Genomic DNA, 57,671 nt, shown 5'->3' with positions numbered 1-57,671 from the left:
GCTCGTTGTTTTTGCAGGTGTTGAATATGGTAATGGATCATCACGCGATTGGGCTGCCAAGGGGACCAATCTTCTTGGTGTCAAAGCGGTGATTGTGCAATCTTTTGAAAGGATACATCGTTCTAATCTTGTTGGTATGGGCATTGTCCCTTTTGTCTTTGAGGAGGGGCTAAGTTGGAAATCTTTAGGCTTAAAGGGAGATGAAAAGGTGACAATTGAAGGGATTCATAACTTGAAACCTCGTCAAAAGACTGTAGCGAAAATTACTTTTTCTGATGGTACGGTAAAAACCGTTCCATTATTATGCCGTGTTGATACTGAAGATGAGCTAGATTATTTGCATCATGGTGGAATTTTGCAATATGTCTTGCGTAAGTTAGCTGTTTAGATTCTTTTGTTTGTTAAGGAATATCTATTATTAGGCTATAAAGTTGCGGATCAAAGAGTTTGGCTTCGTTTTTTTATGACTATCTTTGAAAATCTAATTGACGTTAGCTTTGGGATTGCGTTATAAACCACACGAGTTATAGGCAGCTTTATAGTTTTGCTTGGGTTGGATTTATTTATATTGGTAGAGTTGTTATTGAGACTCATTTTACCAAGGTGTTGAAAGAGAGATTATATTTATGGCGAATACACCTTCTGCTCGAAAAGCGGTGCGCAAGGTTGCGGCGCGCACACAGGTTAATAAGGCCCGCCGTTCACGCGTTCGTACTTTTATACGTAAGTTTGATGATGCTTTGGCGGGTGGCGATAAGGCATCTGCGGAGATTGCATTTAAGAATTTTGAGCCTGAAATTATGCGTGCAGTTTCTAAAGGGGTTTTTCATAAAAATGCTGCTGCGAGGAAAGTATCGCGTTTAGCTAAACGGTTGAAGGCTCTCAGCGTTTAAACTTTTTCTCCTTTAATTGAGAAAAAAGCCAGTATCCATGAGGATGCTGGCTTTTTGTTTATTATTTCAAAAAGTTTCTATTGAAATAAGAATCGATAATGATTCTCCACTTGAAAAAGGAGAGAAAGTTTATAGAGGGGGGTATGGTTATCCACAAGCTTTGTGGATTTTTACAGAGTCTTTTTTGTCAAGCATTTTATTTTTTTTTTTAAATCTGAAGAGATTCTTTAATTATTGGTAAATTTAGAGAAAAAAAATGAATTGAATCAATATTTTTTTCAGTCCTCATTAATATAAGCATTTTTTTTGGGTTTTTTGATTTTATTTTGACCTCTTGCATTTTACCTCTGCTGTTTTGTATGGTTCTTATGAAGACTAAAAAGCATGAAGGGGTCACATCAGCGTATTATTCTGTACTTTGTTGAATACAAGATGTTTTGATTTAGGCTTTTCTAAACTTTTGTGTTGGAGAGGTTTTCTGACGGTTTTTTAGTTTTCTTAATGGATATGTTTACCATTTTAGAAGGGTGGGTCATATCATGAGTGCAAGTAAATCTTATTGGTCATCTTTGTTAGTGGGGTTGTGATGAGGCTATCCTAGGGGAGGGTGAGTAATCTTATTTGGGGTAGGGCGTTTTGCCTTCGCTAGATTTATTTTAGCTGTTTGGCAGGACAAAATTTTATTTTTATCAGGATGGAAGATGGTGGATAAATTGAACTCTAAAGCTAGTTCCTTTAAAAGGGTTTCGGTAAATATCCTGTCGGCAGAGAACATAATAAAGAATAGGATGACGGAGAGTGATGAGAATGTTTGTAGAAGTGCTCCTATAGGGCATTCTATTGTTTCAGAGGAGGAAAGTGCAGCGGCTTTTATACGTGTTATGGCGCAATTAAAGGTACAGGTTGGTGTTGAGGCTTATACCAGTTGGTTTGGGCGCGTGAAGCTTGCTGAATATAGTCATACTCTTGTAAAGCTTTCTGTTCCTACTGCTTTTTTACGTTCATGGATTAATAATCACTATGGTTCTCTTTTGACTCATTTATGGAAACAAGAGAATTCAGCAATTCTTCGTGTTGAAGTTATTGTTCGTGGTATGGAACGCGTTTCAAGAGATGTCGTTTGTAAAAGAAGTGTTCCTTCTGTTGTACTAGAGGAGCAGGCGACTTCATCTTTTGTTGAAAGTTGCGCAGAGCATTCAGTTAAGAGTTCTCAAACGGGAGTTTTTGGATCTCCACTTGATTCTCGTTATACTTTTGAAAGTTTTGTTGAGGGGGCTTCTAATCGTGTTGCTTTAGCGGCTGCGCGTTCTATTGCGGAGGGGCATAAAAGTGCTTTACGTTTTAATCCTCTTTTTATTCACGCATCTGTTGGCTTAGGAAAAACACATTTGCTTCAAGCGATTGCTGCTTCTGCATTGAAGCGTTTAACGTCTGCGCGCGTTATTTATTTAACTGCTGAATATTTTATGTGGCGTTTTGCAACAGCTATTCGTGATAATGATGCTCTTTCTTTTAAAGAACAGCTTCGTGATATCGACCTTTTAATTATTGATGATATGCAGTTTTTACAGGGTAAGTCGATACAACATGAGTTTTGCCATTTGCTTAATATGTTGCTTGATAGTGCAAAACAGGTTGTTGTCGCTGCAGATCGTCCACCAGCAGAATTAGAATCGCTTGATCTTCGCGTTCGCTCTCGTCTTCAGGGAGGGGTGGCCCTTGAAATTGAAGCACCAGATTATGAAATGCGTTTGCAAATGTTGCGCCAGCGGTTGAAGGTGGCACAACAAGATGATGGCATGGTATCAATTTCTGATGATATCTTGGAATATATTGCGAAAACGGTTTTAGGGTCGGGGCGTGATATTGAAGGTGCATTTAATCAGCTCTTGTTTCGTCAATCTTTTGAGTCTGATTTATCTTTAGAGCGGATTGATGAGTTATTAGGTCACTTGACACGTCCTGGTGAACCTAAGCGTATTCGGATTGAAGAAATTCAGCGTACGGTAGCACGCCATTATAATGTTTCTAAACAGGACTTGTTATCTAATCGTCGAACACGTACGGTTGTGAAGCCACGGCAAGTTGCAATGTATTTAGCAAAAGTATTAACTCCTCGCTCGTTACCAGAAATTGGGCGCCGTTTTGGTGGGCGTGATCATACAACAGTTTTACACGCTGTGCGTAAAATTGAAGATTTGGTTTGTGGTGATCAGACCTTGGCTAAGGAACTTGAATTGCTTAAGCGGTTGATTGGAGAACAGGCTGTATAGTGTTTATCGTTTCTTTCCTTGGAGAGACTTTAAAGAATTTAATGAAAAGATTTATTTTTTCTTATGCAGGAGTGACTTGCCATTTTAAGAGAGGTTTAATAAACTCTAGCAGGCGATTCTTAAAGAGGGTCTATTCTTTAAGTCTAAAGAATTCTTATAGTTTTTAGTAAATCATACGGGGCTTTTATGCGTATTACAGTTGATCGCAGTCAATTTCTCAAGTCTCTTGGTCGGGTTCACCGTGTGGTAGAGCGCCGTAATACTGTTCCTATTTTATCGAATGTGTTGATTGATGCAGAAAATGGCCGTGTACAGTTAAAAGCAACAGACCTTGATTTAGAGGTTATGGAATCTTTTGCAGTTAATGTTAAACAAGCTGGAGCAACAACTGTTCCAGCACATTTGCTTTATGATATCATTCGAAAACTTCCTGATAGCAATGAAGTTGTATTATCCGTCGATGAGAATCAAGCAGGTACAATGTCCGTGGTTTCGGGTTGTGCACATTTTCAGCTTCAATGTCTTCCGAAGTCAGACTTTCCAGAGTCGCTTCCTGGGCAGTTTGGTTATCGTTTTTCTTTATCGGCATCAGGCTTAAAACATTTACTTGATTGTACACAATTTGCTATTTCTACTGAAGAAACCCGTTATTATCTTAATGGTATTTATTTCCATATTATTAATGATGATGTTTTGAAATTGCGTTTGGTTGCAACTGATGGTCATCGTTTGGCACAAGTTGAGATGGAAGCTCCTTCGGGTGTTGAGGGAATGCCTGGTGTTATTGTTCCCCGTAAAGCTGTAGGAGAATTGCAAAAACTTCTTTCAGAAGAAAATGATAGTGATGTGTGTATAGAGCTTTCAGAGACAAAAATTCGTTTTTCTATAGGCTCTGTGATTTTTACATCAAAATTAATTGATGGAACATTTCCAGATTATCAACGTGTTATCCCTCTTGGAAATGATAAAGAATTAATTGTTAATAGGCAGGACTTTTCTTCTGCCGTTGATCGTGTTTCAACGATTTCAAGTGATCGGGGGCGTGCAGTTAAATTAACGATTGAGCATGGACAGTTAAGGCTTGTTGTTAATAGCCCAGATTCGGGCAGTGCAGAAGATCAATTATCAGTAACTTATGCATCTGAACCGCTTGAGATAGGGTTTAATTCACGTTATCTTTTGGATATTGCTGGGCAGCTTTCAAGCGATGAGATGGTTTTTATGTTGGCTGAGGCTGGAGCACCCGCTCTGATTCGTGATAATGATGATGTGGATGTGCTCTATGTACTGATGCCTATTCGCGTTTAGGGGCGGTTGTTTTGCAATGTATGGCCAGTCATGTGCACAAAGTGGCAGTGAGGCAGCTGAAGCTTTTACGTTATCGCAATTATTCTTTTTTCAATATTCATTTTTCTGGTCAGCATGTGGTTTTTACTGGCCATAATGGTGCTGGCAAGACGAATCTTTTAGAGGCGTTATCTTTTCTTTCTCCTGGCCGTGGTTTGCGGCGCGCTGTTTATTCTGACGTTAGCTTTGTAGATGGTGGTGGAGGATTTGTTGTATTTGCGCGTCTTGAATGCGCTCTTTATGGTGAAGTAAAGATTGGTACAGCTTTCGAGGTTAGCGATAACAGTCGAAAGGTCCATATTAATGGTGTGAATGAGTCGAGTGATTGCCTAACAGATTATTGTCATATTAGTGTCCTAACACCGTCTATGGATGGTCTTTTTACAGGTCCTTCACTTGAGCGCCGTAGTTTTTTGGATCGTATGGTTTTGGCGATTGATCCCTTGCATAGGCGCCGCATAGCCGATTATGATAGAGCTATGCGCGCACGTAATCGTTTGTTTTTAGATGGAAATGAAGATTGTGCTTGGTTTGATGCTTTAGAAAAGCAGATGGCAGAACTGGCGACAGCTATTTCTGCGGCGCGTGTTGATGTTATTCGTCTTTTAAATGACATGTTTACGCAAATGCCATCACAGATACCTTTTCCACGAGCTTTTTTGCAAATTGATGGTTTTTTGGAAACAGCTCTTAGTGAAATATCAGCAACTGAAGTTGAAGAACAATTTTGTGATCGATTACGGCATAATCGCGCAATGGATCGTGCTGCTGGTCGGACGTTAGAAGGACCACATCGTGCAGATTTGCAGGTTTTTTATGCTGATAAAAATAGAGCAGCAACATCTTGTTCAACAGGTGAACAAAAAGCGCTGCTGACAGGTTTAGTTTTGTGTCATGCACGTCTAACAGGTATGATATCGGAAAGATCTCCCATTCTTCTTCTTGATGAAATGGCTGCTCATCTTGATTCGCATCGACGTGCTGCTCTATTTGATATTCTTGATGATTTAGCTGTACAAACATTTATGACAGGAACAGATCGTCTTTTATTCGATGACTTAAAAGGACGCGCAGAATTCTTTGAGATTAAGGATGGAGCTTTATTGCCATAAAAACATGCTAAATATTTTTTTAATAAGTGATAGGTCTGAAAGAAAAGGCTTGCTATGTCAGAGATAATAACAATTTTAAATGGTCCTAATTTAAATTTTCTAGGTCAACGTGAGCCAGAAATTTATGGAACTGAAACTCTAGAAGATATTGAAAAAAGATGCAGAGAATGGGCAAAAAAAAATGATATTATAATAAATTTTTATCAAAGTAACTGTGAAGGGCAATTAGTAGCATGGATACAAGAAGCAATAGAGGCAAGTTCTGGATTGATCATTAATCCAGCGGCTTACAGTCATACATCTGTTGCACTTCTTGATGCCCTAAAAATGTTTTCAGGGCCGAAAGTAGAAGTTCATTTATCTCATATTTATCAGCGTGAAGCTTTTCGTCACCATTCTTATACATCTGCAGGTGTAGACGCTGTCATAACTGGGTGTGGAGGTGATGGATATTGGTTTGCACTTGAGTATATTGCAAAACAATTAAGCAAAACAATTAAATTGTGATAGATAAAGAGTAGGCGTTTAATAAGAGTAATATAGGCATTGAATTCTCTTGATAATTATTTTCAAATCTGTACAATGTGAGGTATATATTTATGACAATTTTTAGTGCGTATGACGGGGGTAAATAAAGGTGAAAAGCTTTGTTAGACAATTAGAAATGCTTGTGATTTTAGGGGGAGCACTGCTTTTGTCTGGTTGTAAAATTGATGTTATACAGCCATCAGGTTATGTTGCACGTCAACAGCTCATTTTGATCGTTGTTTGTGTGGTGGTGATGCTTTGTATTGTCATCCCAGTTATGGTGAGTGTGGTATTTTTAGCTATAAAATATCGTGCATCGAATATGAAAGCGGACTATTCTCCTGATTGGGCGCATTCAAATAAAATTGAAGCATTGATGTGGGGTATTCCAGTTTTAATTGTAATGGTTTTAGGTTCATTAACAGCTTATTATACCTATAAGCTTGAACCTACAAATCCTCTTCCAGTGGAAGTTGTGGGTGAAGGAAAGCCATTACAGATTGATGCTGTTGCTCTTGATTGGAAATGGCTTTTTATTTATCCTGAATATGGTGTTGCATCGATTAATGAGATTTATGCGCCTGAAGGACGTCAAGTTTTATTGCAATTAACGTCAGAGAATTCTGTCAATGCTTTTTGGGTTCCCAAATTGGGTACAGTTCTTTACGCTATGCCGCAGATGAATGCTAAGTTGCATTTGGTCGCTGAAGAGCAAGGAGTATTCAAAGGAGCCTCAGCAAATTACAGTGGTGATGGTTTTTCGAGTATGCGGTTTAAGTGGCATTCTGTGTCTTTGCAGGATTTTGAGGATTGGATTGTAAAAGCTCGGGCTAATGGTCGAGTACTTGATCGTGCATCTTATCGTCAACTTTCTATTGCGCCTCGTATGGGTGATATTGCTGCGAAGGAAAAAGATGCTGAAGTTCGTTATTTTGCACCTGTTGAGAAGCGGCTTTACTATCGTGTTGTTAATCGATGTGTCGATGAAAAGACGGTATGTAATGAAGATTTAATGAAACGTGCTGCTGCTCAGACGCTGTGGGGTGCACTATGTTCAGTATTTGATCCTGATGTTATTTAACAGAGTCAATAAAGTAAAGAGCCCTTTTAACAAAGGTTTCTTTTAAACTTGAATTTCATTTGAAATGGGTTGAGAAATGTTTGGAAGACTTACAGATCCTACGGCAGGTGCTTTTCATGCGCTTGCACATGAACCGATCGTTTTGTATACATGTATTGCGATTGTTTTGGTTGGTTTAATTGCTGTTATTGCTTTAACAGCACTTGGGTGGTGGGGGATTCTATGGCGAAATTGGATTACAACGGTTGACCATAAACGCATAGGTATTATGTACATCGTTCTTGGAATTATTATGCTTGTTCGCGGTTTTGCGGACGCACTTATGATGCGAACGCATCAAGCTTTAGCTCTTGGGAGTGAAACAGCGGGTTATTTGCCCCCTGAGCATTTTGATCAAATTTTTTCGGCGCATGGTACGATCATGATTTTTTTCATGGCCACGCCTATTTTATTTGGTCTTTTTAATTATCTTATACCGCTTCAAATTGGTGCGCGTGATGTTGCTTTTCCCTTTGCAAATAATCTAGGTTTTTGGATTACGGCTGCGGGGGCAATATTAATTAACATATCCCTAGGTGTTGGTAATTTTGGTCGTGGTGGTTGGCTGATGTACCCACCTTTTACAGAATTGCAAACGAGTCCAGATACAGGGGTAGATTATTATTTATGGTCACTTCAGCTTTCTGGTATTGCAACAACAATGGGATCAGTAAATTTTATTGCAACGATGATTAAAATGCGTGCTCCTGGAATGACAATGATGAGAATGCCTATTTTCTGTTGGAGTGCTTTTGTCAGCAATGTTCTTATTTTAGTTATTTACCCTGTCTTGGCTGTAGCATTTGCACTCTTGGCATGCGATCGTTATTTGGGCATGAATTTCTTTTCTAATGTTGGTGGCGGAAATCCGATGGTATGGATTAACTATGTTTGGGTTTTTGGTCATCCTGAGGTTTATGTTTTGGTTGTTCCTGCTTTTGGAATTGTTTCTGAGGTTGTGTCAACTTTTTCTTCAAAGCGCCTCTTTGGTTATACTTCGATGGTATGGGCCATGTTGGTTATTTTGATTCTTTCTCTTCTTGTTTGGGGACATCATTTTTTCACAATGGGTGGCGGTGAAGCTGTAAATACTTTCTTTGGTATTGCGACAATGATCATCGCAGTTCCAACAGGTGTAAAAGTCTTTAATTGGCTGCTTACGATGTATAAAGGTCGAATTCGCTTTGAGCCTCCAATGCTTTGGTGCATGGGCATGATCTTTACATTTGTTGGTGGTGGATTAACCGGTGTTTTATTATCTATTGTCCCTGCTGATTGGCAGTTTCATAATTCGCTCTTTTTGATAGCACATTTCCATCATACAATTATTGGAGGTGTGGTTTTTGCGTACTTAGCGGGGATTGCATTTTGGTTTCCAAAAGTTTTTGGTTATAAACCAAATCGCATACTAGGTATTGCATCTTTTTGGTGTTGGTTTATTGGTTTTTACCTTGCCTTTTTCCCCGTTTATGCGCTTGGTTTAATGGGGGCGACGCGTCGTCTTCAGCATTACATGGAACCTAGTTGGCAGCCGATGTTTATTATTGCTGCATTAGGTGCTTGTATTATCTTACTTGGTATTCTTTGTTTTGTGTTACAGGTTGTTTTGGCGATTTGGTACGGTATTAAGCATAAAGGTCACTTACCGGTAACATTAAATGATTCTTGGGGTGATGCACGTACACTTGAATGGTTTACCTCTTCACCGCCTCCTTCCTATAATTTTGCCCTCCTTCCAAAGATACAGTCTGATGACGCTTATTGGAATATGAAGAAAAGTGGTTATCAACGGCCGACAAGTGGGTTTACAAAAATTCATATGCCATCAAATACATCTGCTGGAATTATTGCGGGATTCTTCTCATTAGTTGTTGGTTTTGCACTTGTTTGGCATATTTGGTGGCTTGTTGCGGTTGGACTGGTTGGTTTTATTGTAACGCTTGTGTGTCATTCATTAACAGGTGATCATCATGGTTACTATATTCCAGCTGAAGAAGTGCAAAAAACTGAAGATGCCTTTACGGCTGTTCTTAAAGAACAAGGAGTGACAGTATGAGTGCTGTAACAATGAATAACGCGAGTACTATAGATGAACTTCACCACGATAGTAGCTCGGTAATGACGTTTGGTTTTTGGGTCTATATTCTTTCAGACTTAATCCTGTTTTCGACATTGTTTTCAAGTTTTGCTGTATTTTCTGCTTCTTATGGCGGTGGTAAAGCGGGCAATGAGTTTATAGATTTAAAGTTTGTTTTGGTTGAGACTGCTTTCTTATTGTTTTCATCCGTCACTTATGGCTTTGCAATGGTACAAGCACATAAAAATAACATCAGTGGTGTGCGTTTATGGATGGCTATTACCTTTGTATTGGGGTGTTGCTTCATTGGTATGGAACTTTACGAATTTCATGAACTTTTGAGTGAGGTTTTTTATTTCGATCCAAATGCTTATGCGGGTATTGATCCTGCAACAGGTTTACAGCTTTTTGGACGGGAAATTCTCTCTGCTTATTGGTCAGCATTTTTTGCTTTGGTTGGCACCCATGGACTTCATGTAAGTGTTGGTCTTCTTTGGATGGTTGTGATGTTTTTTCATCTTCGTCGTAATGGTTTGGATCAGAACAATAAAACACGTTTAGCATGCCTTTCCATTTTTTGGCATTTACTTGATATTGTATGGATTGGTGTTTTCACCATGGTTTATCTATTAGGAGCGTTGTGATGAGCGTGCAAAATGAAACACATGGTCCCAGTACTGGTTCCTATTTGGTTGGTTTTATTCTGGCTGTATTTTTCACTTTGGGTTCTTTTGTTCCTGTGATGTATGGAATGATGGAAAGTTGGGCAGTTAGTACAAAGGTTGCGTATCTTATTGGGATGGCGATTATTCAGATTATAGTACAAATTGTTTTCTTTTTGCACTTGAATTCTGGTCCAGACGCCAAGTGGAATTTAAGCGCGTTATGGTTTGCTGCTATTTGCGTTTTTGTTATTATTGGGGGAACTTGGTGGGCTATTTCTCATTTAAATTATAATATGATGGGTGGTTCAGGACGTGTTATTGAACCGGAAATATCAAGTAGAGATGATTCTTCAGTGTCTGAGCAGTTATCAAACAAAGATATATCCGTAAGAAAACAGCCAGAAAAGATACAGGGTTCAGAAATGCCCATTGGGCAGGATCTAAGTACGCAAACTCCTGTAGATCAAGAAGCTAGTTCAGAAATGCCCATGGGGCAGGGTCTAAGTACGCAAACTCCTGTAGATCAAGCACCTGGTTCAGAAGTACCCATGGGGCAGGATCTAAGTACACAAACTCCTGTAGATCAAGCACCTGGTTCAGAAATACCCATGGGGCAGGGTCTAAGTACGCAAACTCCTGTAGATCAAGCACCTGGTTCAGAAATACCCATGGGGCAGGGTCTAAGTACGCAAACTCCTGTAGATCAAGCACCTGGTTCAGAAGTACCCATGGGGCAAGGTCTAAGTACACAAACTCCTGTAGATCAAGCGCCTGGTTCAGAAATACCCATGGATCAAGATCCAAATACACAGTTTCCTGTGGAGTAGTTGTTAGAAATATCTATGGAGCTGATGCGGCATGTATCAGCTCGTAGAAGAAATTCGTAGGATATAAAGAAGGGAAGAAATACAAGATATCAGTGGATATGAGTATCATTATTTTGAATATACTTTTAATTTAAAAGAGAAAGTCCGTGGGGTATTTAGTCAAGCTTTAATTTTTGAGACAAATAGCTATTTGTAGAATATACAAAAAGTGATGTTTGTAAAATTTACTACAAAGAAAGAGAATGTGAGAAACAAGTTTTTATGTTGTGTGAGATAAAAAAACACGAAGCAGTAATGTTTTTAGATTTACAGAATTTATATTAAAGATAGCATTAAAGTTATTTGTAATAATAATATGCAATTGAAATCAAAAATTTAGAGAATAATCAGAAAACTTAATGAAAACCGTTGCAATGACAGTTATTGGTGCTGGTTCTTTTGGTACTGCATTAGCGATAGCTCTTGCCCGTAATGGTCATAATGTTTTACTTTGGGGATATAGTCCTCAACATATCAAAGAATTACAGGAACAACGTTGTAATCAAGTATATTTACCCGATATTCGATTTCCTGACAATTTATTACTTGAAGCTTCGCTTGAAACTGCAATAACGGCGAGTCACAATATATTAATCGCAGTTCCAAGCCATGTATTTCATCAAGTTTTGTGTAATATTCAGCCTTATTTAGATCAGCATTCACGTGTTATTTGGGCTACAAAAGGTTTAGAACATGGTACTGGACGTTTTTTACAAGAGGTTGCTCGTGAGATTTTAGGTGAAAAAATTCCTTTAGCTGTTTTTTCTGGACCAACTTTTGCTCAAGAACTAGCTATTGGTTGGCCTACTGCAATGACGATAGCAGCTTCTGATGTTGAGTTTGGTAAAGAATTGCAGCAACTTTTTTATTGTGACAAAAGTTTTAGAGTTTATAAAAGTTCAGATATGATTGGTGTTCAATTAGGGGGAGCAGTCAAAAATGTTATTGCTATTGGTGCAGGAATATCAGATGGCATAGGTTTTGGGGCAAATGCACGAATAGCTCTTATCACACGAGGATTAGCTGAAATCAGTCGTTTAGGGGGGGCTATGGGTGCTGAGCTTTCCACATTTATGGGAATGACAGGCTTAGGTGATCTGGTTTTGACATGTACTGATAATCAGTCACGTAATCGTCGTTTTGGAATACTTCTTGGTAAAGGAATAGATATAAAAGAAGCGGAAAAACAAATTGGTCAGGTTGTGGAAGGATACTTAAATACCAAGGAAGTACATACGTTGGCGCAGCGTATTGGGGTAGAAATGCCCATTGTAGAACAAATTTATCAAATTCTCTATTGTGGTAAAAACATAACTGAAGCGGCAAATACATTACTAAGCCGCGCCCTCAAGGACGAAATACAATGATATCCTATTTTTTAATAATTCAAATCGTAAAAAATAGAAACATGCTATGATAGACATATAAAATAGATTTTATTGATGGTTGTATAAGGTAGTCATATTCCAGCAAATTATAGATTCATATCATTCGATTCTTTATGAAACATGGCTGAAATATAAAAGTTTTTGCTTTTATCTAAGAGCTATCTCTTTGAAGATAAATTATCGTTTCCACTTACACATGTTTATGTAATGTAATGAACAAGATATTTTTATTGTCTCTTAAATTCATCTCACAATGATGTTTGCAAACAGAATAATACAAGACTCATTAGGTAGAAGCATCTTATTTATGTAACGTATAAGTTAAGAATATCGGGGCAGGGATATTATGTATCTCTGTTTTTGTAATTCTTTAAAACAAGAAGACAATCTGTTTTGGGAAGAAGATGAAATTTTAAAGATGAAAACCAGTTCCCATTTCTACAATCATTTTTAAATTCAGTTTTACGCTATCTAAAGCAATATCTTTTAAATAATGGAGATTATCTCACACCTTTATTTTTTCATTTTTTAATGAAAGCATTTCTCTGATGTGTCAGGTAAAATAGAACGCCCAAAAAAACACGATAGCTGTTGTATATTCACGCGCTTGTTTTAAAGAGACCTCTCTTAAAACTTCCAAGTCCACTTCGCGACGGTAACCGTGAATAGTGTAACGATAAAGCCATTGTGCACATCCCCATCTTTACGTTTATGAAGGAGGAAGCCGAGCATCATTACACCCCCCAATGTTGAGACAGCTCTAAGCACTTGAAGCTGTTCAGTAGAAATATTTAAGTCTTTTATTTTCTCACATGTCAATTCTGTTTTTTATATGCAAGAAATGATTTTTGGAATTATAACTTTGAAAGTCTAAGATTGAAAAAAATATTATTGTACTTGTTTGTGGCTGTCATTTACACTGAAAAATAATGTGATTATAAAGATAAAAAATTGATTTATATAAATAATTCATTTTATTTTTGTATTGAGTTAATTAAAAATATGTGTTTGCTTGTCACAAGCGGGTTAGTATGTGGATAAAAATTATTAAAGATACTTCTAATGAATCATCTCAAGTGTCAAGGGTTGTTTCAATATTAGAACATGGCAAGTAAAATGATGGTGTCGGTTTGTCATCTGTATAAACATTAAAATGGTGGTAAAAAAAGGATTTTATGTACTTCACAGGGATTTTTTATACGTTCTACAGGTACCATTGTGAAATGGAATGGCGTGCATTGAGAGATATCTTTAAAAAATGCATGAAGGAGAAACAGCTATAGTGTTTTTGGGTGTTCTATTTTACCTGACACATCAGAGAAATGCTTTCATTAAAGAACAAGAAAAATAAAGGTGTGAGGTAAAGCGTAACCTCCATTATTAAAAAAACATTGATGTACATGCTTTTAAAATCGTAAAGCCTCATTAAAGAATAATAGTAAGATTAATGATTGATTTCTTTACGCCTTCATATTCGTCCTAAATTAGATTGTATTTGCGTTTCAAGAATAAATCAAACGGTAGGAATATTTTTTTCAATTTGCTACACAAAAGCTGAAACTAAGGATTTTAATAATTCTCTAATCTCTGTTTCAAACTACGGTAGCATAAGGGCTGGATATTGATTTTAAGCAACGACAAAAGCGTATGCTTTAGTAAGGTAAATAACGTCATAAAATACACACTTTATCAACCATGGATTGAAGAAATACTCCGGCTTTTTATAAAATATTTTGCGAAACAAGGCATCGTACATCTGGTTTTGTATTGACTTATTCTTACAAACATTTGCACATATGCCTTACGTCATATTATTATAAGTCAATACACTATTATATAGCTGAGAAAGTACTCAATACCCGATTAAAGCACTATGGACATGATTTATTTTCTTTTTTAGTGCAATGAAATAAATTTTATTCTTCTTGGGAATCGTCACTTTTTTTCAGTTCTTCAAGTATTGGCATAGACATGATGTTATAGCCTGAATCAACATAATGGATTTCACCTGTAACACCTGATGATAAGTCAGAGAGTAGATAAAGAGCAGATTTTCCAATTTCATGAATATTTACGGTACGCCGTAATGGGGCATTACGGCGTTGATGTGAAAATATTGCCCGCGCAGCTGCAATACCATTACCTGCTAAAGTTCTAACAGGACCAGCGGAAATCGCATTGACACGGATATTTTGAGGACCAAAGTCCGCTGCTAAATAACGTACCATAGCTTCTAAAGCTGCTTTAGCAACACCCATGATGTTATAATTAGGCACAACTTGCTGTGAAGCACCGTAGGTAAGAGTTAAAAGTGTTCCTCCATTGGGCATAAGCTTACCCGCGCGCTGGGCAATTTCAGTAAAGGAATAAGCTGAAATAACCATCGTGCGTTGAAAGTTTTCACGTGTTGTAACATCAACGTAACGCCCTTTTAGCTGAGTTTTATCTGAAAAACCAATGGCATGGACAATAAAATCAATTGTTTTCCATTCTTTTTCAAGTTGCTCAAAGACGTAATCAATATTTTCACTTTTTTCAACGTCACACTCTAGCACTAATTTGCACCCAAGTTTATCTGCTAGGGGATGAACACGTTTTCCAAAAGCATTTCCTTGATAAGTCAACGCTAATTCCGCTCCTGCTTGTGCGAGCTGACAGGCAATGCCCCAAGCAATTGAATGGTCATTCGCAATTCCCATAATAAGGCCGCGTTTGCCCTCCATCAAACCTTTCATATTATTCTCCGTAAGACCGTACTTTTTTCAATTACTAAGAGCTTTTGTTTATACATAACGTTGGAAAACAAGCGTTGCATTGGTACCGCCAAAGCCAAAAGTATTCGACAATACGGTATTCAGTTGTTGATGATCACGTCGTTCACGAACGATTGGCATATCAGCAAAAGCTGGATCAAGTTCTTCAATATGGGCACTTTCACAAATAAAATTATGATTCATCATTAACAATGTATAGATTGCTTCGTGAACACCTGCTGCTCCCAAGGAATGTCCTGTTAGAGACTTGGTAGCAGAAATGGGGGGGCATTGATCACCTGCTCCAAAGACACGACGGATAGCTTCTATCTCAGGAGGATCACCAACAGGAGTTGCTGTCGCATGGGGATTGATATAATCAATTTTATTATTGACTGTTGCAAGAGCCATGCGCATGCACCGCTCCGCTCCCTCTCCTGATGGGGCAACCATATCATGTCCATCGGATGTCGCACCGTATCCAACGATTTCTCCGTAGATTTTTGCACCACGTGCTTTAGCAAGTTCTAAATCTTCAAGGACTAAAACGCCAGCCCCTCCAGCAATGACAAAACCATCACGATTAACATCATAAGCACGTGAAGCTTTGTGAGGAATGTCATTATATCTGCTGGACATAGCGCCCATGGCATCGAATAAAACAGATAGTGTCCAATCCAAATCTTCGCAGCCACCGGCAAAGATGCGCTTTTGTTTACCATATTGAATCATTTCGTAAGCATTACCAATACAATGATTGGAGGTAGCACAAGCTGAAGAGATTGAATAATTGATTCCCTTTATTTTAAAGAAAGTTGCTAATGTTGCAGATGCTGTAGAACTCATCGCTTTAGGGACAACAAAAGGTCCAACACGTTTTGGGCCTTTTTGGCGTGTAATGTCAGCAGCTTCTACGATTGAATGTGTTGAAGCACCTCCAGAACCCATAATAATACCCGTGTGTTCGTTCGATACTTCATGCGGTTCTAGACCCGCATCAGCAATCGCCTGATCCATGGCGATGTGATTCCATGCTGTTCCACGCCCATGAAAACGTAGAGCACGTCGATCTACGAGTTCTTCTATATTAATATCGGGTTTGCCATAAACTCTGCTACGAAAGCCTAATTCGGCATATTGAGGTGCGTAAGAAATTCCGGATTTTGCTTCACGTAAACTGGTTAAAACATCTCTAGGGTTATTTCCAATCGCGGAGACAATTCCCATTCCGGTTACAACAACTCGACGCATTCATACCTCCTCGTTCCATACAGAATAGTGAAAAGTTCTTTCTGACGGAAATAACGTTCAATCTTCTTTGAATAAAGCAACGCGTAAATCATTCGCCTTATAAATAGTCTCTCCATCTGCTTTTAGCCACCCATCAGCTATTCCTAAGACTAAATTTCCACGTCGAATACGCTTAAAATCTATTTCATATTCAAGAATTTTGGTTTGTGGAGTTACCATCCCTGATAACTTTACTTCACCTGTTGATATTGCTCTTCCTTTTCCTGGTTCGCCTAGCCAACCAAGAAAAAAACCTGTTAATTGCCACATACCATCCAGTCCGAGACATCCTGGCATGACGGGATCGCCTATAAAGTGACAATTAAAGAACCACATGTCTGGTGTAATGTCAAATTCGGCGCGAACCATTCCTTTATCGTATTTACCATCAGTTTCACTAATTTGAGTGATTCGATGAATCATCAACATTGGCGGTGCTGGCAATTGCGCATTACCTCTACCAAACATTTCGCCGCGAGCGCAGCTTAGAAGCTCTTCATATGTGTAGCGAGACTTTTGTTCAGCCATTGTTACTCCATTTATTTGCATATATCTTTAATTTCTGCGCTTTTCCCAATCTACTTTTAGAGCAAATTTTAAAGAGAGGGAAATGATTTTATATCATTTTTAATGACAAAAGCCTTTTTTTATGTATTCTACATAGGTAATTATTTAAAAATGGAATACAAGATTACACCATACTATTCCCATTTTTTTGTATTTTGATCTTATTTAGCAGGAATGTATTTGGGTTTGTAATATGTCAGTGAGTGCAGACAATTTAGATATGAATGAAGAGCAACAGTGCACAAAAGAGTGTGGAAAAATGGTGCAATATTATTCCATTTCTATGTTAGAAAAACGTTTGCGTCAAAATGGTCTGCGTCCAACACGTCAGCGGTTGGAACTTGCACATATGATTTTTTCTCAAGGAAATCGTCATATTACTGCTGAAGAGCTCTATGAGGAAGCGGTGAGGGCAGGTGTACCTGTATCTTTAGCAACGGTTTATAATACGCTTCATCAATTTACGGAAGCGGGATTATTACGGATTATTGCCGTAGAGGGCTCAAAAACTTGGTTTGATACCAATACCTCTGATCACTACCATTTTTATATAGAAGGTGAAAATCGTATTCTTGATATTCCTTACAATTTGGAAGAATCTCCCATTATTAGAAATTTGCCTAAGCCACCAGAAGGTATGGAAATTTCACATGTTGATTTAATCGTGCGATTGAAACCAAAAAATCGATCTTGTGATAGGCAGTGAGGATATTCAATAAGGAATAAAATTAAACTTATTGAGTTTGAGTATTCACCAGCCTTTTACTTTTTCATCAGGATAGATTCCCCATAACTGTGGTTGTTGAAGCCATCCGCGCGTATTATTAATATTTAGTTCGCACCATTGTCCATCACATTGGCGGATATTACCAATGACATTAGGTTCTACTTCTGCCACAAGTTCTGCGTTGTCGGTGGGGTTTTTTCGTAGCATCAGTCTTTTAGTTTTATCTTTTTGCCATGGAATAGTTATAGCAGTTCGCTTTCCCGATAAAAGTGATTGATACACCCATCCCTCATCGCCTTCGGCATCACGAATTTTGCGCCATTGATCATATTCTTGAATGATTTCAATAGGTAATCCCTTCTTTTTGTAGGTAAAAATGATAGAATAGTTGCTTCCTGGTCCGACGCGTACATTAACGCTGGTGGGTTTAATCGAAGCAAATCGCGGAAGTGGTAAACCACTGGGCCCTAAATTTTGATTAAATGTTTGTGCATGCAACAAATGAGGTGAACCTAATACAATGACTGTTGCTATTAAGATACATGATGCGAGTATTGAAACGCGAAACCAACGAGAATTTTGCACACCGAACTCCTTTATTTCATCATATATTGGAAATTTAAAATCTGAAAGATAAGACTGGAAACTGATAAAAAGTATGACACACTGCTCGTTAAAGAGATCTAAACGATGAGAAAATTGCTACAAAAATATCAAAATAAGGAAAACAAAAGCTTATATTTCTTAGTGCGTATCTTTTTTATGAGGGGATAGATATAAATAAACATTGGATTTTTATGTAGCTGTACGCGTGATAAAACAGTAAAGTATTACTGGAGCCTTAGCAGTTTTTGTACAGGAAATTAGGGCTAAAGTATTGCATCTCTTTTCTGAGTTTGTTTCTCGAAGTAAAAGTGCATGTATGCATACTATGAACAAAGAGCTGTTCAGAAAGGGATTATTGTGTGGCTTGAAAAGAAGTTTTGAATGAACAAAATAATACGATAAATAAAACATTTAAGCGTAAAAATATGAGCTACATTATAGAGTAGATTGATATATGAAGGGCTAATTTTAACAGGACACTTTTTCGTGATAATTCCATTTATAAAATTTGCTACACTCTAATCTTATGCCATGATAATGCTTATCCGTATGGTAGATAAGCGGGCTTCATCGTTCTATTTACCAGCTTTCAATGTTATGCAGTTCCTATTATTTATGGTGTTCATAAGAAGCATTTTTGTTTTTTCTTAAATAGCTTTTATTCTATTTGCATACGGATTCCGCTTATGATGTACAAGAAGATAATCTTGATTGATTCAATATGAGAAGGCATTGAGAAACTTTACGTTATTCAGAATTATTAATTAATATGAAAAACAATTACTTATAATAACAAATCACTGCGTTAAAAACTTTAACTCGTTATTTAAATTGTAAAAATATTTCCATCAACAATGGTAATAAAAGGCACATTCATCCATATTAAAATACAGTGTTTTCTCTGTTTATTGTCAAATTTCTTTTTCTCTAACTCAGTATAGAAGAAAGTTGAAAGAAATAGAAGGGCTTATTCGATACAATTATGAGGGTAATTACATAAGTGATGAATAGAAGAAATTTATCAAGAAAAAAGAATTTATAGTTCAGTGGTTGAAATTCGTCATCCTTTAGAGAGACAGAATCAAGAGATATAAAAAGTTATGGAATTATATCGTTTCGTTACATAACTGAAGGGAAAGAGGATTATGAATTTGATATTATATTTTACACACAATCGCATATTGCGATAGTTATTTTTGTTTTGTAATCAGACCTAGGATGATCGAAAGATGTAGAATATTTAATGACAAAAAAGAAGTTCATCATGAAATTTGTACATAAGAAGCAGTGATGTAAGAGATATCCAGAAGGAGAAAATTATAGTGAAAAGTGATAATAAAACACCTCACACTCAATTCACATAGGAAAAAGTCGCTTAAATATCTAAAGTGTAGTTTGTTATCTATTTTTAAAATATAAGAGTGAAATAAAAACCACCTTTATGATAGAAATCTTATTATTTTCAAATAACTAACATATTAGATAACATTGTACACAAAAACCTACACACAAGCAATTTATTGCAATCGCCTATGAAGAAAAATTTTCTAGTAGCTTATTACCTATTGGTTATGCAGCTATATAATATCATAAAGTATATTACTTTACCGCAACAGTTCGTCCGTTACTAACAAAACCTTCTCTTTGTGCACGCTTACGAGCAAGCTTACGTGTACGACGAATAGCTTCAGCTTTTTCACGAGCACGCTTCTCAGATGGCTTCTCATAATAACTACGCATTTTCATTTCACGGAAGATACCTTCACGCTGCATCTTTTTTTTCAACGCACGGAGCGCTTGGTCAACATTATTATCACGAACGAGTACTTGCACTATCTATCCTGCTTTTTTCAGTGTCATAAATGATAGGAAAAAACCTACGTCCTTTTAAAGGCATATCCAAAAGGACAAGCACTTATATCATATAAATAAGACATTTGTCTATATCGCTTTTTAAAATTCTATTTTTTTTACAATAAAACGCTTTTTATAATGAATGATAGAATTTACGGTTATAAATTTATGAAAGTCCTTGTATTTGATCATTTTCGTCAAGATGAATTTTTTCAGCCGCGGGATAATGGGGTAGTCCCGGCATGGTCATAACATCTCCACAAATGACAACAATAAAACCGGCTCCCGCACAGAGACGAACTTCTCGTATGGGAATTTCAAAATCAACAGGAGCGCCGTATTGCTTGGGATCAGAAGAAAAAGAATAAGGTGTTTTTGCCATACAAATAGGGTAGACGCCAAACCCCTCTTTTTCCCAAGATTCAAGTTGTTTGAGAATAGGGGCTGAGATGATGGCGCCACGTCCACCGTATAGCTTTGTTATAATACAATTAATTTTTTGAACGAGTGGAATATCATCTTGATAGAGAACTTTAAAATCAGAATCGTGCTTTTCAATCAAGGTAACGAGTTCTTGTGCAAGTTCTATAGCGCCTTTTCCACCTTGTTCCCAATGCTTACAGATAATAGCTTTGTGTCCAGTTGTTGCAACTATTTTTTGTAATGTTTTTATTTCAGCATCGCTATCGCTGTCAAAATGATTGATAGCCACAACACAAGGAATACCGTAGTGCTTCATATTTTTTATGTGTCGTAAAAGATTGGCAGCTCCTTTTTCTAAAGCGGTAATATTTTCTTCTGTCAGGTTATTTTTATCCAGACCACCGTTCATTTTTAATGCACGAATAGTTGCGACGATCACTGTAGCATTTGGTACAATACCTGCTTGCCTACATTTGATATTGAAGAACTTTTCTGCTCCAAGATCTGCTCCAAACCCTGCTTCTGTGACAACATAATCAGCAAGTTTTAAAGCAGTTTTTGTTGCTATAACTGAATTGCAACCATGAGCAATGTTAGCAAAAGGTCCTCCATGAACGAGAACAGGATTATTTTCAATTGTCTGTACGAGATTGGGTTGTATAGCATCTTTGAGAAGAACTGCCATTGCACCTTCCGCATTGAGATCAGCAACGGTGATGGGCGTTTTATCATAACGATAAGCAACAATAATTTTTTTGAGTCTTTGTGTAAGGTTTTCTAAATTTTCAGAGAGACAAAGAAGCGCCATAATTTCTGATGCAACAGTAATATCAAAACCTGCTTGACGTGGAAAACCATTTGTTATGCCCCCCAATGAAATGACAATATCGCGCAATGCACGGTCATTCATATCAAGAACGCGTTTCCAAACAATGCGACGTGGATCAATGTTTAGAGTATTTCCCCAATAAAGATGATTATCTATCATTGCGGCAAGAAGATTATGAGCAGCTGTAATAGCATGAAAATCACCGGTAAAATGTAAATTAAGGTCATCCATTGGAATGACTTGCGCATAACCACCACCAGCAGCACCACCTTTTACACCAAAACAGGGACCTAAAGACGGTTCTCTCAAGGTAGCTATTGTTTTTTTACCAATAAGATTAAGAGCATCACTTAGTCCAACTGTTGTTGTTGTTTTGCCTTCTCCGGCAGGTGTGGGATTGATAGCTGTGACAAGGATAAGTTTACCGTCTGGATTTTTATTAAGCGATTTTATGTATTCAGAAGAAATTTTAGCTTTATCATGGCCATAGGGAATGAGATTTTCATGTGAGATACCAATTTTTTGTGCAATTTCAACAATATGTTGCTTTTTAGCAGTGCAAGCAATTTCAATATCAGTTTTAGGCATGGAAAAATTCTTTAAACTTATCTTTTATTAATATTCGAGATCTGTACCCCATAGGTTAATTAGAAAAATTCATAGAGAACAGAAAATATTAAGATATCATAGAAGTCGATGATATGCCATGCAAGAGATAATGCTAAAGAAGCACAAGAAGAGTTTTATTGTTTTTTAGGAAAAAGAATCACTTTGCTTTTAAGCAGTAAAAATACGTTTAATTCAATTAAAAATATTGTAAAAAGAAGCTGTGGTTTGCAACAAAATGCTGATGATATTAATAGATACCATAAGTGTTTTATAGTGGTACGTTTGAGAAGTAGTTTATTTATTCTTTCCAATAACACACTGAAAAAGTTTTACATGGTGGTAACCCGGAATTTATGGCGGCACATTTGAAGTCCCTCTTAAGATGGGACTGCTAGGAATAAAATATCCAGCAACATCCAGTTATGGAACAGTTAGAAATAAGCACGTAAAAAATTACCTAACTGATTAGAGAGTATAATCCGGAAGAGACCAAAAACAAGCGCATAGATTGAAAAAAGAAAATAACAACACACGCTACTCATGCAATCGCTACGATTATTAGCTAATAAAAGCCCTTAGGGCTGAATTGAAGGACTCATAACATCTTATTCTAGCAAAATGGCTAAAGAAACGACTCACAACAGAATGAAATAACAAAATACAAAGATAGATAAAAACAAATCACAAAATAAAGAATTTAAAAAGTCTGACTTTATAAGTAAGATATTGATAGATGGCGCACCCGAAGAGATTCGAACTCCTGACCCCCAGATTCGTAGTCTGGTGCTCTATCCAGCTGAGCTACGGGTGCATATATTTCAATTTTTTACATTGTCTAAGACAAAGGGTTCCTAATCGTTTCATTAAAGAAATGCAAGTGAAACTTGGATAGTAATAAAAAAATCTCTCTTTTTTATGAGATATTTTAAAAATATTATGGCTTCAGTTGGTTTTGATATGAACATTTTTTTGTTGTGACCATACAAAGCAATATGAACGATAGTTAACTTGACGTTTTTATAGATGAAAGATAATCAAGCAGAGATGAGATCTGTTTTTTGCGGTGGGGGTAAGACACACACACCCGCTGTTGGGTTTTTGTGTAAAACGCCGATATTACTGTTGAAAACTATTTCAGATAAACATGACACAGCAAGGGCGGATGTATGGCGTTATTAAAAAAGAGCTTTCCATTAGTGTTTTTAATCGTTGTTTTAACGGTTACTTATTGGGCTGGAAAAAAGAGTGCAGAACAACCCATTTCTATGGTGGATAAAACAAAAGTATCAGATAAAACTTCAAATGGAAAAATGGGAAGGCCACCGGTAAATGTTGTCGTTGATCTTGTAAAAATTCAAGATTTTTATGAACAACTTAACGTTTTAGGGAGTGGAAAAGCTCTTGCAGAAGTTGAGCTTACCCCTTTATCCTCAGGTGTTATTGATAAGCTTTTTGTATCAGCAGGTACAAAAGTACAAGCCGATGATGTGATTGCAAAGCTTGATTCTAAAAAAGAAGAAATAGCGGCTGCAAAAGCAAAAGTGCAACGTGATAACAATGCGTTAACGCTTTCGCGCATTCTTAAATTACGCGCCAGCAATACAGCAACGGAAGTTCAAGAAATTATGGCACGCTTAGAGTTGGATAACGCAAATTTAGTTTTGCGTAATGCTGAATTAGATCTCGATCGGCGAACAATTCGAGCACCGATTCCTGGAGTTGTTGGTATTTTGCCCGTTGATGCGGGGAATAACGTGACCCTTAATACTGTAATAGGCCGTATTGAGAATAGAGAACGTATTTTGGTCGATATATGGGCCCCTGAACGATATGTGTCGCGCATCCATAAAGGAGATGAGGTAACGGCAACGTTAGTCGCGCAGCCAGATATGTCTTTTGTTGGTCATATTTATGCGATTGATAATATCGTTGATCCAGAAAGTCGCACACTTCATGTTCAGGTTGAAATCAATAATGAAAAAGATACGCTCATGTCTGGTATGTCCTTTTCTGTTGCCTTGCAATTTCATGGTGGTTCTTTTCCTGTCGTTAATCCTCTTGCAGTTCAATGGAATAGTAAAGGGTCATTCGTTTGGCGTGTGAGAGAAGGGAAAGTAGAGGCTATACCCGTATCAATTATTCAGCATAAAGCAGATCAAGTTTTCGTAAAAGCACCCCTAGAAAATGGTGATCAAGTTGTCATTCAAGGGGTGCAAATGCTTTATCCAGGAAGTAAAGTAACGATTGATGATCCAAAGTCTCATCAACAGCAATTACCAGCAGTTTACGGAACGGATATACAATGAGCCAAGAATTGAGCACAAAACAGCCTACGTCAAAGGTGGAGCAAGGTGGTCTCATTACCTTATTTATTCGCAGACCGGTTTTTACTTTTGTTTTAAATGCTATGATCATCATTGCAGGATTTGCAGCATGGTTAAATGTTGATGTAAGAGAATTACCCGATGTTGATACTCCCGTAACGACGGTTGTGACGGTGTTTTCTGGTGCGTCGGCAGAAACAATTGATCGTGAAGTTACAAAAGTTATAGAAGATGCCGTTTCTCGTGTTTCAGGTGTTAAGACGATTTCTTCAACGTCTTCTTTTGGGCGCTCCCGTGTACAGATTAATTTTAATGTTGGTGTTGATTTGAATGTTGCGGCATCTGATATTCGTGATGCTCTCTCCCGTATTACCTATTCTTTACCGAAAGATGCGGATTCGCCTTTGATTATTAAAGCAGATTCGAATGCAGCTGCCATGATGTATTTGGTTGTGACGTCACCAACAATGAGTGTTGATGATTTAACCACGATTGTAAACGATCAGATTGTTGATGCAATTTCTGCTGTTGATGGTGTTGGTGATGTACAGGTCGATAGTGCTCGCACAAAGATTTTTCAGATTGATATAGATCAAGCAAAACTTGCAAGTTATGGATTAACTGTAGCAGATATTTCACGTGTTCTTGCTGATATGACAACAGATGTGCCAGTAGGGTCATTACGCAATTCTAAGCAAACTTTAGTTGTACGTGCTACTGCACGTTTAACAACACCAGAATCTTTTGAACAAGTTGTTTTAAAGCCTCATGTGCATCTTGGTGATGTTGCGCATGTTACTTTATCGCCGGATATAGAAACAGTTATTCTTCGTATCAATGGAAAGACAGGTATTGGATTAGGTATCGTGCGTAAAGCACAATCCAACACTCTTAATATTTCTGAAGGTGTGAGAGCCGTTGTTGATAATCTCAAAAGTATTGTTCCTTCTTCTGTACATATAGACGTTATTAATGACGATGCAATTTTTATTAAAAGCGCTCTTCATGAGGTTGAAGTTGCGTTGGTCATTGCTATTTTGAGCGTTATCTTGGTCATTTTTCTTTTTCTCAGAGACATTCGTGTAACGCTGATACCTGCTGTATCTCTTCCTGTCGCTTTGATTGGTACCATTGCGGCTATTTATCTTGTAGGGTTTTCATTGAATATTCTCACATTTTTAGGACTTGTTTTAGCAACAGGGCTTGTTGTGGATGATGCCATTGTTGTTCTTGAGAATATTGTTCGGTGGCGCAACATGGGATTAGGTTCCAGAGCAGCAGCGGTGATAGGAACACGTGAAGTATTTTTTGCTGTTTTAGCAACAACACTGACATTAGTGGCTGTGTTTGTTCCTATTTCCTTTCTTCCTGGGCAAGTTGGAGGGCTTTTTAGAGAATTCGGTTTTGTTTTGGCAATTTCTATTTTGCTTTCTTCAGTTGTTGCCTTAACGCTTTGTCCCATGTTGGCTTCACGTTTTCTCAAAGAACATATTGAGGATAAAGAGGAAGAGTCCCATCATTTTGCTTTTTTATATAAATTAGGTACTTTTTTTCATAAGGCATATACTTACAGTTTGCATAAGTGTTTAGAAAAGCCTTGGGCTGTTGTTTTTGCTTCACTTATTTTTGGGGGTCTTTGTGTTGGAGGCTATACGAAGCTACAACAGGAATTAACGCCAGCAGAAGACAGAGCTGTGATCTTTTTGGTTATTAATGGACCACAAGGTATTTCAACACAATATTTGAACGAGCAAATAGAGCAAATTGAAGCAAGTCTACAGCCATTACGTGATGCAGGGGAGATTGCTAACAGTTACTCTATCGCGGGTGCTGGCGGTTCACCCAATACTGCTTTTTTGATTTTATTGCTTTCATCTTGGGATAAACGTTTACGTAGTCAGCAAGAAATCGTGAAAGATATTAATGCAAAGGTTAAACAGTTTCCCGCAGTTTTTGTATTTGCTGCGCAGGGAAATTCTTTGGGTGTGAGAGGAACTGGGCAAGGGTTGCAATTTGCAATTCTTGGCAATGATTATGCAACATTACAACCCATTGCTGATAAGCTGGTGAGTGCTTTACAAGATGATCCGCGTTTTATTCGCCCACGCCTTACTGTTGATGCAACACAACCGCAATTTTTTATTGAAATCAATCGAAAAAAAGCCTCCGATTTAGGGATTGATATCGCCAATTTGGGCGATACATTACAAACAATGTTGGATGGTAAAAAGATTGGTTCCATTAACGTGGATGATCATTCTTACGATGTTAAATTGATATCGCGTACAAATTCTATGAAGAGTCCTAGCGATTTAGAAAATATTTTTTTAAAAACCAAAGACAATCGATATGTTCCTTTATCTGTTATTGCGCGTTTACATGAAAAAGCTATTGCTCCTCAATTAAAACGGGAAAAACGCATGAATGCTGTTGTTTTAAGCGCAAATCTTGCTCCAGATATCGCTTTAGGGGAAGCTTACCAAACTGTACAGAAAATTGCTTCTCCTTTGTTATCAAAAGGAACCTATTTGGTTCCCTTAGGGGAAGCCGAAACGCTTAATGAAACATCTTCCAATTTTATGATTGTTTTTGGCATTGCCTTTTTGATTATTTTATTGATTTTGGCTGCTCAGTTTGAAAGCTTTATTTCAGGATTCATTATCATGGCCACTGTCCCATTAGGGATTGGTTGTGCTGTAATTGCTATGCTATTAAGTGGTGTGAGTCTTAATATTTACAGCCAAATTGGATTAATTTTGTTAATTGGTGTTATGGCAAAAAATGGTATTCTCATTGTTGAATTTGCAGATCAATTACGTGATCAGGGAAGAAGCGTGCGTGAAGCCGTAGAAGAAGCAGCAAACATTCGCCTTCGTCCAGTTTGTATGACAATGATTTGTGCCATTTTAGGAGGTATTCCTTTGGTTTTAGCCAAAGGTGCTGGCGCAGAAGCTCGTATAGCTTTAGGTTGGGTTATCGTTGGTGGCTTAGGTTTAGCAACTATTTTTACGCTTTATGTTACACCGGTTGTTTATCTTTTTTTAGGGCGTTTTATAAGACCAAAAGCAGAAGAAGATTTACGTTTAACAAAAGAACTCAATCAAGTTAAATGATGTATATGATAGAAAAGATTTGAAAATTTATTCTTGTAAAAATATCATTTTCGGATCTTATCCTTTATATTTTGTATATTCCTTCATTTTTATGTGAGCAGTGAAAATAGCGAGCAATAAAAGAGATGCTTTCTGCTTTGTTATTGTTTGGGCATAGATTTCATTATCAATAACCGTATAGGATAAGCTTATGGGAGATAGCTTTTCGATTCGAAATGAAATGGCTTTTGAAGCCACATTAAAAGCTTTAAGAAACCATGCCGCAAAGGATGGGGTCTATGATATTCGTCGGCATTTTGTAGAAGATGAACAGCGTTTTTCCCATTTTTCCCTCAGACTTGATGATCTTCTTTTCGATTTTTCAAAATGTGGTGTGACATTTAAAACATTGCAACTTCTAGATGATTTAGCGGTCGCAGCAGATGTGTTAGGCCGGCGTGATGCAATGTTTTCTGGTAAGGCGATTAATACAACTGAAAAACGCTCAGTTCTTCATATTGCATTACGTTTACCTGCTGATGAAATTTTCATGTTGGATGGTCATAATCTTATTCGCGATATTCAAGACGTCCTTGAAGATATGGAAAGATTTTCTGAAAAGGTGCGTGATGGAAGCTATAAGGGAAGCAGTGGCGAGAGAATAAGTGATATTGTCAATATTGGTATTGGTGGTTCTGATCTTGGTCCTGCAATGGTCACATACGCTTTAAAACCTTATCATGATGGTCCACAGTGTCATTTTGTTTCGAATGCTGACAGTGCCCATATTTCTGATACTCTCTCTATTTTGAATCCAGCAACAACGCTGTTTGTCATTGCTTCTAAAACTTTTACAACGGCTGAAACAATGGTAAATGCTCAAGTTGCACGTCAGTGGATTTGTTCACATTTAGGAGAAAAAGCCGTTTGTACGCATTTTGTTGCTGTTTCAAGTGCGCTTGATAAAGTGGCAGAATTTGGCATAGATTCCACAAGCGTTTTTAAATTTTGGAATTGGGTTGGAGGACGTTATTCAATTTGGTCAGCCATTGGACTTGTTGTTATGTTTGCAATAGGTGGTGGAAATTTTCGCAAATTTCTCAACGGTGCTTTGCAAATGGACCAACATTTTAAAACTATGCCTTTGCATAAAAATATTCCTATTCGTTTTGCTCTTTTAGGATTTTGGCATCGTGTTATTTGTGGTTATTCATCACGTTCGATCATTCCTTATGCACAGCGTTTAATACATTTTCCAGCTTATTTACAACAGCTTGATATGGAATCAAATGGTAAGCAAGTCTCGCTGGATGGAAAACCATTAAGTTTTTCAAGTGGTCCAATTGTTTGGGGGGATTCAGGAACAAATAGTCAACATGCTTTTTTTCAGCTTCTGCATCAAGGAACAGATATTATTCCTGTAGAATTTATTTTATTTATAAAAGGGCATGAGAAAAATTTACATTCTATGTATGAGATGTTGCTAGCAAACGGTTTAGCACAATCAAAAGCATTGATGAAGGGGCGTAGTATTGAAGATGCTCGGCATATCTTGATAAAAAATGGAGTTGGTGAGGGTGAGGCAGATCATTTAGCACTTCATAGAAGTTTTAAAGGAAACCGTCCCAGCATTACGTTGGTTCAAGATTTATTAACACCTTTTGCACTCGGTCGTCTTATTGCACTTTATGAACATCGTACTTTTGTTGAAGGGATTTTAATGAATATTAATTCATTTGATCAATGGGGGGTTGAACTTGGTAAAGAATTAGCAAACGAGTTACTACCAATTCTTCGTGGAGAAAGTAAAGCGGATAATCGCGATAGTTCAACATTAGGGTTGCTAGCACATATTCAAGCAAGACGTGCAAAATAAATATAATTTGACAGTAGGTTTTGCACTAACTAAGCAAAAGTAGAATGAGAGAGAAATATGAGATAATTCTTTAATTTTACTATGCGTTCTCTTATTATCTGAACTAGATTTATGTAACAGAAAATCAAAAAAGTGCAAAAATTGTAAAAAGGAGAATTTATTCGCAAAAACGATAAAGACCTTTGAGAGATCTTTGAAGACCCTTTGAGCCCCCCTTAAAATCCTTCGAAAAAAATAAAATTATACAAAACCCGCTGGCAAGCTACAACCGGCAAGCTACGATTGAAGACATTTTAATAATATCGTTTTATAAATTAATGGCGGAGAGAGAGGGATTTGAACCCCCGATAGAGTTGCCCCTATGCCGCATTTCGAGTGCGGTGCTTTCAACCACTCAGCCATCTCTCCATAATAAAGTGAAACAAAAATCGGCACTATTTGAGTGTATAAGGGGTAGATAACCTTCAATTGTTTTTGGTACAACCTTTTTTTCTTTTTTATGGGACTTTATTGACAGAGAATAGAAATTCCTTCATATATACAAAATATAAGCGTGGGGAAATCTGCGCATATTTGTGTTGAAGAAGGTTTTATCCTTCTTTGAGATTTATTGCGACTGATAAAAAGCAGCCTATTTTCCCTTATTTCAAGGCAGAAATTAAATAAGAGCTGGAGTGAACGGAAGGATAAAAAATGTTCGCAGTCATTAAAACTGGTGGTAAGCAATACCGCATTGTTGCTAATCAAGTGGTAAAAGTTGAAAAAGTTAGTGGAAATGCGGGTGATGTTGTTGAATTCAATGACATATTAATGGTTGGGCAAGAAGGTAATGCGGTTATTGGTACCCCTGTCGTTGCTGATGCATTGGTGACAGCTGAGATTTTAGAACAGGCACGTGGGCGCAAGGTTATCGCATTTAAGAAGCGCCGTCGTCAAAATTCTAAACGCACGCGTGGCCATCGTCAAGAATTTACGAGGCTTCGTGTTTTAGAAATTTTAATGGGTGGTTCAAAACCTAAAAAAGTTGCTGCAAAACCGATAAAAGAAGAAGCAACTACACCACAAGAAACAAAAGCTGCTGCTTCTGTTGAGAAGACGGCTAAAAAAACGGTTGAAAAAAAGACTGCGCCGCAGAAAAAAGCGTCTGTAGCATCAAAGAGTAAGAAAGATTAAAGGAGAGCGTCTATGGCACATAAAAAAGCTGGTGGTTCCTCGCGTAATGGTCGTGATTCAGAATCGAAACGTCTAGGCGTTAAAAAATTTGGTGGTGAAACCGTTATTGCCGGAAATATTATTATTCGCCAGCGTGGTACACGTTGGCATCCTGGTAACAATGTTGGTATTGGAAAAGATCACACGCTTTTTGCATTATCAAATGGAAAGGTTTCTTTTCAACGCAAAGCGGGTAATCGTTCCTATGTTTCAGTCATTCCTATGCTGGAGGCAGCAGAGTAATCTGTAACACTCTCTAGCAATCAACAGGATTTCATTGAATTATAGTTGTGGTTTTATAAGTATTAAAAGGGAAAGATAGAGTCTTATCTTTCCCTTTTTGCGTTGGTACTATAATAAATGTAGAAGATATACGAAAAAGGTAGAATTGAGGAAATGGCTTTTCTCAATGAGGGAAAAAGTTTGTGCGATGTTATGTTAGTATTTAGTACTGAACATATTGATATTATGATAGAATTTGTTGATAAATTTCTGTATAATAATAGTGAGAGAGACTTTCTTTTTATGCATGAAGAAGTGTCGAGTGATTTCTTATAAGAGAAGCAGTTTGTTTTCAGAAAATTATGAGAAATTTAATGAGAGCATTCTTTATGTAATCATTTTGATAAAGATGGGTCTTTTTATCGGCATTGTGGTATTGATGAGTTGTCATACTGTTTTTAGGTGGTAGTGTGGATAGGTGTGGCTATTCATTTAAAAAGACATAGGGATAAAAAATCCATAAGAAGGCAGCCAAAACTACTTTGAAAGTGACGTGCATTAAGGAATTTTCGGTAAATCAAGAGTGAAATTATATTTTTAAGGAGGACGGTGTTTAAAGATATAAAAATAACCAACGTGCAATCAGCGCCCTTCAAGAATATTTTTTCTGATTTCACTATTATTGTTTATTGTTGAAAGTAAATAAGCATAAGAGCTAGGGTTAAGGCAATCATTGCGTTTCATTTTTTACTTTATTTATCTTATTTGTAGAGTTTTTCTTTATTTTAGTAATTGATGATGGTGCTTGGGGGGATGTTCGTACTTTGCAAATGTGCGACAGAGGGTATTGTGTATTTGCGATATTGATTGAAGTAAAGGTGTAGCTTAAAATATATAAATATTATATATCGAGGGTTTGATATCATAAGATGGGCAGCACGGAATTTTAAAGATGATAAGTTGCATGGAGCAATTTGTAATTATGTAATGAATTTATAAAGAGGGATAATAGGTTAAATAAACTTTGAGGAATCAATCAAAATATTAGCTGAAGTTACGGATGATTGGGAAGGATGCTTTCTTGTAGGAAAAATAATGAAAAGTTATGTTGAATAACTTAGGATAATGAGAGCGTTTCGAAAACATAGTTTTTCAGGTGATTGGTTCTGTAGAAAATGGGGTTTTGTCTTTGTAAAGTAAAAGAGTAAGAGGCAGATTTGCTTATAATGGTTTTAAGCACTTCGCTAGATAATAATATCCAATTGTTTTATCGGTTATATTGAGGTATTTAAGCACCTCACTTAGCTATATTCCGTAAAATATAAAGAGAGCTGTGGTGGTATTTATAGCTTGTATTTTGGGAAATGCAGCTTTGAAAAGGAATGTGTCAGAGATATTGGTGTTCAAATGTGAGGCAATTTGAATTCATGATGAGATATGAGAAAGCAGAAGCAATGAATGTAGATTTTGCTGATGGTGAAATCTTGTCTATAAGATCTGTACAACTTGCAGCTGCTTTTGATCATAAAAATGATGCAATTTATGCTGCTGCTGAATTGCTTGTGCAGGTTGGTGCAGTTGATAAGTGTTATCTGGCAAGCATGCTTGCACGTGAAGAAACAACCAATACTTGGCTTGGAAATGGTATAGCCATTCCTCATGGTATGGCTGAAAATCGTGATTTAATTATCAAGGATGCTGTTGCTGTTATACAGGTTCCTGCTGGTGTTGAGTGGCAGGATGGCAAGAAAGCATATTTGGTTATTGCCATTGCAGCGTGTCCAGATCGCTATAGAGAAATTTGTAAAAAATTGACGTCTCTTTTATTTGATAAAAAACAGCTTGAAGTACTTGCAACAACTATGGACAAACAGCAAATTGTTACAACTTTGTTTGACCAAAATATGAAGATAGAAAAAACTTTTATTGGTGACCTTTCTGTGTGTCAGGAATGGACTTTGGATTATCCAAGTGGTCTTCATGCACGACCAGCTTCTCTTTGGGTTGATTTTGCGAAAAAGGCTCAAAGTTCCATCAGAGTTCGCCATGGTCAATATACCGTTGAAATGAAAAATTTGGTTGGTTTATTGCAATTAGGAGCAAAAAACGGTGATGTTCTGATTTTTTCTACAGATGCTTCAGAAGGAGCACAACTTCTCAATGATGCCATTGCTATTGCAAAAAAAGTGAGTATTAGTGAAAAATGCCTGATGAGAGCAATGGAATCTCAAACAAAGGCTTTTCATGGTTGGTATCCACGCTCTATGCAAAAAGGCATTTCTGGTGTTGGAGCGAGTTCAGGATTAGCATTTGGTAAGATTTTTGTTTTAAGGCAAAATGATATTTCCATAATAGACCAGCCAATTGATTTTGCAGCTGGTGCAGCATGTCTTGAAAATGCTCTTACAAAAACAAAACATAAAATGGCATCTGTAATTTCTGATATTACAGTGCGTATGGGAGCAGATTCTGCTGCAATTTTTTCTGCGCAAATGGTTTTGCTTGACGATGAAAATTTAATAGCTCAAGCTTGTCGTTTTATAGCGGAAGGTCATGGTGTCGCTTGGTCTTGGGATAGAGCGGTTCGTCAATTTTCAGATATGTTTTTTAAGGTAGATAATCCTTTGTTAGCAGCACGTGCTGTTAATTTAGTTGATGTTGGTCGACGTGTTTTAGGTGAAATCAATCCATCCTATAGATCGTTCTTTTTAAATGATATTCCACATGGTGTAATTCTGGTTACAAATGACCTTTCTCCTTCTGATGTAGCACAACTTGATTGTACAAGGGTAAAAGGATTAGCAACAGCATGGGGAGGTCCATTATCTCATACAGCTATTTTGGCGCGTACTCTTGGTATTCCAATGGTTGTTGCTACAGGTGATGATATTTTAGCGATTCAGTCTGATATTCAGGCTATTATTGATGGCGATAACGGGTTTATTTACCTTGATCCTACGCTTGAAGACGTTAAAGATGCTCAAAGGCATATTGATACTGTTGTGCAAAAACGTGTCAGTGAAATAAGTGCGTGTAGATTACCAGCGCAAACGATAGATGGTCAAAGAATTCGTATCATGGCCAATGTCAACTACGCAAATCAGGTTCCTGTTGCGCTTGATTTGGGGGCTGAAGGTGTTGGACTCATGCGCACGGAATTTTTGTTTTTAGAGAATCCACATATTCCGGATGAAGAGCTACAATTTAATATATATCGGACGATGATTACAGCTGTAGGAGATAAGCCATTAATTATTCGTGCACTTGATATTGGTGGGGATAAACAGGTTACGCATTTACATTTATCTAAAGAGGACAATCCTTTTTTAGGTGTTCGAGGAACGCGGCTTTTGTTACGTCGACGTGATCTTTTGGTGCCTCAATTACGTGCTTTATATCGAGCAGCAAAAGAGGGCGGAGATCTATGGATTGTGTTTCCGATGGTCATGTCTGTTTCAGAGATTGTCGCTATAAAAAAGATTGCAGAGGAAATCCGCAACGATATTGATGCACCAAAATTAAAACTTGGTATTATGATCGAAGTTCCAGCAGCGGCCATTATGGCAGATGTATTGAGCGCCCATGTTGATTTTTTTTCAATTGGAACCAATGACCTAACACAGTATACAATGGCTGTTGATCGGCAAAATCCGTACCTTGTGTCTGAAGCTGATAGCCTTGATCCAGCAGTTTTGCGTATGATTTATCAGACTATTCAGGGAGCTGCACAACATAAGTGTTGGGTTAGTGTATGTGGTGGTATGGCTGGAGATCCTTTTGGTGCAATGATTTTGACTGGATTGGGAATTAATGAGCTTTCTATGATATCTTGCGATATTTCTCCAGTAAAGGCGTGTTTACAGACTCATAGTTTTGAAGATATGAAAATTTTAGCACAAAAAGCATTACAATGTGAAACTGCACGAGCTGTACGTGCTCTAAGCAAGGATATAAGGTGATAGAGAACATTAAGGGGAAAAAACGAGCTCATTTTTCAGACTAATCAGATCTTTAGTGTTGTAAAACATTATCCTTTAGGACAATTATAAGCAGCATATTAATTTGTAATGGTAATTTATCGTGTTACATAATGAGAGCCTTAAATATTGTAGGGTTTTCTCGTTTTAAATTTCTCTATATTAAATTAATAAAAATTATTCTTTTATACATTACAAAGAGGAGTAATGTATGGATAAAAACACTCTAAGAAAGAATAAATGCCTTTTATGCATTCTCTCAAATCGCAATGGATGTTGTAATATTAGGTGATAAATAGCGTGATGGTACTTGGCTTTTACTTTTTATTTAAGGAAAGATGATGCTATCCAATAGATTTTATACCATTCATAGACACCGTATGAGGTAGATGTGACAAGCTTTAAGAGATGTTTTTTAACAAACGTGTGGATGAGAAAGAAAATAGTATTTTTAGAGTATTCTGTTTTGTTATGAGACCATATCCCACTTAAAGAATGCGATAATCAAAAGTATGAAGTAATACGTAATCTCTTTTAAATAATAGAGATTACTTTAGATATTTTGAAAACTGTAAAGCTGAATTTAAAAGTATATGGTAAAAATGAAAACAGGTTTGCATTTTTATGATTTTGTATTTGACCAAAATGACTATTTTTTCATTTCAGAAAATAAGATATATTCATACATATTAAATTAAAAATGCAAAGGTTTTTTTGTCTGAATTTTATTTTCTTTAGTATCAACTAAATATAGAAGTGTGAAATTGAATAGAGAATTTAGAGTAGGGCTTATTCTGTAATCCTATGAAAGAGAAAACTGACACCATCACACTATTTTACAGCCCTCAATGTTGCAAGAATTCGTGCTATTTGAAAAAATACATAAGAGGCACTTATCCTCTCTTAAAATGTTCTTCTCCCACATACCATCCCCGCTTATGACGTATAAACGATAATTTATTATTATAAATCAATATTTATATATTATCTGAAACATAAAAGTGATTAGCAGGTAGATCTCATTTCAAGAGAGAGTTGTTTGTAATCAAAGTTACAGTGATTAAGTATTTTCATCCTTGGAGGCAAGAAGAAGGTTGAAAACGATTTTTATTGAAATGAAATTTATTATCTGAATAAACAATTTTAATATTATATACATATAAGAAGTTCATATCGTTATTATTCTATTTATTATTAGGGTAATCAATGGTGTTAAGTGAGAGATATTAATTATTTGGTTATGCAAAACCATGGACTGTATGCCAATTTTAAGAGAAGTATTTTTTTGTGAAGCAGAAAGTGCGTAAATGAGTATGAAAATTTATAACTGGTGACAATCTTTTTATTCCCATTATTGTATTCTACAAACCTATCCACGAAAAAAGTTTTTTCTTAAAAAGAAGGGATGTGCTTGTTATTCAACAGATATAAGCTCTTACTTTAATAAATGAATTTATTTTTTGGGTTTTGAATGTATAGTTTAGACTTGCACGTTATTTCTTTCTGGGTATAGTGCAAACTTCTGGAGAGGTGGCCGAGTGGTTGAAGGCGCACGCCTGGAACGCGTGTATATGGGAAACCATATCGAGGGTTCGAATCCCTCTCTCTCCGCCATTAATTTAAAACGAACTTTCATATGCTTGATATGACATAGTTTAAAAAGCTCAGCATTTGCAGGATTTTTTGCTGTTGCAATTGACCAGTTCGCGCCAATCTATACCTGTCATTATGTACACCTGGAAATTGCTGTTGAATTTCCATGAATTTTACACTTTTTAAGCTCCTCTCCTCTCGATCTTGAGATAACCTGATCTAGCATAAACGATCTCTTCAAATATCATTAAAGGATTTTTGCCATTATCACTAACTTCTGGTAGAGCTTTTAGAATTAATGGTGATCATAGTGCTATTTGCAATTTCGTTGCTTAACGGGCTAAATGCGTTTTATCCACATGAGAGGTAACAAACACCTCAGCTTTTCTCACGCAATGTGCTTATTTAAAATTAATGTCATGAATATTTGTACAACATTTTTATCTATACGATAATCAAAAAAAGGCTGACGTAATATAATAATTGAATATCATTCATGCGGCGCTTTCTTTTATCTTTAAGCTTTGTATGTAAATAGATAGTCCGTGCAAAATAAATAAAGGGGCGCAAAAGCCTATAAATACACATAGGACGTATAATATAGAAAATGAAAAAAATTTTCCTGCATATAAAAGCACAATAGAGAATAAAGCTGTTATGATGCGTACACTGGCATCGCCTGCCAAAATCACCTCGGCTAAATTTTCATTAGGTGTGATAGCTTGTCCAATTGTTATTCCCGATATCCTAAAATAAAATTGCCCAATACCTAATAAAAACCCCATAATATAAAGGGAATATTGAGTAAAATTTAAATATAAAACAAAAGAGATTGCGATCACGGCAAAAGCCGGTGCCCCCCATACAAAAAAACGAATTAAAGATGGAAATTTCTGTAAATAATAAGATGAGATAAGACCATTGATCACAAAACCCAGTGCTGACAAAGCAAAAATAGAATTTTGAATAGCTGTAAATTTTATATTATCTGATGTTATAGAAGCAAGCACAAGTGGCAATAAAACAATAGGCCCCGTATAGAGAGAATTATTCAAAATACGATTAATCGTTAAAAAACGCAACGCAGAAATCCGCCAAAGGCACCTGAACCCAACTCCATAAGCTTTTTGAGATGGCTTTTTTAATAGCTCTTTTGCTCTGTTTAGTTGTTGTATAGACTTTATACGAAACCATAAGCAGGCATTCAAAAGATAGATAAATACAATAAAGGCTATGGCTATTTTGTGCCCCAAATGCGCAATTATAAAATATATAAGCAATGGGGATATAATAACAAAAAACTGACAGCAACTAGTGTAAAATGCAAAAATTCCAGCTTTTTGTTTGGGAGCTGGAACCAGCTGATTCAAGACACTATTGTTATTTGGGTTATCAGCCCCCATCAAGAGAGCAAGTAAAAAAAATACAAATAAAATAAGTACCGGATTGTTCATAAATAATAAGAACGACGATAAACAAGCGCAAATAATTTGACTATAAAAACCAATTATAAAGCCTTGATAGTGCGCCAACACATTCCCCAAACATAAGCCTGCAATTCCAATTGCGATTAAATTAACGACATTTAAAGCAGCAGATGCTTCTCCAGTTGTATCTTGGAATTGTAACAAAGAAAGGCCGATAGATAATACACCACTAGCACAAAAACTCGTCAAACAACCAATTACAATCATAAGAAAAACAGAATTACGCAATAGCCCCCCCTCTCTTAAATAGAGACTCAAGCCATTTTATGATTTTCTCCATTGTTGAATATGGTTCGGTACTAAATTCCAGTTTTTCATAAAAGCTTAGTTCAAATGCGTTATAGGCACTTATTTTTTGAAAGTCATCTGTCAGCATGAATTCTATACTTGGCAACGTTGTACCCATAGATTGAGACAAATAATAGGAAATTACTTTCCAATACATATAGGTATGCTCTCTTGCCAAATAATTTTCCAAGGCATATTTCAAGTGACAACCACTTAAAAGATATTTCGGACAATGGTGCAACGGATAATAAATACAAATAGCACCGGTTTCATGTCTGGGACAAGAAGAAATATTAATATTTTTATCATTTCATAATATTATAAAAACGCTCAGTGAGCAGATCTTCCAAATTTAGTCTAGTCACAACAAGATTGGTTGCTAATTTTTGAGCAACATGAGACCAAGCCAATCTTACTACTAAAGTTCCAATAACCTTTAAGTCAGATTCTGGATAAGCTTTTTTAAAATTCCCCACCCATATGTTTCTATGACATATAATAATTGGCTATCTCGTCTGAATGAACAAGATGTAATTCTAAACCAATATTATCACAAAGTTTTGAGCCCTTGAATTCCCCGTATCTTAATCTGGTATGCCTAAATCATCATAGCAACTAAAGAGTTTTTAAGTATTCCAACTTTTATTAAACTTTATAACAATGTATTGGAATCTCCCCTTCATTCACTTTAACAATTATTTTCTCACCACTACAAGAACAAAAAATTATCTTTGAATTTGCTTACTTTTAGAAAAAAAATGAGCAACACTCTTTCTTAACTAAAAGAAACACGCTCTCTACCTTTTTCTTTATGATTATCAAAAAACTATCCCGTTATAATTTAACCATCCATTATTAGGAGAATATTCTGCGTTTAGCCTAATAAACTGTTATAATCAATGTTTCTCTCTGTTCTAAAAATCAGCGTTTTTTCTCCTAGAGATACTCGTAATTGCTGTACAATCTTTCCCCAAAAGGCACCCCTAAACATTGCTATTAACACGATCATCCTGAGAAGTTTTATACATACACACTGCATTCTATGTATTTTTTGGAAAATCCCTTTGAATCTCTATCGAGCCTTGTTTTGGCAGTATCATTTTTAATATATCATAAATATTTTTATTTAATTTAATTTTAGAAAACTTAGTCATTATCGTGTTTCATTAGATGATATGAGCAAGGTAGGGATTCAATAGTGTTGTCTTGCAGAAAATATTGCGTCCATTCTCTATTTTGGAGTTTGCTATATTTTCTTAAAAAAGGAGATTTTGTGATAATATCAAAAGGTTCAGGCCTTTTTCCTACAACGAGAATACATTTTGTTCTGTATCGAGCAGATCAGAAAAAACCCACCTAGGCTGGAAAGTTAACATAAATATAGAACTTACTTAATTCTGTTTATATGGGATGGGGTATTGCAAGCTATAAACGTAGGTTCGCCATGAAAGCAGAACTCTCATAGATGATTGTACATATTTTTTTTGTATATGCTTAGGTCACTCTCGGTTGTCAAAAGCTCGCAAATTTTTAAGTGTAGACCAGAATTTTTCTCTATAAAATTCGATACTTTTTATGGGGGCAGGCTCCTCGAATGCAACAAAAGATGTGTTCTTTCCAAAACTTTTATAATTATCGCAATAAGTTATCAGGTCTTCCATTATATTTTTTGAAGTCAGCTTGTTGTAGAACCCAAATCTAAGCATATTTTTTGAGTATCCATTTACACTGAATAGGCAGAAAAGGCCTAATTGTGTTATTCATGGTTGCATTGAATTCTTTAAAAATGACTTGCTCCCATTTTTAATATTTGTCTATATTTTCAATTATTTGCGCTTCTGAATCCATTTTTTCTTCCCAATTGCTATATTTTATAAGAAATTGCTACGAATGATCCTCTCCAAAGCTGATAATTCATCATCACTGTGTCCACAAATTGCTATAATAGCTGGGCAGGTATTTAAATCGATGGTTAGGGGGAGGGGCTCGTTTTCTTTAAAAAAGAGCGTAAAATGAACCACATTTTCCCAAGAATGAAGCTTTTGCCGCCATACGTTAACATCTTTTATAATATGACCGTCGATCTCGTTGATAAGGAAGATAATACGCCCTTTTTTCTTAAAGCGACTTGGGGTTTGCGAAAACACGCCTGCAATAAGGTTAACGGAGCTTTCAAGTAAACCATCTTCATAGCAATGCGCGAACAAGGTGGGTGCAATTCCTCCGTGGAGGCGGGCTCCTACTTCGATCATCACTGGACCACGAGCTGTTTGCATGATTTCCATATGCGCAGGTCCATATTCAATCCCCAGTGCGCGAATGCATTGTTTTGCATAAGAGATAAGAGGGGCATAAGAGGGATCTTGAGCATCAAGCACATCAAGCGATTCATAAACAAAAGCACTTCCATTATGAATACCTTTTTTATACCGCGATAAAGCACATACCTTTATAGCCTCTCCATTTACAACGGCGTCGACGATGTATTCCTCTCCCTCCAATCTTTCTTGGAGCAAATAGGCCTCGTTAGGTGCGCCAAAAATATTTTTTTTCTTCCAGTCGATTTCAGAGGTCCACGTTACTACTTCCTCAAGATTAGAGAAAAACAAAACACCATCACTCCCTGCAGAATCATTTGGCTTTACCACATAGCCGCTGTGGCTTTCAAAACCATCGAGAGTACAATCGTTTTTTGTAAGAATCTTTGATCGGATGTAAGATAAACCATTTTCACAAAGGCGTTTTTGCATCGCTGCTTTTTTCCGTCGCCAATCGGTAGTCAAGGGGTTATTCCCAAGACAACCATAATAAGCCGCCAATTGCTCTGCACAATAGATACCTCTTTCGGCACCCGCTATTACAGCCTCTATCGTGCCAATAGGAAAGCGTTTCTTTATCTCATCTACACTATGAAGCTTCGCTTCTGCCATGCCCTTTCCCTGATAAGAAAGCATAAAGTGTGAAAAAGGAGCTGCTTGAGAGACAACACCATAACAAGCATAGCCTAATTTTTGCAAAGCAGGGCCATAGAGGGCACCCGTGGAGAAAGGGTCGACAATAAGAATAGGTTTTCTCATACTTTGTTCCGCTGTGATAAAAGGAAAAGAACATAAATAAAGATTATTAGCCCTATAAGGGGCAGAAGATAAACAGCTGCTTGAGGACCCATAAGGGCAGAGCTTGTAAGAAGACCAAGAATGACATAACCTGCCGATTGGGAGAGGGTATAAAGCATACCGCTATAGCTTCCCACCAGCTCTGCTTGAGCCTCTGTTTTGGTTGCTTCAATCGTATGTTTGCGGGCATTAATTCGCATGGTATTCATTGAAAAGCCAATAAAAAAGCAAAAGACCACAGCCAAATAGGGCGATTGTGTTGTGCTAAAAATAAGATCAGCCATGCTCAACATAAGGGCTGGGAGAATAAATTCAAAACGAGGGATTTTGATAAAAGCAGCCAAAAAAGCGCCCACGCCCGCAACCGCACTGCAAAGCCCATAATATTCAGAACCAAAATTTTTCACACTCTGAAAAAGAATAGTTGCCAGCGTATTATAAGCGCAAATATGAAAGCCAATAAGTCCTATGCAGACGCATAAAAGTTTAAGTTCACGGGAGAGCTCATCCGCTTGCGGTGTAGGCGCTGGCTTCTTACCAGTTTCAAGTGTTGTGGTATCTGTGGCGTTATATTCATCGCAAAAGATAATATATCCGGCTATAAGGCTTATAATGATGTCAAACACACAAAGTGTCACAATCAAACCATTATAACCGATTTCAGCTGCTGCCCCTCGAGGGCTGGTCGCTTCTAAGAGATAACCACTCAGTGCTGCTCCCAAAAATGCGCCAATTTGCACCACTGTTTGCATAATGCGGGAAGCCTTTTGGGCGCTAATATAACCACTAAGTGCTAGTTTAGTATTATAAGTCTCGAGAGTGCTTAAGGTAATCAAAGAGAGATAGCCGATAGAGATAGAGACAGCGATAAAACCAAAGGGGGAATCAGCGTAATGGAAAAGTGCAATCAATAAAAGAAGGCTATAGATAATGATTCGCCTTTTGTATAAATCGACCAACCGCAGTGAGGCTTTAATGTGCACAAGACCGCTTTTTTTCAAAAGATAGGGCATAAGGGTGCCCAAAGCCATGGTTACGCCTAGGAAAACCGATGAGGATGTTATGCGATAAGCATTCCAAAGATTACTTAAAAATAAGACCATATCAGAAAGATACAGCAGGACAACAAGCCCATAAAACCGAAACATCAGTTGTTTGTGCACATTATCCCCCCCATTTCAGAATCTCTTAAAAACACACAGTATTATAAATCAGCACACATGTTTACAAATAATAAATACACACACACATATTACTGGGCATGTCAAGTTTTTTGGTAGGGAACATTTGAACGCTGATGTTTATGGTAGTGATAGCTTATTATTCAGGAGAATGAATAGCGATAGAGGCTGGTATTTTTACTGCGTCTGTTGCGGGAGGCTTGCCAATAAGGGGAAAGCCAGATAACGAATATAACTATGTCCTAGAGATATATTTTGCGCTTTCAAGTTGATTTTATTTATACTCAAGGTTGAGGTTTTTCTATTGACCGTTGTTAGATGTTGTTGTGACAATAAACTTCGTTATCTATCAGAAACATTTATGGCATTAGCGCTAAGGTATTGTATTAAAGCCTTTACATAGTAGTCTGTCTGATAGAGAGGTATTATTGGTTCAGTTTTAGGAGGCTTTATTACGGCTGATTTGGGCGTCGTCGTTGTTTGAGGTCTTATTATAATATTCTTAATTTCAGTTTATGAATATACCGAAAAATATAGTGAAACATTTGATTTAAACGCTTTTGCAAGACATATTTCAATATCTCAGCGATGTTTTCCAAGAATTGCTCTGCTGCTTTTTGACGGGATCGGATATCAAATGCTTATAGCGAGGGCAGTGGTTTGAGAAAAGATAGAGTTGATTTCATTAGCTTCCTATGGAGCGCAATCTAGTAGCAGCTCTTAAGGGACAATAATATACTGAGATCGAACTCATTTCTATACACTTACACGACGCTATAGGAGTAATCCTCAGAAACTCTACTAGAATTCGTCAAAAAATGGCAGGTTATGGAGTGTGAACAAAAAAATATATTTTTTACAAATACTTAATCTCATTTTAAGTTGTCTAAAATATAACCTTATCTTAAAACTAAGTCTATATACTACCATTTATCATAAAGTTATACAAAATGCGGGAGTATTGTGTTTTTCTGTTTAGAGACGAGTTAAAAAACACCTTATTAAACATTAAGAGATTTCAGACATAAAACAATTTAACTTATGGAAAGTATATAGACAAAATGTATATTGATAAAAAAGTTTATAATTCCATGTGGTCTCCAAAGAAATTTTCTGGTTCTTTTATTGTCTTATGTGGATTTGATGGGAGTGGTAAGACAACACAAACAAAAGAAATCGCTCACCATTACTCAATAGAAAAACATATAATACAAACTTTTCAACCCAGTTATTAGTATAGAAATAATCCAGAAATTAGAGATTACTTAGATAATGGAAAAGCAATTGATCCGTTGCTTTTAGCACTCTTATCAGCGACAGATAGACGCAAACATACGCTTGAAATTATTGAACCTTACTTCACGTCATCGCAAAATTTATTAATTAGCATCGATATGTTTATTCTAGTCTTGCTTATTTTTATGCTCGAGAGCTTTCTGTTGAAAGTGTAGTTAAATTAAATCAATCTATTCCAAGACCTCATATTACATTTTATCTTCATTTACCGCCCACTACTATACTAGAGCGGTTGCAGAAAAGGGATGGTTTAAACTTAAAATACGAAGAAAAACTCTCTTTTATTGAAAAAGTTTACAAAGTATACAAAGTTTTATCAGAAATAGATGAGCGGTTTATAACAATTGATGGAACTGCTTCTGTTTCTTTAATTCATCATCAAATACGACATCATATAGATGAAGTTTGTTTTTGATTATGAATAAAATCATTTATTAATCAATTTATCCACGATAGATCCTCCTTTATGTATTCGTACTCTAAATCTGAAACTTTAGAGATATGATTGCAATAATTTAACTGCTCAGGAAAAATATCACGTTATATATTTTAATTAGAAAACTAACTGTAATGAGCTTGTTTTAAAAGATTTAGAGAAGGGGAGTAGAAAAGTTAGCAATATTTATTGTGAGGATAATAGTATGTTTATTCTTTTAGAGACGAAGTGTGGTGATAGAAGAACGACATGGAGGAATATACTCGAGCATATTTTAGTGCACGGAATAATAAGGACAATAATGTGAGTGAAGCTTCTATACCGTAAAATTGTTTCACATATGTATAAAGGTGTAGCTTCTGAATAAAACGCACATAAAATATTAATTTTGTTTTTGTCCATAAATGTTCCGTTTTCATAGAGGAATTAATCATAAAACAGCACAAAGATTATAAAAGCCTCAAAAAAGAAATTTTGCTTTCTTAAATTTAATGATCTAAAATGAAAATTGTAAGAATGCCTGTTTTTAAACAGGATGTATCATGCATATCGACTGGTATTCATTTTAGAGGATAATTTATGTTCACTTCAAATTTGAAGGAACGCATTGCTTTATTTGAAAATAGAACTTTTCTCTATTTTACTTTGAGCGGCTTATTTGCTACATTTGGAAGTGGACTAAATTATATTACATTGTCATGGCTCGCTTACAATCAGACGGGCTCAATCCGTGGTGTAGCGTTGATGATGCTTTTTCTTTGGACGCCTGGCATTATTTTTGCGCCTATTTTTGGCATATTGGCAGATAAATATAATCGTAAAACGCAGATTATTATTTCAAATCTTGTGAGAGGTTTGGTAATTGTAAGCTGGGTAATGCTTTGGCATTTTGGTATAGAAATTGAATTGATGGTCTTATCTGCTCTTTTGGGTATTTTTATCCCTTTTTATATGCCATCAGCTATTTCTTTAATTCAAAGTATTGTGCTGAAGGAACAGCTCATCAATGCAAATGCGACCATCGATATGGTTTATGAACTTGGCACTATCGTAGGTATGGGCTTAAGTGGATTTATACTGTCCTATGCAGGAACAAAAGGAACTCTTCTAATAGGTGGTATATTCTTTATCATTGCTGGTTTATTTAATTTTGCAATGAAGGTACCTAAAAACCGAAGATCTAAAAATCAAAACCAGCAAAATTGGTGGGAAAATTATACAGCATCCCTTCATTATTTTAAACAGAATCCGGCTCTTTTTGTACCTTATATAAGCCAGATGATTATTATGACTCTTTTGATGACCATTCCTGTTATTCTCGTTCCTTATATACAAGAGGTTTTACATGCAGATAGCAGTATCTTTGCAATATTTGAGGTGCTTTATTCTATGGGCGTATTGACAGGTGCGTTTTTTTCACCACTTCTTTGTAAAGTTTTATCTATCAGGAAAACATTAGCCATTTTATTAGCTTTTATGGCTATTGGCCTCGCTATTCTATCTGTTAATACACACAATTTTGTTGTTTTTCCTGTTTACTTTATGATTGGATTTGGACTTTCGAGTTGGGCTCTTTCGATTTCTTTATCACAACTCTCTTGTGATCCTGAATACCAAGGAAGATTGCAGGCAAGTTTTAATGGTATCTCTGGATGCTTGATCCTCGGAGTCTACCTCATTATGGCAAGCGATAACAGTAGCATATCACCTCAATCGATATATTTTTTTCAAAGCATTGTTGCGTTTGTTGGAATACTCATAGTGCTGTTTTATAGACATGAAAAACAATAAATTACGTTTAAGAGTGGTCAATATACGCTATTTTATAAACATTTACGCTGCAGCACATTTCATATTTTGCTTTTAAAGGAGAGTTGAGAAAATGTAAAAGTTGGTGCTTAATGAACAAAGCATAAATTGATGTATACTAGAGAATACTCTCTATTTTTTGATAATGATCTAAAAGAATTGATGCGTTTCTTTAATTCATCTCACTGTTGTTAAGAAGACGAAAACGTAACACTTTAAATCTTCTTGAGAGTTTTTTGTTTAAGCGTAGTAGAAAGTAAAGCAATGAGGTAATATCGTATCATATGGGGAGAGTATTGTATTATTTTTGTTTTTCAAAATCCATATGAAAAATTGTATCAATTTCATCTTCATTGGAATGGGTATTTCTACGACGATGCAAGGTTTGCACAATCTCTTTTTTTAAAACAGCATCTGTTTCACTTAAACGATGAATACTGAGTTCCAATTCAAGAGATAACGCCAAATCCACGCACAATTTAAGCTCTTCTCCAATGTCGAAACCGCGTTGATAGTCGTCATAAAGACCAACCAGTGTATCAGATAATTCTTTATCGCATAAAGAGGTCATGCTTAATTCCTCAACGTTGCGGGTTTCCATGCAGCTTTTTTAAGTATCACTCCACTATCATCACTTAAAATTGCCATGTATACGAACCTCATGGTTTTGTCAATTTTCTGCAAAATACGCGCTTTTAAATCAATGCCTATTAAAGATTTTATTACTCCAAGTTTTTGAAGCGCCCAATTGTAAATATGGATGGCAATGTGTTTACTATAGAACTTATAGCATTTAAAATACACTGCCAAAAGGCTTTTAATGTGCGTAGAGGAAGAGTATTCTGACGATAAACCAAACACCCTGAAATCTCTATTGCCAATTACAGCTAACTCAGTGTCATTAATATATAAAATAAGCAAACAGGGTTTGTAAACGTCTAACTTTTTAATAACGAGTGATAATCTCATTTTTTGTAGAATACCAATTATTTTGCCTATTTTATATTGATTTTTAGACATTGATAAACTTTTTACCTTATAAAAACCTATGGGAAATGAATTTGCATATTTTTGTAATAAGATTTCAGTGGTATATTGCACAGCATGGAATGAAGAGAATCGTATTAGGCTTTTTGCTTTTGGAAGAATATGACTGCGACTTGTGAGAAAGCAGTTGGCAAGAATTGGCTTGGCATGCAAACTGATAGAGTTGGCAGTGGCGCATTTAGCTTTTTCATTGGGCTGTGTCCAAATGTTTTTGACTCTGGAAAATAGCCTCGGATAGGCTTGAGTTTTTCCAAGGTTATATTACAGGGGCGCAGTTCAGTAAAATACCACGGCGATTGCATTTTTTGTGTAATTGTCATAATTTTCGCTCCTGCTTAAACGGATGCTGCAACATCTGTTTTTGTGGGGTTATGTATGTGATAACTGCTCTTTTTAAGGAGCAGTAATAATAGATATAAATCAATATAATTATTTAGTCAACAATTATATTGATTTTGGAGTGTTTTTTGGCTCGTCCGGAAGCAAAACCTAAAACTGAGTTGGCAAAACGTTTTCGTGAAGTGCGTCACGCTCTTGGTTTTACAGAGCGTAAGCAGTTTGCTGCACATCTTGGTATCACTGCTGGCTCTGTAGGAACTTATGAAACTGGTATAAGTGAGCCTACAGCCTCTGCGCTCTCCAAATATCAAGAAATTTGTGGTATTTCCTTAGATTGGCTTGTGACGGGCAATGGCGAGATGTTTTCAGATATGGCAAAGGCAAAAGCAGCTGGTTTTAAACCGCAAGCGATACCTGCTGGGCTGATGAAAAAGCTGGGACATTTAGTTTATACGACCTATCATGATGCAAAAATAGATCTTTCTCCTGAAGATGTTGCGGAATTAGCAGCAGAGCTTTATGGAAGATTGCAAGAGCTTATTCAAAACCTCAATGATATGGAAGAAGTCGAAGCCACTTTGCCACTTTTAAAATTACATTTAAAGCGTAAAATCGAAACTGAAAAGCATATCTAGAAATTTCATAAGATACGAATGAACAGCCTTTTAAAAAAATAAAACTTTTTTGATTTTCTGCTGTATAACCAAGTTTGGAATGTGAAAATCTCACGATCTTCGAGTCTTTTATTCAACCTGAAAAACGAGAAGCTATCATTATAAATCAATATATTGTTCTGATTAAAAATAAAGCAGTTTATAAAAAGAACGACGGGTAGCAATACAAACAAAATTGATTCAAAAAGAAGCTAATATAGTGTCATTCCTGAAATATTTGTTGGTTGAGGGAAAAGATACTGACAACAGTGAAAATACAATGACGATGTTTTGTTCCTATAGAAGGGTAACAGACATATACGCGAGAAGAACGAAAGATCATTTATAGCACTTTTGTCTTTTTATGAAGAGGACAAGATGAGCACGTTGGAACTTTTTACAGAGCGTGCATCATTATATTAAGAAAGATTTCTTTCAAAGATATGCATTATATATTGAAACAGATTATCTCGCAACAAAGAGTGAGATTATCATGATAATCGTTATCTATTACATTGTGCTATAAGTTAAAAAAATCATAAATTTGTGTTTATAAGAACAGCTATTTTATTGAGAAGTATTTTTACAAATTTATAAAAAATTATTTTTTACACTCTTGCCATTTTGCTGATGCGCTTTATTTGAAAAGTAGAATTGCTCTTTAGTGAAACTATTTTGTTAAGAGATAAATCGCAGTATTTTTAAATGGAGATTACGGTATATTTTCAAAGTCTTGTGTTTTTATTGATTTTTTAGCTTGAATCCCTCTAGCTAAAAGGGTTGGGGACTTTTCTAGATTTGATGTTGTTGCAGAGATTTAGGGCGATGCCGTAAAGATGGCGGTATCGTAGGGGGAGAGTTTTGTCTTGATTTATTGGTTTTTGAAGTGCGCAAACAAGGGTTTTGCCGTGTGTGTTTTCGCACGTTGTAATGATGTTGAACTCTGTTGGAGGAGGTTCTTATGAAAAAAAAATATTCCACACCAAATTTAATTAAAGTTGTCTCTCTTAGTACGGTAATGGCGACACTCTTATCGAGTGTTTCTCCTGTTTTTGCTGCCAACTTTGCATTCACAGGAGGGGCTAATTTAAGTACAAGTGGTGGTGGTGTTGTATATCCACACGGTAGTCATGGTAGTGTTGTGTTGGCTGGTGATGATGATTTCTGTGGTGCAGACAATGTTATTGGGCGTGGCGGCAAACAACAGCAGGGAATTGCTGATAATCAACGAATAACTGCAGAAGTCCAATATAACAGATTTATCAATGGTTACACTGGGACAAACGGGCGTAATGCTTATGGTACGACCACTCAACAGGTTATTTGGCAGGGTGATGGGACTCTGACCAACAATGCTACTTATATGGGACCAGTCGGCTCTAGAGGGACTCTAAATGCTATGCCTGAGGCTTATGGTGTTTATTCTTTTGCTACTGGCTGTGGTTCTGCTGCAACGGGTAATTATTCAACCGTTTTTGGTGCAGGTGCGACAGCAAAGGCAGGGGGTGCGCAAGCCTTTGGTGTTTCTGCACTTGCAAGTGGTAAAGCAGCTGTTGCTATGGGTGTTGGAACAGAGGCTTCGGGAGAATCTACAGTTGCTATTGGAGGGCTTGCAACTGCATTAGGGGAAAATAGCATTGCTGTGGGGACGAAGGCAAGAGCAGAAAAGAATTTTGCGATTGCTATAGGTACAGATGCTGAAGCTAAAGCTTCAGGTTCTATTGCAATAGGGGGCAGGCGCTCTGACAGAACTGAAGAAAATGATCCTAACAGAAAAGTAACAGCGGAGGGTGAAAATGCGATTGCTATAGGTTCGCATACATATGCTAAAACAGAAGATTCCGTTGCGATTGGAGCAAATGCACAGGTACATGTTAATGATGGTGTTGCTATCGGTGGTGGCTCTGTCTCTGATAGAGACAAAGGTGTTAAGGGGTATGACCCTTACCTTAATGGTGATACGACAGAAACCGGTATGGCATGGGTAAGTACAACAGGGGCTTTTAGTGTTGGTGAAGTTGATGGTACTGGTAATGGTAACCTAACACGACAAATTACTGGGGTAGCTGCTGGAAGTAGAGATACCGATGCGGTAAACGTGGCGCAGCTGAGAGCTATGAGAGATGTCATATCAGGGGGGGGAGGCTGGAAACTTTCTGCTAACGATAAAGATCCGACAGATGTGCATACAGGCAATACCGTAGATTTTTCAGTGAAAAGTAAAAACGATGAAGGAAAAGACAATTTAACGGTTGCAAAAAACACTACAGAGAATAAGCATAAAATTGAATTTACTTTGAGTGATACTCTGAAACTTACAAGCGTCACTACAGGTCAAAGCTCTATGAGTGATGATGGCTTTATTATTCAGAATGGTCCAATGATGACTATTGATGGTATCGATGCTGGCAATGAAAAGATTACAAATGTAGCAGATGGAGAAGAAGATAATGATGCTGTAAATTATAAACAGCTGAAAGAATTTACAGCAGGAATTAAAGAGGGCGGCTGGAAACTTTCTGTTGAGGGGAACAATGCGACAGATGTTAAAGCTGGGAGTACAGTAGATTTTGTTGCGGCTGCGAGTGGGGACGGAAGCAAAAATATCAAAATTGAAAAAGATAATAATAATAAAGTTACATTTTCTTTGAATGATGCTCTTAAACTCACGAGTGTTACGACAGGCAACAGCATTATGAATAGTGATGGCTTTAAGTTTATTGATGGTAATGGCCCTAGCATGTCTCAGAATGGTATTGATGCTGGCAATAAACAGATTATAGGAGTAGCAGAAGGGACTAAAGATACCGATGCTGTAAATTATAAACAGCTGAAAGCTGTGCAAGAAGCTTCTAAAACGCACTGGCAACTTACCGTTAACGGTGAAAGTCCTATGTCTATTGGACAAAACGATACGATAAATTTTGAGGCAGCTGGCAATGAAGATAGTCAAAATATCAAGATTGTAGGAGATGGTAACCGTAATGTCACATTTGATTTAGCTGATGATATTACAGTGACAAGTGTTGCTGCCGGTAACAGCTTTATGAATAATGATGGTTTCATGATTACTGGTGGTCCTCATATGGCTACTGGAGGTATTTATGCTGGTAATAAAAAGATTAAAGGAGTAGCGGCAGGGGAAGAAGATACTGATGCTGTAAATTATAAGCAGTTGACAGAGGTAAGAACACTTGCTGAAGCAGGCTGGAAACTTTCTGTTGATGGGAACAATGCTACAGATGTTAAAGCTGGGAGTACAGTAGATTTTGTTGCGGATGCGGGTGAGGACGGAAGCAAAAATATCAAAATTGCAAAAGACAGTAATCAAGTTACATTTTCTCTGAATGATACTCTTAAGTTGACGAGTGTCACGACAGGCAACAGCATTATGAGCGATAATGGCTTTGGGTTTGTTGATGGGGGACCAAGCATAACTACGAATGGTATTGATGCTGGTGATAAAAAGATTACAGGAGTAGCGGCAGGGGAAGATGATACCGATGCAGTAAGTTATAAGCAGTTAAAAGACTTTACAGCAGGGATGGCAACAGGCTGGAAACTTTCTGTTGATGGGAACAATGCTACAGATGTTAAAGCTGGTAGTACGGTGAATTTTGTTGCAGTTAAGCAGAAAGACGATGATAATAATGAGAGTGAGAACACAAATATAAAAATTGTCAAAAGTGAAGACAATCAAGTATCCTTTGATTTAAGCGAATATATTAAAGTTGGTCGTGTAGAAACAGGGGATAGCAGAATGAGTAATGCCGGTTTCATGATCAAGGATGGTCCAAACATGACCAAGGGTGGCATTAATGCTGCAAAGACACAAATTAAAGGAGTCGCAGATGGTAGCGATGAGCATGATGCTGTTAATCTTTCACAATTATATAAAATGAAGTTTGAGATAGAAGACAATAGTCTTGTTAAATGGAGTAAAAGTAAAAATTTAATTACCATTGGTGCCGAAAAAGAAGGTATTGAAATCAAAGTTGCGAACTCTGAAGGCAAGGATCGAATTATTTCTGGTGTTGCAGTTGGAAAGGTCAGTTCCGATTCAACAGAAGCAATAAATGGCCATCAGCTTTTCAATTATGCTGCGAATATATCAGAATATTTTGGTGGTGAGACAAATGTGATTGATGGTATAAAACCAACTTTTATGGTTCAGAATACAAAACATAGTAATGTAACTGATGCTTTTAAAGATATCGATAGCTCTATCACAGATATTTATAGTCAGATTAACAATGTAACAAGTAATAATCTTGTTAAATGGGATGAGGGCGAAAAGCTTATTACCATTGGTAAAGAAAAAGGCGGTACGAGAATTAATATCACAGGTACTGATGGAGGTCGAACCATTACGGGTGTGAAAAATGGTGAAATTTCCAAAGACTCCATGGAAGCCGTAAATGGTAGTCAGATTAATACAATAGCTGGAGATATTGCAAATTATTTTGGTGGTAATGCAAAATTTATTAACGGTGCTTTTGTTAAACCGAGATATAATTTAACTACTATTGAAGCAGATGGTACAGTAAAACAGAAAGAACATAATGATGTTGGATCGGCTTTGTCAGGGCTTGATACAAATATCAGGATTGTTAATGCAAATTTGATCAGTGGGTTTAATGATGTTGCTAAATATTTTGGTGGTGGCGCTGGATATGATGAAAATGGAGAATGGCATGCTCCTACTTTCCAAGTTTATCATATCGGCGATAATGGTGCCGTCTCTAAGAAGCCTTATCAAAACGTTGCTGATGCTTTTGAAGGTGTGAACAATACTTTCACAAATATTCACAATCAAATCTCTGATATAACAAAAAATAGCCTTGTGAAGCAGGAGGGAGAAGACGGTCTTATTACTGTTGGTAAAGAAACCGGTGGTACAAAAATAAGTATTGCAAATAAAGATAATCAAGAGAGAACACTTTTCGGTATAAAAGATGGAGAAATCTCTCAAGCATCAAAAGAAGCAGTAAATGGTTCACAGCTCTTCAAGGTTGCTGAAAATACATCGAAATATTTTGGTGGCAGTACAGATGTACTTTCCGGTATAGAACCAACTTTCCTTATTGATGGAACGGCATATGATAATGTTACAGATGCGTTTACGGGTGTAAATATTTCTATCCATAAAATTGATGATAAGATTTCTGATGTGATAAAAAATAGTCTTGTTAAGCAAGATGGAGGTGCATCAGGTGTTATTACTATTGGTAAGGATACCGCTGGTACTGAGATCAATATTGCAGGTGTTGGTGGTTCAGGACGTAAAATTTCTGGCGTGCGGGAGGCAGAAAATGGCGATGAAGCTGTTAACAAAGACCAACTTGATAAAAGCATAAAGGATATTACGAAAGATATTGAGACAGCAACTGCAGCTGCGGTTCTCTACGATAAGAATGGCGATGATAGTGTTAATTACGGTAGTGTGACTTTAGGCGGCAATAAGAGTAATGGGCCAGTTGCTCTTCATAACGTAAAAGATGGTAGCATTTCTGAAAATTCCAACGATGCAATCAATGGTAGTCAGATTAATAAAATATCAGCAGATATTGCAAAGTTTTTTGGCGGTGGTGCAAAGTTCATTAACGGTGCTTTTGAAGGGCTGAAATATACTTTATCGGCTATTGTAGGTGGTGAGGTAGGGAAGGCTAATTTTTACAATGTTGGTGATGCTTTAACAGGTCTTGATAAAAATGTTCAAGATGTGAATCAACGCTTAACGAATGTATCCAATGAGTTTAATCAGAAAATTGAAGATTTCTCTAAAGATGCTTTACTGTGGGATGATGATGAAGAAGCATTTGTGGCACGTCATGAAAAAGATGGGCAGAAAACAAAGAGCAAATTGAAGTATCTTTTGGATGGTGAGATTGCTCAAGGTTCAACAGATGCCATTACGGGCAACCAACTTTATTCCATGAATAACCAGCTTGCTAATTATTTCGGTGGCGGTGCTAAATATGAGAATGGCAAATGGACAAATCCTACTTTTAAGATTGTTCAAGTCAATGCTGATGGTACGACTGTTGAGAAAGAGCACCATAATGTCGCTGATGCTTTTGGTGATATTAATAATGGGATGTCAAATATTAACAACCGTATTGATGATGTCATCAACAAGGTCGATACAGATGCTTTAAAGTGGAACGATAAAGAAAAAGCCTATGATGCTAATCGTGATGGCAAGCCGAGTAAAATTATCAATGTAGCTGATGGTAAAATTGTAAAAGGTTCGAAAGATGCGGTCAATGGTGGACAACTTTGGGAAACTAATGAACGTGTCACTGGTGTTGAAAAAGATGTGAAGCATCTTACCAACAGAGTTGATAATATTTCAAATACGATTGCTGATATTGGTGATGTAGTTCTCAATATTGATACCAAAGTTGATAACATCAATAATAGAGTTGACGGTATTGAAGAGGACGCTGTTCGTTATGACAGAGATGCAAACGGCAAAAAGACCAATAAAATCACATTAGCGGGTGGTGATGCCAGTGAACCTGTTTTGATTGATAATGTAGCTGATGGTAAAATTGAGAAGGGATCAAAAGAAGCTGTAAATGGTGGTCAACTCCATGACTATACTAAAGAACAGATGAAGATTATTCTTGATGAATCCAAGCACTACACAGATCAACGGGTTAATAATATTGTGATTGATGCGATTGATGATGCTGTTGATCAGTCTAAACAATATACAGATATGAAGTTTAACGTTTTAAACTACAGTATTGAGAGTGTGAAAAAAGAGGCAAGACAAGCAGCGGCTATTGGTCTTGCGGTGTCTAACTTACGCTACAATGATACACCTGGAAAATTAAGCGTTGGATTTGGTACTGGTTTATGGCGTAGTCAATCTGCATTTGCCTTTGGTGCAGGTTACACCTCAGAAAATGGAAAATACCGCTCTAACATATCCGCAACAACTTCTGGAGGTCACTGGGGTGTAGGTGCGGGATTCAATATGACATTGAACTGATAATAAACAAAATACATAAAAATTCCTTTTCACCCCTGTCTCATGAGGCAGGGGTGAATTGTTGTTACGTATGTAAAAATTATATATAAATTGATAAGCGCTATAACGACAAATACAGGTTTAAAAAACAGAAAAAACCTATACACTTTCAACAAAATGAACTTCTTATTTCAAAATAAGATAATAAGTTTTTCCATAAATTATAAGTTCATTATTTTTTTAAATCTGAAAAATCTGTAGCACTCTACAGATAGAAAAAAACCTTTTGCTCTCTACAAATCTATTAAAAAGCTTTCTACTAAGATAAAAGTACACATTCAAATGTATTTCAACTTTACTGGAAGAAGTTATAAAACAATCCACTAAATCAACTCTACCCCTTGCAAAAAACAAACAATAAGTTTAAAAGTTAAAAAAACTAATCACCACAAAGAAATTTACTTTCTTAGGAAATGTAAAAGAGCAAAACACATTAACCATAAAAGCTAAAAACACAACTTCTCTATCTTTGCAGTCCGGTACTAAATTTTTGAATACGTTTAGAAAAACCAAATTTAGGAAACTTTATAGCGTTTAAATGTGTCTTTTTTGTGTTTATAGTTATTTCTTTCATTGGGGAGTTCATTATGAAAAAATTATATACAAAATTAGCAGGGAGCAATTTAAAATTTTCCCGTTTTCCTTTTATTAAAGTCCTATCCTTGACTTCAATAGCTGCACTTTTAGCCAGTATTTCCCCTGTTTTTTCGAATGATCTTGATTCAGGAGAAGAGATTTCTGCAAACATAAGGAACACTGCTGAGATATATCCACAAAGTATTGTCTCTGTTTATGATAGCTATAACAGTGATTTGGATTCTTCTAGTGCATCACAGGAAAATTATTTAACAGCGCTGAATGTTTCTTTGACATCCAAGGTAAGTGCTGCTGATGACTATGCAAATTTTTTAACCAAAACTCTTACTGGTGTGAGCGATTATAGTCCTATAGTGAATGTTTTGGCAGAAGCCAGCGATTCAATACGTTCAATTGATATGAATGCTGGAAGTAAAAAAATAACAAGAGCAGCTTTAACTCCAAGAGTTGTAACGGGCGGTCAAATGACTAGGGATGGGAATTTGGGTAATCCTCTTGTCCATGGTGAACGAGCTCAGGGAGAAGCTCATGATGCTATTGTTTACGGGCAGGTAGCGCAGACGAAGGCTGACCAAGGGATTGCAATCGGCTTAACTGCTTTAGCCGGTAGGAGTAGAGATACTAAAAATAGCATTGCAATCGGTTCTTCTCTAACCGATAGTTATGATGAAAAACAGAGAACAGTTTCATTCGGTGATTTTTCAATAGCCTTCGGTAGTAAAGCACATAGTTATGCAAATGAAGCGATTGCTATGGGGTACAATGCATATGCACAGGAGCAGGCGCTGCAGGGAATTGCTATAGGCGCTAGCTCTAATGTGACGGTTGCGGCAGGTGTTGCTCTAGGAAGCGATTCTGTAGCTGATAGGGCTGCTGGTGAGCTTGGCTACACTTCTTTGTTGCAGGGGTCTGCAACAAACGTTGAGGCGCAATGGAAAAGTACGCGGGGCTCAGTTAGTGTTGGTGATTATAGTAAGGGTATAACCAGACAAATTACAGGCGTAGCTGCTGGTTCTAATATTACCGATGCAGTGAACCTTAAACAGTTGCAGGACTTAGAACAAGTTGTAAGACAAAACGGTTGGAAATTCTCTGTTGGAGATAAAAATGCTACAACTGTTCTTATGGATAGCGCGGTAGATTTTTCCGCTGGAAGTAGCAACCTAAATATTACAAAGGGCGAAGATGACAATAAAGTAAAGTTTGATCTGGCTCAAGACATTGCACTGGAGAGCGTAAAGGCAGGTACAAATACCTTAGATGCTACGGGCTTAGTAATTACTGATGGTCCGAAAATAATCATTTCTGGGATAGATGCTGGGGGTAAAAAGATTACAGGAGTGTCGGATGGCACTGGAGCGAACGATGCAGTTAATTTTTCACAGTTAAGCAAAACCAATGAGAGTCTTTCGTCCACAGCGAGAAATCTGGAAACGGCTATGGCGAATACATCAAAATATTTTGGTGGAGGTGCAGGAGTTGCTGGTTCTGACATGACGGGACCAACTTATGACTTATCCAAGATTGATACAAAGGGTAATATAACAGAGGGCTCTTTTAAAGATGTTGGTAGTGCATTTACTGGTCTTGATACAAATATCAAGAATGTGAATGCACGGATTAAAGAAGTTTCTGAAGGAGTAGCACAGGATTCTTTGTTATGGAATGATGAAGCCAATGCCTTTGTAGCGCGTCATGAAAAGAGAAAAGAAGAAAAAGGCAGGGCTGTAAGAACACAAGAAAACAGTAGAATTACGTTTCTAGAAAGTGGTGAGATTACCCAAAACTCAACAGATGCAGTAAATGGTGGTCAACTTTATTCAATGGGTAACATGCTTGCATCCTATTTTGGTGGTGGTGCTGGTTATGATGAAGAGGGCAAATGGAAAGCACCGGATTTCAAGATCAAGCAGTTTGGTGAGGATGGTACTTCTTTTGACAAGAACTATACGAATGTAGCGGATGCACTTGCAGGTGTTGGAAGTTCTATCACGAATGTTCAGAATAAATTGACTGAACAGGTTAACGATGTGATTACCAAAGTAGAAAGTGAGAGCTTTGTTCAGCAAGACAAAACAACGCATCGTCTCACTATTGGTGCAAAAGTAGGTGGCGCAGAAATCAATATTGCAAATGAAAGCGGTGCTGATCGGATAATTT

35 protein-coding genes, 3 tRNA genes and 2 pseudogenes (1 of these 40 running past the window's edge) are annotated in these 57,671 nt (G+C 36.8%); 24 read left to right on the top strand and 16 right to left on the bottom strand.

The annotated features are described in order from the left end of the window. The 11 genes from acnA to gpsA all read left to right on the top strand — a co-directional run. Positions 1-388, top strand: partial view of an aconitate hydratase AcnA gene (acnA, locus tag ACFIJZ_RS00200; RefSeq protein ID WP_375630509.1) — the 3' end only. Its footprint begins 2,300 nt before the window's first position; the window shows 388 of its 2,688 coding nt (coding positions 2,301-2,688); the start codon falls outside the window, past its left edge; its stop codon occupies positions 386-388. Positions 389-626: 238 nt separating this feature from the next. After that, positions 627-893: a 30S ribosomal protein S20 gene (rpsT, locus tag ACFIJZ_RS00195; RefSeq protein ID WP_273790272.1), complete on the top strand. Its 267-nt coding sequence runs from the start codon at positions 627-629 to the stop codon at positions 891-893. A gap of 701 nt (positions 894-1,594) precedes the next feature. Further along, complete coding sequence (dnaA, locus tag ACFIJZ_RS00190) at positions 1,595-3,166, top strand: chromosomal replication initiator protein DnaA (RefSeq protein WP_273790273.1); 1,572 nt, start codon at positions 1,595-1,597, stop codon at positions 3,164-3,166. 186 nt (positions 3,167-3,352) lie between these two features. Continuing rightward, the gene (gene dnaN / locus ACFIJZ_RS00185) at positions 3,353-4,474 is read left to right on the top strand and encodes a DNA polymerase III subunit beta (RefSeq protein WP_273790274.1); all 1,122 of its coding nucleotides are present in this window, start codon (positions 3,353-3,355) and stop codon (positions 4,472-4,474) included. Between the two features lie 20 nt (positions 4,475-4,494). Next, positions 4,495-5,625 carry a DNA replication/repair protein RecF gene (gene recF / locus ACFIJZ_RS00180; protein ID WP_273790275.1) on the top strand — a complete coding sequence of 377 codons (1,131 nt, stop codon included), beginning with the start codon at positions 4,495-4,497 and terminating at the stop codon, positions 5,623-5,625. Positions 5,626-5,679: 54 nt separating this feature from the next. Beyond that, positions 5,680-6,132, top strand: a complete 453-nt coding sequence (gene aroQ / locus ACFIJZ_RS00175) for a type II 3-dehydroquinate dehydratase (RefSeq protein ID WP_375630506.1) — start codon at positions 5,680-5,682, stop codon at positions 6,130-6,132. Positions 6,133-6,262: 130 nt separating this feature from the next. Continuing rightward, positions 6,263-7,234, top strand: a complete 972-nt coding sequence (gene cyoA, locus ACFIJZ_RS00170) for a ubiquinol oxidase subunit II (RefSeq protein WP_375630504.1) — start codon at positions 6,263-6,265, stop codon at positions 7,232-7,234. 76 nt (positions 7,235-7,310) lie between these two features. Then, positions 7,311-9,329 (top strand): cytochrome o ubiquinol oxidase subunit I, encoded by a 2,019-nt coding sequence (cyoB, locus tag ACFIJZ_RS00165; RefSeq protein ID WP_375630502.1) that lies wholly within the window; start codon positions 7,311-7,313, stop codon positions 9,327-9,329. Beyond that, positions 9,326-9,994 (top strand): cytochrome (ubi)quinol oxidase subunit III, encoded by a 669-nt coding sequence (locus ACFIJZ_RS00160; protein ID WP_375630500.1) that lies wholly within the window; start codon positions 9,326-9,328, stop codon positions 9,992-9,994. The genes cyoB and ACFIJZ_RS00160 overlap by 4 nt, the downstream gene beginning before the upstream one ends. Further along, positions 9,994-10,842: a cytochrome o ubiquinol oxidase subunit IV gene (gene cyoD / locus ACFIJZ_RS00155; RefSeq protein ID WP_375630498.1), complete on the top strand. Its 849-nt coding sequence runs from the start codon at positions 9,994-9,996 to the stop codon at positions 10,840-10,842. The genes ACFIJZ_RS00160 and cyoD overlap by 1 nt, the downstream gene beginning before the upstream one ends. A gap of 398 nt (positions 10,843-11,240) precedes the next feature. Then, positions 11,241-12,248: an NAD(P)H-dependent glycerol-3-phosphate dehydrogenase gene (gene gpsA / locus ACFIJZ_RS00150; protein ID WP_375630496.1), complete on the top strand. Its 1,008-nt coding sequence runs from the start codon at positions 11,241-11,243 to the stop codon at positions 12,246-12,248. A gap of 1,937 nt (positions 12,249-14,185) precedes the next feature. On the opposite strand, the gene fabI is transcribed toward gpsA, so the two are convergent. The 3 genes from fabI to fabA are packed head-to-tail and all read right to left on the bottom strand — an operon-like array spanning position 14,186 to position 16,840. After that, a complete protein-coding gene (gene fabI / locus ACFIJZ_RS00145) occupies positions 14,186-15,004 on the bottom strand; it encodes an enoyl-ACP reductase FabI (protein ID WP_273790282.1) in 819 nt (272 codons plus the stop codon). Between the two features lie 48 nt (positions 15,005-15,052). Next, a complete protein-coding gene (gene fabB / locus ACFIJZ_RS00140) occupies positions 15,053-16,273 on the bottom strand; it encodes a beta-ketoacyl-ACP synthase I (RefSeq protein ID WP_375630494.1) in 1,221 nt (406 codons plus the stop codon). A 57-nt stretch (positions 16,274-16,330) separates the two neighbouring features. Further along, positions 16,331-16,840, bottom strand: a complete 510-nt coding sequence (gene fabA / locus ACFIJZ_RS00135) for a 3-hydroxyacyl-[acyl-carrier-protein] dehydratase FabA (protein ID WP_273722474.1) — start codon at positions 16,838-16,840, stop codon at positions 16,331-16,333. A 232-nt stretch (positions 16,841-17,072) separates the two neighbouring features. Between fabA and irrA the strand changes: the two genes are divergently transcribed. Beyond that, on the top strand, positions 17,073-17,585 hold the full coding sequence (gene irrA, locus ACFIJZ_RS00130; protein WP_273790284.1) for an iron response transcriptional regulator IrrA: 513 nt from the start codon (positions 17,073-17,075) through the stop codon (positions 17,583-17,585). A gap of 45 nt (positions 17,586-17,630) precedes the next feature. On the opposite strand, the gene ACFIJZ_RS00125 is transcribed toward irrA, so the two are convergent. The 4 genes from ACFIJZ_RS00125 to ACFIJZ_RS00110 form a co-directional block, all read right to left on the bottom strand. Next, complete coding sequence (locus ACFIJZ_RS00125; RefSeq protein WP_026500127.1) at positions 17,631-18,191, bottom strand: SH3 domain-containing protein; 561 nt, start codon at positions 18,189-18,191, stop codon at positions 17,631-17,633. A 1,620-nt stretch (positions 18,192-19,811) separates the two neighbouring features. Continuing rightward, positions 19,812-20,045 (bottom strand): 30S ribosomal protein S21, encoded by a 234-nt coding sequence (gene rpsU, locus ACFIJZ_RS00120; RefSeq protein WP_012754552.1) that lies wholly within the window; start codon positions 20,043-20,045, stop codon positions 19,812-19,814. A gap of 187 nt (positions 20,046-20,232) precedes the next feature. Then, the gene (locus ACFIJZ_RS00115) at positions 20,233-21,906 is read right to left on the bottom strand and encodes a formate--tetrahydrofolate ligase (RefSeq protein ID WP_375630492.1); all 1,674 of its coding nucleotides are present in this window, start codon (positions 21,904-21,906) and stop codon (positions 20,233-20,235) included. A 755-nt stretch (positions 21,907-22,661) separates the two neighbouring features. Continuing rightward, positions 22,662-22,738, bottom strand: a tRNA-Arg gene (locus tag ACFIJZ_RS00110). A gap of 355 nt (positions 22,739-23,093) precedes the next feature. Here ACFIJZ_RS00110 and ACFIJZ_RS00105 point away from each other — a divergent pair. From ACFIJZ_RS00105 to pgi, 3 genes are all read left to right on the top strand, one after another. Continuing rightward, positions 23,094-24,233, top strand: coding sequence for an efflux RND transporter periplasmic adaptor subunit (locus tag ACFIJZ_RS00105; protein ID WP_375630490.1), 1,140 nt, complete (start codon positions 23,094-23,096; stop codon positions 24,231-24,233). Further along, a complete protein-coding gene (locus tag ACFIJZ_RS00100) occupies positions 24,230-27,364 on the top strand; it encodes an efflux RND transporter permease subunit (RefSeq protein WP_273790287.1) in 3,135 nt (1,044 codons plus the stop codon). The genes ACFIJZ_RS00105 and ACFIJZ_RS00100 overlap by 4 nt, the downstream gene beginning before the upstream one ends. A 190-nt stretch (positions 27,365-27,554) precedes the next feature. Further along, the gene (pgi, locus tag ACFIJZ_RS00095; RefSeq protein WP_273790288.1) at positions 27,555-29,219 is read left to right on the top strand and encodes a glucose-6-phosphate isomerase; all 1,665 of its coding nucleotides are present in this window, start codon (positions 27,555-27,557) and stop codon (positions 29,217-29,219) included. A 318-nt stretch (positions 29,220-29,537) separates the two neighbouring features. Here the strand turns inward: pgi and ACFIJZ_RS00090 are convergent. Beyond that, positions 29,538-29,627: transfer RNA gene (locus tag ACFIJZ_RS00090), tRNA-Ser, on the bottom strand. 285 nt (positions 29,628-29,912) lie between these two features. On the opposite strand from ACFIJZ_RS00090, the gene rplU reads away from it, so the two are divergent. From rplU to ACFIJZ_RS00070, 4 genes are all read left to right on the top strand, one after another. After that, positions 29,913-30,392 (top strand): 50S ribosomal protein L21, encoded by a 480-nt coding sequence (gene rplU, locus ACFIJZ_RS00085; RefSeq protein ID WP_273790289.1) that lies wholly within the window; start codon positions 29,913-29,915, stop codon positions 30,390-30,392. Between the two features lie 12 nt (positions 30,393-30,404). Continuing rightward, positions 30,405-30,674 (top strand): 50S ribosomal protein L27, encoded by a 270-nt coding sequence (gene rpmA / locus ACFIJZ_RS00080; RefSeq protein WP_100130483.1) that lies wholly within the window; start codon positions 30,405-30,407, stop codon positions 30,672-30,674. A 1,406-nt stretch (positions 30,675-32,080) separates the two neighbouring features. Beyond that, a complete protein-coding gene (ptsP, locus tag ACFIJZ_RS00075) occupies positions 32,081-34,612 on the top strand; it encodes a phosphoenolpyruvate--protein phosphotransferase (protein ID WP_375630487.1) in 2,532 nt (843 codons plus the stop codon). 1,542 nt (positions 34,613-36,154) lie between these two features. Next, positions 36,155-36,244 (top strand) — tRNA-Ser (locus ACFIJZ_RS00070). Positions 36,245-36,717: 473 nt separating this feature from the next. Here the strand turns inward: ACFIJZ_RS00070 and ACFIJZ_RS00065 are convergent. From ACFIJZ_RS00065 to ACFIJZ_RS00045, 5 genes are all read right to left on the bottom strand, one after another. After that, a complete protein-coding gene (locus tag ACFIJZ_RS00065) occupies positions 36,718-37,938 on the bottom strand; it encodes an MFS transporter (RefSeq protein WP_375630485.1) in 1,221 nt (406 codons plus the stop codon). Continuing rightward, positions 37,931-38,200 (bottom strand): hypothetical protein, encoded by a 270-nt coding sequence (locus tag ACFIJZ_RS00060; protein WP_375630483.1) that lies wholly within the window; start codon positions 38,198-38,200, stop codon positions 37,931-37,933. Before ACFIJZ_RS00060 ends, ACFIJZ_RS00065 begins: the two co-directional genes overlap by 8 nt. A gap of 1,297 nt (positions 38,201-39,497) precedes the next feature. Further along, positions 39,498-39,704, bottom strand: coding sequence for a YqcI/YcgG family protein (locus ACFIJZ_RS00055; RefSeq protein ID WP_375630481.1), 207 nt, complete (start codon positions 39,702-39,704; stop codon positions 39,498-39,500). A gap of 165 nt (positions 39,705-39,869) precedes the next feature. Next, positions 39,870-41,075: an ATP-grasp domain-containing protein gene (locus ACFIJZ_RS00050; protein ID WP_375630480.1), complete on the bottom strand. Its 1,206-nt coding sequence runs from the start codon at positions 41,073-41,075 to the stop codon at positions 39,870-39,872. Further along, positions 41,072-42,262, bottom strand: a complete 1,191-nt coding sequence (locus ACFIJZ_RS00045; protein WP_375630723.1) for a hypothetical protein — start codon at positions 42,260-42,262, stop codon at positions 41,072-41,074. The genes ACFIJZ_RS00050 and ACFIJZ_RS00045 overlap by 4 nt, the downstream gene beginning before the upstream one ends. A gap of 1,435 nt (positions 42,263-43,697) precedes the next feature. Between ACFIJZ_RS00045 and ACFIJZ_RS00040 the strand changes: the two are divergent. After that, positions 43,698-44,006: pseudogene (locus tag ACFIJZ_RS00040) on the top strand (dTMP kinase); the annotation flags it as partial. Between the two features lie 600 nt (positions 44,007-44,606). Then, positions 44,607-45,818 carry an MFS transporter gene (locus ACFIJZ_RS00035; RefSeq protein ID WP_273790295.1) on the top strand — a complete coding sequence of 404 codons (1,212 nt, stop codon included), beginning with the start codon at positions 44,607-44,609 and terminating at the stop codon, positions 45,816-45,818. A gap of 319 nt (positions 45,819-46,137) precedes the next feature. Here ACFIJZ_RS00035 and ACFIJZ_RS00030 read toward each other — a convergent pair whose 3' ends face one another. The 3 genes from ACFIJZ_RS00030 to ACFIJZ_RS00020 all read right to left on the bottom strand — a co-directional run bounded on the left by ACFIJZ_RS00030 (position 46,138) and on the right by ACFIJZ_RS00020 (position 47,203). Beyond that, the gene (locus ACFIJZ_RS00030; protein ID WP_012754562.1) at positions 46,138-46,407 is read right to left on the bottom strand and encodes a hypothetical protein; all 270 of its coding nucleotides are present in this window, start codon (positions 46,405-46,407) and stop codon (positions 46,138-46,140) included. A gap of 2 nt (positions 46,408-46,409) precedes the next feature. Next, positions 46,410-46,856: a hypothetical protein gene (locus tag ACFIJZ_RS00025; protein WP_375630477.1), complete on the bottom strand. Its 447-nt coding sequence runs from the start codon at positions 46,854-46,856 to the stop codon at positions 46,410-46,412. Positions 46,857-46,960: 104 nt separating this feature from the next. Further along, on the bottom strand, positions 46,961-47,203 hold the full coding sequence (locus ACFIJZ_RS00020; RefSeq protein ID WP_273790297.1) for a hypothetical protein: 243 nt from the start codon (positions 47,201-47,203) through the stop codon (positions 46,961-46,963). A gap of 147 nt (positions 47,204-47,350) precedes the next feature. Here ACFIJZ_RS00020 and ACFIJZ_RS00015 point away from each other — a divergent pair, with 147 nt between their 5' ends. From ACFIJZ_RS00015 to ACFIJZ_RS00005, 3 genes and pseudogenes are all read left to right on the top strand, one after another. Further along, positions 47,351-47,857, top strand: coding sequence for a helix-turn-helix domain-containing protein (locus ACFIJZ_RS00015; RefSeq protein WP_273790298.1), 507 nt, complete (start codon positions 47,351-47,353; stop codon positions 47,855-47,857). Positions 47,858-48,836: 979 nt separating this feature from the next. Then, entirely contained in the window at positions 48,837-54,875 is a 6,039-nt protein-coding gene (locus tag ACFIJZ_RS00010) for a Vomp family autotransporter (protein WP_375630476.1), read from the top strand. 626 nt (positions 54,876-55,501) lie between these two features. Then, positions 55,502-57,671: pseudogene (locus tag ACFIJZ_RS00005) on the top strand (hypothetical protein); the annotation flags it as partial.

This window comes from Bartonella sp. CL70QHWL, from assembly GCF_042194855.1.
Lineage (GTDB): Bacteria > Pseudomonadota > Alphaproteobacteria > Rhizobiales > Rhizobiaceae > Bartonella.
This window is presented reverse-complemented; position numbering and strand designations above follow the sequence as displayed.

Coding starts and splice junctions, on each gene's coding strand:
- cyoD (WP_375630498.1), top strand. CDS start 9,994: ATGAGCGTGCAAAATGAAACACATGGTCCCAGTACTGGTTCCTATTTG.
- dnaN (WP_273790274.1), top strand. CDS start 3,353: ATGCGTATTACAGTTGATCGCAGTCAATTTCTCAAGTCTCTTGGTCGG.
- dnaA (WP_273790273.1), top strand. CDS start 1,595: ATGGTGGATAAATTGAACTCTAAAGCTAGTTCCTTTAAAAGGGTTTCG.
- ptsP (WP_375630487.1), top strand. CDS start 32,081: ATGATGAGATATGAGAAAGCAGAAGCAATGAATGTAGATTTTGCTGAT.
- fabA (WP_273722474.1), bottom strand. CDS start 16,840: ATGGCTGAACAAAAGTCTCGCTACACATATGAAGAGCTTCTAAGCTGC.
- gpsA (WP_375630496.1), top strand. CDS start 11,241: ATGAAAACCGTTGCAATGACAGTTATTGGTGCTGGTTCTTTTGGTACT.
- ACFIJZ_RS00055 (WP_375630481.1), bottom strand. CDS start 39,704: ATGCTTAGATTTGGGTTCTACAACAAGCTGACTTCAAAAAATATAATG.
- ACFIJZ_RS00115 (WP_375630492.1), bottom strand. CDS start 21,906: ATGCCTAAAACTGATATTGAAATTGCTTGCACTGCTAAAAAGCAACAT.
- fabI (WP_273790282.1), bottom strand. CDS start 15,004: ATGAAAGGTTTGATGGAGGGCAAACGCGGCCTTATTATGGGAATTGCG.
- ACFIJZ_RS00160 (WP_375630500.1), top strand. CDS start 9,326: ATGAGTGCTGTAACAATGAATAACGCGAGTACTATAGATGAACTTCAC.
- recF (WP_273790275.1), top strand. CDS start 4,495: ATGGCCAGTCATGTGCACAAAGTGGCAGTGAGGCAGCTGAAGCTTTTA.
- ACFIJZ_RS00105 (WP_375630490.1), top strand. CDS start 23,094: ATGGCGTTATTAAAAAAGAGCTTTCCATTAGTGTTTTTAATCGTTGTT.
- rpmA (WP_100130483.1), top strand. CDS start 30,405: ATGGCACATAAAAAAGCTGGTGGTTCCTCGCGTAATGGTCGTGATTCA.
- ACFIJZ_RS00035 (WP_273790295.1), top strand. CDS start 44,607: ATGTTCACTTCAAATTTGAAGGAACGCATTGCTTTATTTGAAAATAGA.
- rpsT (WP_273790272.1), top strand. CDS start 627: ATGGCGAATACACCTTCTGCTCGAAAAGCGGTGCGCAAGGTTGCGGCG.
- ACFIJZ_RS00010 (WP_375630476.1), top strand. CDS start 48,837: ATGAAAAAAAAATATTCCACACCAAATTTAATTAAAGTTGTCTCTCTT.
- ACFIJZ_RS00045 (WP_375630723.1), bottom strand. CDS start 42,262: ATGTTTCGGTTTTATGGGCTTGTTGTCCTGCTGTATCTTTCTGATATG.
- aroQ (WP_375630506.1), top strand. CDS start 5,680: ATGTCAGAGATAATAACAATTTTAAATGGTCCTAATTTAAATTTTCTA.
- fabB (WP_375630494.1), bottom strand. CDS start 16,273: ATGCGTCGAGTTGTTGTAACCGGAATGGGAATTGTCTCCGCGATTGGA.
- rplU (WP_273790289.1), top strand. CDS start 29,913: ATGTTCGCAGTCATTAAAACTGGTGGTAAGCAATACCGCATTGTTGCT.
- ACFIJZ_RS00050 (WP_375630480.1), bottom strand. CDS start 41,075: ATGAGAAAACCTATTCTTATTGTCGACCCTTTCTCCACGGGTGCCCTC.
- ACFIJZ_RS00020 (WP_273790297.1), bottom strand. CDS start 47,203: ATGACAATTACACAAAAAATGCAATCGCCGTGGTATTTTACTGAACTG.
- pgi (WP_273790288.1), top strand. CDS start 27,555: ATGGGAGATAGCTTTTCGATTCGAAATGAAATGGCTTTTGAAGCCACA.
- irrA (WP_273790284.1), top strand. CDS start 17,073: ATGTCAGTGAGTGCAGACAATTTAGATATGAATGAAGAGCAACAGTGC.
- ACFIJZ_RS00025 (WP_375630477.1), bottom strand. CDS start 46,856: ATGTCTAAAAATCAATATAAAATAGGCAAAATAATTGGTATTCTACAA.
- ACFIJZ_RS00030 (WP_012754562.1), bottom strand. CDS start 46,407: ATGACCTCTTTATGCGATAAAGAATTATCTGATACACTGGTTGGTCTT.
- ACFIJZ_RS00100 (WP_273790287.1), top strand. CDS start 24,230: ATGAGCCAAGAATTGAGCACAAAACAGCCTACGTCAAAGGTGGAGCAA.
- cyoB (WP_375630502.1), top strand. CDS start 7,311: ATGTTTGGAAGACTTACAGATCCTACGGCAGGTGCTTTTCATGCGCTT.